This is a genomic window from Rheinheimera sp. UJ63 (genome assembly GCF_021568285.1).
In the GTDB taxonomy this organism is placed as follows: Bacteria; Pseudomonadota; Gammaproteobacteria; order Enterobacterales; family Alteromonadaceae; genus Alishewanella; species Alishewanella maricola.
In genome coordinates, this window is the sequence record NZ_JAKGTQ010000007.1 from 57,540 (window position 1) to 115,210 (window position 57,671).

Annotated in this window: 58 protein-coding genes (1 of these 58 only partly in view); 32 read left to right on the forward strand and 26 right to left on the reverse strand. The window is 46.8% G+C overall.

Going from position 1 to position 57,671, the window contains the following annotated elements:
* The 3 genes in view from L1N97_RS15195 to L1N97_RS15205 are tightly spaced (each overlapping or abutting the next) and all read right to left on the reverse strand, a layout consistent with a single transcriptional unit that may run on beyond the window.
* A protein-coding gene (locus L1N97_RS15195) for a COX15/CtaA family protein (RefSeq protein WP_236130382.1) crosses the window boundary here: on the reverse strand, positions 1-860 show its 5' portion. It extends 133 nt beyond the left edge of the window; 860 of the gene's 993 nt are visible here — the first part of the coding sequence; its start codon is at positions 858-860; the stop codon falls past the left edge of the window.
* The gene (locus L1N97_RS15200; RefSeq protein ID WP_229586034.1) at positions 857-1,369 is read right to left on the reverse strand and encodes a hypothetical protein; all 513 of its coding nucleotides are present in this window, start codon (positions 1,367-1,369) and stop codon (positions 857-859) included. Before L1N97_RS15200 ends, L1N97_RS15195 begins: the two co-directional genes overlap by 4 nt.
* Entirely contained in the window at positions 1,362-2,087 is a 726-nt protein-coding gene (locus L1N97_RS15205; protein WP_236130383.1) for an SURF1 family protein, read from the reverse strand. The genes L1N97_RS15200 and L1N97_RS15205 overlap by 8 nt, the downstream gene beginning before the upstream one ends.
* Positions 2,088-2,108: 21 nt before the next feature.
* Between L1N97_RS15205 and L1N97_RS15210 the strand changes: the two genes are divergently transcribed.
* Positions 2,109-2,318: a DUF2909 domain-containing protein gene (locus L1N97_RS15210; RefSeq protein WP_229586036.1), complete on the forward strand. Its 210-nt coding sequence runs from the start codon at positions 2,109-2,111 to the stop codon at positions 2,316-2,318.
* Between the two features lie 6 nt (positions 2,319-2,324).
* Here the strand turns inward: L1N97_RS15210 and L1N97_RS15215 are convergent, their stop codons facing one another.
* The 5 genes from L1N97_RS15215 to lexA all read right to left on the reverse strand — a co-directional run bounded on the left by L1N97_RS15215 (position 2,325) and on the right by lexA (position 7,435).
* Positions 2,325-3,203: a cytochrome c oxidase subunit 3 gene (locus L1N97_RS15215; protein ID WP_236130384.1), complete on the reverse strand. Its 879-nt coding sequence runs from the start codon at positions 3,201-3,203 to the stop codon at positions 2,325-2,327.
* A 2-nt stretch (positions 3,204-3,205) separates the two neighbouring features.
* Positions 3,206-3,760, reverse strand: coding sequence for a cytochrome c oxidase assembly protein (locus L1N97_RS15220; protein WP_229586038.1), 555 nt, complete (start codon positions 3,758-3,760; stop codon positions 3,206-3,208).
* Positions 3,761-3,770: 10 nt separating this feature from the next.
* The gene (ctaD, locus tag L1N97_RS15225; RefSeq protein WP_229586039.1) at positions 3,771-5,354 is read right to left on the reverse strand and encodes a cytochrome c oxidase subunit I; all 1,584 of its coding nucleotides are present in this window, start codon (positions 5,352-5,354) and stop codon (positions 3,771-3,773) included.
* A 3-nt stretch (positions 5,355-5,357) separates the two neighbouring features.
* Positions 5,358-6,503, reverse strand: coding sequence for a cytochrome c oxidase subunit II (coxB, locus tag L1N97_RS15230; protein ID WP_236130385.1), 1,146 nt, complete (start codon positions 6,501-6,503; stop codon positions 5,358-5,360).
* A gap of 311 nt (positions 6,504-6,814) precedes the next feature.
* Positions 6,815-7,435 carry a transcriptional repressor LexA gene (gene lexA, locus L1N97_RS15235; protein ID WP_226751343.1) on the reverse strand — a complete coding sequence of 207 codons (621 nt, stop codon included), beginning with the start codon at positions 7,433-7,435 and terminating at the stop codon, positions 6,815-6,817.
* 80 nt (positions 7,436-7,515) lie between these two features.
* On the opposite strand from lexA, the gene plsB reads away from it, so the two are divergent.
* Positions 7,516-10,017, forward strand: coding sequence for a glycerol-3-phosphate 1-O-acyltransferase PlsB (plsB, locus tag L1N97_RS15240; RefSeq protein WP_236130386.1), 2,502 nt, complete (start codon positions 7,516-7,518; stop codon positions 10,015-10,017).
* Here the strand turns inward: plsB and tesB are convergent.
* Positions 10,014-10,883 (reverse strand): acyl-CoA thioesterase II, encoded by an 870-nt coding sequence (tesB, locus tag L1N97_RS15245; protein ID WP_229586042.1) that lies wholly within the window; start codon positions 10,881-10,883, stop codon positions 10,014-10,016. The genes plsB and tesB overlap by 4 nt on opposite strands.
* 63 nt (positions 10,884-10,946) lie before the next feature.
* Here tesB and L1N97_RS15250 point away from each other — a divergent pair, with 63 nt between their 5' ends.
* Entirely contained in the window at positions 10,947-11,405 is a 459-nt protein-coding gene (locus L1N97_RS15250; protein ID WP_236130387.1) for an EVE domain-containing protein, read from the forward strand.
* A gap of 42 nt (positions 11,406-11,447) precedes the next feature.
* Positions 11,448-11,690: a hypothetical protein gene (locus L1N97_RS15255; RefSeq protein ID WP_236130388.1), complete on the forward strand. Its 243-nt coding sequence runs from the start codon at positions 11,448-11,450 to the stop codon at positions 11,688-11,690.
* Between the two features lie 94 nt (positions 11,691-11,784).
* Here the strand turns inward: L1N97_RS15255 and L1N97_RS15260 are convergent, their stop codons facing one another.
* Positions 11,785-13,524 (reverse strand): DUF885 domain-containing protein, encoded by a 1,740-nt coding sequence (locus L1N97_RS15260; RefSeq protein ID WP_236130389.1) that lies wholly within the window; start codon positions 13,522-13,524, stop codon positions 11,785-11,787.
* 258 nt (positions 13,525-13,782) lie between these two features.
* On the opposite strand from L1N97_RS15260, the gene L1N97_RS15265 reads away from it, so the two are divergent.
* The 10 genes from L1N97_RS15265 (at position 13,783) to hemB (ending at position 21,705) form a co-directional block, all read left to right on the forward strand.
* Positions 13,783-14,805 carry a GGDEF domain-containing protein gene (locus L1N97_RS15265; RefSeq protein ID WP_236130390.1) on the forward strand — a complete coding sequence of 341 codons (1,023 nt, stop codon included), beginning with the start codon at positions 13,783-13,785 and terminating at the stop codon, positions 14,803-14,805.
* Between the two features lie 123 nt (positions 14,806-14,928).
* On the forward strand, positions 14,929-15,684 hold the full coding sequence (ubiE, locus tag L1N97_RS15270) for a bifunctional demethylmenaquinone methyltransferase/2-methoxy-6-polyprenyl-1,4-benzoquinol methylase UbiE (protein ID WP_229586047.1): 756 nt from the start codon (positions 14,929-14,931) through the stop codon (positions 15,682-15,684).
* Positions 15,684-16,292 carry a ubiquinone biosynthesis accessory factor UbiJ gene (locus tag L1N97_RS15275; RefSeq protein WP_236130391.1) on the forward strand — a complete coding sequence of 203 codons (609 nt, stop codon included), beginning with the start codon at positions 15,684-15,686 and terminating at the stop codon, positions 16,290-16,292. The genes ubiE and L1N97_RS15275 overlap by 1 nt, the downstream gene beginning before the upstream one ends.
* Positions 16,293-17,921 (forward strand): ubiquinone biosynthesis regulatory protein kinase UbiB, encoded by a 1,629-nt coding sequence (gene ubiB, locus L1N97_RS15280; protein WP_329605565.1) that lies wholly within the window; start codon positions 16,293-16,295, stop codon positions 17,919-17,921.
* 51 nt (positions 17,922-17,972) lie between these two features.
* Positions 17,973-18,236, forward strand: coding sequence for a twin-arginine translocase TatA/TatE family subunit (tatA, locus tag L1N97_RS15285; protein WP_229586050.1), 264 nt, complete (start codon positions 17,973-17,975; stop codon positions 18,234-18,236).
* 2 nt (positions 18,237-18,238) lie between these two features.
* A complete protein-coding gene (tatB, locus tag L1N97_RS15290; RefSeq protein ID WP_229586051.1) occupies positions 18,239-18,619 on the forward strand; it encodes a Sec-independent protein translocase protein TatB in 381 nt (126 codons plus the stop codon).
* The gene (gene tatC, locus L1N97_RS15295) at positions 18,597-19,361 is read left to right on the forward strand and encodes a twin-arginine translocase subunit TatC (RefSeq protein WP_236130392.1); all 765 of its coding nucleotides are present in this window, start codon (positions 18,597-18,599) and stop codon (positions 19,359-19,361) included. Before tatB ends, tatC begins: the two co-directional genes overlap by 23 nt.
* Positions 19,358-19,906: a hypothetical protein gene (locus L1N97_RS15300; RefSeq protein WP_236130393.1), complete on the forward strand. Its 549-nt coding sequence runs from the start codon at positions 19,358-19,360 to the stop codon at positions 19,904-19,906. Before tatC ends, L1N97_RS15300 begins: the two co-directional genes overlap by 4 nt.
* Before the next feature lies 1 nt (position 19,907).
* Positions 19,908-20,708, forward strand: a complete 801-nt coding sequence (locus L1N97_RS15305; protein WP_236130394.1) for a TatD family hydrolase — start codon at positions 19,908-19,910, stop codon at positions 20,706-20,708.
* Positions 20,698-21,705 carry a porphobilinogen synthase gene (gene hemB / locus L1N97_RS15310; RefSeq protein ID WP_229586055.1) on the forward strand — a complete coding sequence of 336 codons (1,008 nt, stop codon included), beginning with the start codon at positions 20,698-20,700 and terminating at the stop codon, positions 21,703-21,705. Before L1N97_RS15305 ends, hemB begins: the two co-directional genes overlap by 11 nt.
* Before the next feature lie 51 nt (positions 21,706-21,756).
* On the opposite strand, the gene gppA is transcribed toward hemB, so the two are convergent.
* Positions 21,757-23,382: a guanosine-5'-triphosphate,3'-diphosphate diphosphatase gene (gppA, locus tag L1N97_RS15315; RefSeq protein ID WP_329605566.1), complete on the reverse strand. Its 1,626-nt coding sequence runs from the start codon at positions 23,380-23,382 to the stop codon at positions 21,757-21,759.
* Entirely contained in the window at positions 23,279-24,568 is a 1,290-nt protein-coding gene (rhlB, locus tag L1N97_RS15320; RefSeq protein ID WP_226751358.1) for an ATP-dependent RNA helicase RhlB, read from the reverse strand. Before rhlB ends, gppA begins: the two co-directional genes overlap by 104 nt.
* 102 nt (positions 24,569-24,670) lie before the next feature.
* On the opposite strand from rhlB, the gene trxA reads away from it, so the two are divergent.
* A complete protein-coding gene (trxA, locus tag L1N97_RS15325; RefSeq protein WP_226751359.1) occupies positions 24,671-24,997 on the forward strand; it encodes a thioredoxin TrxA in 327 nt (108 codons plus the stop codon).
* A gap of 194 nt (positions 24,998-25,191) precedes the next feature.
* Complete coding sequence (gene rho / locus L1N97_RS15330) at positions 25,192-26,457, forward strand: transcription termination factor Rho (RefSeq protein ID WP_226751360.1); 1,266 nt, start codon at positions 25,192-25,194, stop codon at positions 26,455-26,457.
* Between the two features lie 152 nt (positions 26,458-26,609).
* Here rho and deoA read toward each other — a convergent pair whose 3' ends face one another.
* The 5 genes from deoA to L1N97_RS15355 all read right to left on the reverse strand — a co-directional run bounded on the left by deoA (position 26,610) and on the right by L1N97_RS15355 (position 31,587).
* Complete coding sequence (gene deoA / locus L1N97_RS15335; RefSeq protein ID WP_236130395.1) at positions 26,610-27,920, reverse strand: thymidine phosphorylase; 1,311 nt, start codon at positions 27,918-27,920, stop codon at positions 26,610-26,612.
* 2 nt (positions 27,921-27,922) lie between these two features.
* Positions 27,923-28,351: a cytidine deaminase gene (locus L1N97_RS15340; RefSeq protein ID WP_306178596.1), complete on the reverse strand. Its 429-nt coding sequence runs from the start codon at positions 28,349-28,351 to the stop codon at positions 27,923-27,925.
* Positions 28,352-28,405: 54 nt separating this feature from the next.
* On the reverse strand, positions 28,406-29,581 hold the full coding sequence (locus tag L1N97_RS15345; protein ID WP_236130396.1) for an MFS transporter: 1,176 nt from the start codon (positions 29,579-29,581) through the stop codon (positions 28,406-28,408).
* Positions 29,582-29,668: 87 nt separating this feature from the next.
* Positions 29,669-30,451, reverse strand: coding sequence for an amidohydrolase (locus tag L1N97_RS15350; RefSeq protein ID WP_236130397.1), 783 nt, complete (start codon positions 30,449-30,451; stop codon positions 29,669-29,671).
* On the reverse strand, positions 30,439-31,587 hold the full coding sequence (locus L1N97_RS15355) for a methionine aminotransferase (RefSeq protein ID WP_236130398.1): 1,149 nt from the start codon (positions 31,585-31,587) through the stop codon (positions 30,439-30,441). Before L1N97_RS15355 ends, L1N97_RS15350 begins: the two co-directional genes overlap by 13 nt.
* Positions 31,588-31,730: 143 nt before the next feature.
* On the opposite strand from L1N97_RS15355, the gene L1N97_RS15360 reads away from it, so the two are divergent.
* From L1N97_RS15360 to L1N97_RS15385, 6 genes are all read left to right on the forward strand, one after another.
* On the forward strand, positions 31,731-32,372 hold the full coding sequence (locus L1N97_RS15360; RefSeq protein WP_229586060.1) for a methylthioribulose 1-phosphate dehydratase: 642 nt from the start codon (positions 31,731-31,733) through the stop codon (positions 32,370-32,372).
* Entirely contained in the window at positions 32,369-33,043 is a 675-nt protein-coding gene (gene mtnC / locus L1N97_RS15365; protein ID WP_236130399.1) for an acireductone synthase, read from the forward strand. The genes L1N97_RS15360 and mtnC overlap by 4 nt, the downstream gene beginning before the upstream one ends.
* 6 nt (positions 33,044-33,049) lie before the next feature.
* On the forward strand, positions 33,050-33,592 hold the full coding sequence (locus L1N97_RS15370) for a 1,2-dihydroxy-3-keto-5-methylthiopentene dioxygenase (protein ID WP_236130400.1): 543 nt from the start codon (positions 33,050-33,052) through the stop codon (positions 33,590-33,592).
* Positions 33,593-33,770: 178 nt separating this feature from the next.
* The gene (locus tag L1N97_RS15375) at positions 33,771-34,679 is read left to right on the forward strand and encodes a LysR substrate-binding domain-containing protein (protein WP_226751369.1); all 909 of its coding nucleotides are present in this window, start codon (positions 33,771-33,773) and stop codon (positions 34,677-34,679) included.
* Between the two features lie 671 nt (positions 34,680-35,350).
* Positions 35,351-36,163, forward strand: coding sequence for a hypothetical protein (locus tag L1N97_RS15380; RefSeq protein WP_236130401.1), 813 nt, complete (start codon positions 35,351-35,353; stop codon positions 36,161-36,163).
* 55 nt (positions 36,164-36,218) lie between these two features.
* The gene (locus L1N97_RS15385) at positions 36,219-37,130 is read left to right on the forward strand and encodes a surface lipoprotein assembly modifier (protein ID WP_236130402.1); all 912 of its coding nucleotides are present in this window, start codon (positions 36,219-36,221) and stop codon (positions 37,128-37,130) included.
* Here L1N97_RS15385 and L1N97_RS15390 read toward each other — a convergent pair.
* A complete protein-coding gene (locus L1N97_RS15390; protein ID WP_236130403.1) occupies positions 37,110-38,498 on the reverse strand; it encodes a S8 family serine peptidase in 1,389 nt (462 codons plus the stop codon). The genes L1N97_RS15385 and L1N97_RS15390 overlap by 21 nt on opposite strands.
* A gap of 126 nt (positions 38,499-38,624) precedes the next feature.
* Between L1N97_RS15390 and L1N97_RS15395 the strand changes: the two genes are divergently transcribed.
* From L1N97_RS15395 to L1N97_RS15405, 3 genes are read left to right on the forward strand one after another with little or no spacing between them, the layout of a single operon-like run.
* Positions 38,625-39,113: an RNA polymerase sigma factor gene (locus tag L1N97_RS15395; protein ID WP_229586065.1), complete on the forward strand. Its 489-nt coding sequence runs from the start codon at positions 38,625-38,627 to the stop codon at positions 39,111-39,113.
* Entirely contained in the window at positions 39,110-39,835 is a 726-nt protein-coding gene (locus tag L1N97_RS15400) for an anti-sigma factor family protein (protein WP_229586066.1), read from the forward strand. The genes L1N97_RS15395 and L1N97_RS15400 overlap by 4 nt, the downstream gene beginning before the upstream one ends.
* 21 nt (positions 39,836-39,856) lie before the next feature.
* Positions 39,857-40,348, forward strand: coding sequence for a CC0125/CC1285 family lipoprotein (locus L1N97_RS15405; RefSeq protein ID WP_236130404.1), 492 nt, complete (start codon positions 39,857-39,859; stop codon positions 40,346-40,348).
* Between the two features lie 105 nt (positions 40,349-40,453).
* On the opposite strand, the gene L1N97_RS15410 is transcribed toward L1N97_RS15405, so the two are convergent.
* A complete protein-coding gene (locus tag L1N97_RS15410) occupies positions 40,454-41,704 on the reverse strand; it encodes a serine hydrolase domain-containing protein (RefSeq protein WP_236130405.1) in 1,251 nt (416 codons plus the stop codon).
* Between the two features lie 47 nt (positions 41,705-41,751).
* Between L1N97_RS15410 and L1N97_RS15415 the strand changes: the two genes are divergently transcribed.
* Positions 41,752-43,845 (forward strand): choice-of-anchor I family protein, encoded by a 2,094-nt coding sequence (locus L1N97_RS15415; RefSeq protein WP_236130406.1) that lies wholly within the window; start codon positions 41,752-41,754, stop codon positions 43,843-43,845.
* Positions 43,846-44,007: 162 nt separating this feature from the next.
* Here the strand turns inward: L1N97_RS15415 and L1N97_RS15420 are convergent, their stop codons facing one another.
* On the reverse strand, positions 44,008-44,331 hold the full coding sequence (locus L1N97_RS15420) for a YajD family HNH nuclease (RefSeq protein WP_226751378.1): 324 nt from the start codon (positions 44,329-44,331) through the stop codon (positions 44,008-44,010).
* Positions 44,332-44,691: 360 nt separating this feature from the next.
* On the opposite strand from L1N97_RS15420, the gene L1N97_RS15425 reads away from it, so the two are divergent.
* Positions 44,692-45,156, forward strand: coding sequence for a hypothetical protein (locus L1N97_RS15425; RefSeq protein WP_236130407.1), 465 nt, complete (start codon positions 44,692-44,694; stop codon positions 45,154-45,156).
* A gap of 164 nt (positions 45,157-45,320) precedes the next feature.
* Here L1N97_RS15425 and L1N97_RS15430 read toward each other — a convergent pair whose 3' ends face one another.
* The gene (locus L1N97_RS15430; protein ID WP_236130408.1) at positions 45,321-47,861 is read right to left on the reverse strand and encodes a TonB-dependent receptor; all 2,541 of its coding nucleotides are present in this window, start codon (positions 47,859-47,861) and stop codon (positions 45,321-45,323) included.
* Between the two features lie 462 nt (positions 47,862-48,323).
* Between L1N97_RS15430 and acuR the strand changes: the two genes are divergently transcribed.
* Both acuR and acuI read left to right on the forward strand, forming a co-directional pair.
* Positions 48,324-48,950, forward strand: a complete 627-nt coding sequence (gene acuR, locus L1N97_RS15435; protein ID WP_236130409.1) for an acrylate utilization transcriptional regulator AcuR — start codon at positions 48,324-48,326, stop codon at positions 48,948-48,950.
* A 35-nt stretch (positions 48,951-48,985) separates the two neighbouring features.
* Entirely contained in the window at positions 48,986-49,969 is a 984-nt protein-coding gene (gene acuI / locus L1N97_RS15440) for an acrylyl-CoA reductase (NADPH) (protein ID WP_229586073.1), read from the forward strand.
* Positions 49,970-50,040: 71 nt separating this feature from the next.
* On the opposite strand, the gene L1N97_RS15445 is transcribed toward acuI, so the two are convergent.
* From L1N97_RS15445 to L1N97_RS15455, 3 genes are all read right to left on the reverse strand, one after another.
* Complete coding sequence (locus tag L1N97_RS15445; RefSeq protein ID WP_236130410.1) at positions 50,041-51,243, reverse strand: GGDEF domain-containing protein; 1,203 nt, start codon at positions 51,241-51,243, stop codon at positions 50,041-50,043.
* Between the two features lie 321 nt (positions 51,244-51,564).
* Entirely contained in the window at positions 51,565-52,620 is a 1,056-nt protein-coding gene (locus L1N97_RS15450; RefSeq protein WP_236130411.1) for an alkene reductase, read from the reverse strand.
* Between the two features lie 29 nt (positions 52,621-52,649).
* The gene (locus L1N97_RS15455; RefSeq protein ID WP_229586083.1) at positions 52,650-52,979 is read right to left on the reverse strand and encodes an ArsR/SmtB family transcription factor; all 330 of its coding nucleotides are present in this window, start codon (positions 52,977-52,979) and stop codon (positions 52,650-52,652) included.
* 292 nt (positions 52,980-53,271) lie between these two features.
* On the opposite strand from L1N97_RS15455, the gene L1N97_RS15460 reads away from it, so the two are divergent.
* Together L1N97_RS15460 and L1N97_RS15465 are read left to right on the forward strand one after the other, a co-directional pair.
* On the forward strand, positions 53,272-53,466 hold the full coding sequence (locus L1N97_RS15460; RefSeq protein ID WP_229586084.1) for a hypothetical protein: 195 nt from the start codon (positions 53,272-53,274) through the stop codon (positions 53,464-53,466).
* Positions 53,467-53,574: 108 nt separating this feature from the next.
* Positions 53,575-53,943: a PH domain-containing protein gene (locus L1N97_RS15465; protein ID WP_229586085.1), complete on the forward strand. Its 369-nt coding sequence runs from the start codon at positions 53,575-53,577 to the stop codon at positions 53,941-53,943.
* Positions 53,944-54,237: 294 nt separating this feature from the next.
* On the opposite strand, the gene L1N97_RS15470 is transcribed toward L1N97_RS15465, so the two are convergent.
* Both L1N97_RS15470 and mtnA read right to left on the reverse strand, forming a co-directional pair.
* Positions 54,238-54,975, reverse strand: a complete 738-nt coding sequence (locus tag L1N97_RS15470; protein ID WP_236130412.1) for a PEP-CTERM sorting domain-containing protein — start codon at positions 54,973-54,975, stop codon at positions 54,238-54,240.
* A 226-nt stretch (positions 54,976-55,201) separates the two neighbouring features.
* Positions 55,202-56,236, reverse strand: a complete 1,035-nt coding sequence (gene mtnA, locus L1N97_RS15475; RefSeq protein ID WP_236130413.1) for an S-methyl-5-thioribose-1-phosphate isomerase — start codon at positions 56,234-56,236, stop codon at positions 55,202-55,204.
* Between the two features lie 88 nt (positions 56,237-56,324).
* On the opposite strand from mtnA, the gene mtnK reads away from it, so the two are divergent.
* Complete coding sequence (gene mtnK / locus L1N97_RS15480) at positions 56,325-57,518, forward strand: S-methyl-5-thioribose kinase (RefSeq protein ID WP_236130414.1); 1,194 nt, start codon at positions 56,325-56,327, stop codon at positions 57,516-57,518.
* The last annotated feature ends 153 nt before the right edge of the window (positions 57,519-57,671 follow it).

Sequence of the window (57,671 nt, forward strand, 5' to 3'; positions counted from 1 at the left end):
AAGGTAAATTGCAGTAATAAGGTCGCGCCAATGGCCAGTGCTAAGCGCTGCATTAGCGAAGATTGGGCAATCTTGAATAAACGCCAAGCATAAAAGGCCACCACACTAAAGGTAATAAGCGCACCAATGCGGTGTAACACATGGATGGTGGCACGTGCATCTTGCGACATCACGCCATATTCGTAATCACCATGACCAAGATGTAAATCGAAGGCCTCAGCAAAGGCTAAACGATTTGACCATCCCGCTTCACACAGGGGTAAATCTAAACAGGCCAAAGCCGCATAATTTGCTGCGGTCCAGCCGCCTAGAGCAATTTGCATTAACACCACAATAGCCGCCAAGATGGCGAGAGGTTTTAGACGAAGCAATTGGGGCTCTCGACTAAGCCAGTGAGGATGCACCTTAAGCCAATATAAAGCCAATAAGCAAAAGATGCCAAAACCAAACAGTAAGTGTGCCATCACTACCAATGGAAATAGGCCCATCGTTACCGTTAGTGCACCGAGCAAGGCCTGAAAACACACTAAGATAATTAACGCCGTGGGAATAATAGTTAAGCGCCGATGTTGCCAAACACTACTGATAAAGAGTGCGGCAATCAGCAGACCTAAAGCACCGGCCAAATAGCGATGCACCATTTCATTCCACGCTTTATGCGTTTCTAAGGGGCGCTCGGGAAAACGCTCAGCGGCCATTAACACTTTTTCTGGATGGGCCGGTACTTTCAAAAAACCATAACAACCTGGCCAATCTGGACAGCCTAAACCGGCGTCCGTTAAACGGGTGTAAGCACCCAAAATGATCACGAGCATGGTCCAGCATAGGGTCAAAGTGACCAATTTTTTATGTAATGTCATACGCTGGTCCTGTCGTAATTCATCAACTTCATTAAATCGCTGCGGATCGATTTAGCCGTAACCGCCATTTGTTCCGCTTGCTCTGGCATCGGATAACGCAATAACACCAAGCCGCGTTGATCAACCAACACAATTTGGTTTTGTAATGCCGCCGTAGCCGCATTGGTTACATTCGACTGCGGAAAGTTGGCATAATCAGCCGGTAATTGCTGGCCAACATACACCGTTTGCACTTGGTTTTGCTTGCGACCTAATCCGGTATACAGTTGCTTTACGGTGTATAAAGCTTGCTGGCAGGACTTTTGATCACACGCCGCGGCAACCACCGCAATACGCCAATGATCTTGGCGAGCACTGGCATCATCGAGTAAATAGATCTCTTGTTCCAACCAAGCCCCCTGACTGCCCGAACCAGGTGAAAACCAACCGAGCTCTAACACCAGCTTAGCCAAGGCCAATGGCAGAGCACAGCAGAGGATAAACAACAGCAGAAATTTGTTTTTATTCATGTTTTTTCTCCAATTGCAAACTAGCTGCAAGCGCAACACCTAATACCGCGATGGCTAAACCCAACCACTGCACGGCATAACCGCGATGTTTTTCGGGCGGTAACACCACGGCTTTATAGTGCGGAATAAAACGAGAGGGCGCTTGCTGATAAATAACGGCCGCATATAACGGTACCGGCAGTTGTTGTTGTAAAGCAGTGATATCGACTTGTTGCATACGCATCGGGTAAGTATTGCCTTCAAGGTTTTGCCCCAGTAGCACGCCGCCTAATTTTGTTCTCACTAGACCCGATACACTGATTTCAGCAGGGATGGTTATTTCAGGTAAGCTTTGGCGACTGCTTGGCGCGGCAACCCAACCTAAATTAACGAGTAACGCGGGTGCCGTTGCTTGAAATTGCACCGGTATTAACACATCGTAACCGACGCGGCCTTCGACAATTTTATTATCTAATAACCACACGTAAGGGGCTAACCAACGGCCAGCATCTTCTACTAACACACCATCGGCCTCGGCACTGTCCAAGTTAAACAGTTGCGATGCAGAGATAGCACCTTGCTGCTGCAATACGGCCAACTGTTGTAATTGCTCGGTTTTTTCTGCGGCACGTTGCCATTGCCAATACGACAACTTGATTAATATTAAAAAAGCGGCCAGAGTAATAAAGCACCACAGCCGATTAACGTTAAATAAGTGACCGAACAACTTAAACTGCATCAGTCAAACTCCGGAGATGAAATGATAATAAAAATAGCCATCGTTCTATTGCTGATCTATATCGTGGTTAATCTGGTAAAAGCCGGTTTTAGCGTTATGCGCCAAACCGAATCCAGCCACAGCTTGTCTTACTATCTTGGTAAAAGGGTGTTGTTCTCAGCGATCGCCCTCGCCTTAATAATTCTCGCGATGGCGACCGGACTGATTGCACCTAATGCCCGCCCTTATTAAAGCCGGTTAAATGATGTAGACAAAGACAAATAAACATAACCAAACCACATCAACAAAATGCCAATACAGGGCACCGGCTTTAAAAGCGAAATGTTTTTCTGGCGTGAAGTGCCCTTTTAACACTCTAAAAAAGATAAAGAGTAGAATGATTGCACCCAGCGTGACATGTAAGCCGTGAAAACCGGTTAACAGAAAGAAAGTGTTACCGTAAAAACCAGAGTCTAAGCGTAAGCCAAGATCACGATAAGCATGAATATACTCATAGCCTTGTAAACACAAAAACACTGCGCCTAAGAGCAGCGTGAGCAACAAAAACAACTTTAATTGGCCACGCTTTTCTTTTTCTAACCCCACATGCGCAAAATGCAATGTGACAGACGAAATCACTAAAAGCACCGTATTAATGGTCGGTAAACCCCATGCTGGCATCGATTGTGTTTCAATACCACCGGGCGTTTTTAGTAATGGCCATGACGGCTGAAAATCGGGCCATAAAATAGCAAAAGTCATCGCATTGTTACTGGCACCACCGAGCCATTCCATCGCAATCACCCGGCCATAAAACAAGGCACCAAAAAAGGCCATAAAGAACATCACTTCAGACACAATGAACCAAATCATACCTTGTCGGAAAGACCGATCCATTTGCGCACTGTATAAACCGGCCATAGATTCATCGATGACATTTCTAAACCAACCTACCAACATAAAAATAAGGATGGCAAAACCGGCAAGCAATAACCAACCGCCAAAACCACTTTGTTGCTTACTGACATCAATCACGTAATGCCCAGCACCAAAGGCAATACAAAACATCGCTACCGCACCGACTATTGGCCAAGGGCTTTGTGCCGGCACATAATATTTTTCATAGGTCTTATTCATTATTATTCCCCACTTTTTGCTGTAGCAGTGTCCGGCTGCCAACTGGCAGTCACGTCATACAGGGTGTAGTTCAATGTAATCGTGCTGAACTGCGCCGGTAGCGCCGGATCGACATAAAACTGCACAGGCATCAGCATATTATTGCCGCCCGCCAGTTGCTGTTGGGTGAAACAAAAGCATTCAATTTTGTGTAAGTAGAGTGCAGCTTGGCCTGGCGAAACCGATGGCACCGCCTGGCCTACAATCATGCGGCTGGTGGGGTTTTCTGCGATATAGTTCATCACGTAAATTTCACCTGGATGCACCGTCAAACGGCGGATCTCGGGTTTAAAAATCCACGGCATGTCTTTGTTTGGTCGCGCCAAAAACTCAATGGTCACTTCGCGGCTAGTGTCGATATTATCCGCCAGCACAGTGGCTGGCGTTGCCGAGGGTTTGCCATTAATACCGGTAATATCACAAAACACGTCATATAAAGGTACTAAGGCAAAACCGAAGCCAAACATCAGTAACACAACCAGTAGTAATTTACTGACCAGCGTACGATGCAGCTGCATAAGCCCTCCGCTACTTAATTACGGGTGGTGTTTCAAAGGTGTGATAAGGCGCAGGTGACGGCACTTCCCACTCTAAACCTTCAGCACCTTCCCAAACCTGCGCAGTAGCGGGCACACCGCCGCGCGCGCATTTAACTAACACCCACACAAAGATCAGTTGCGACAGACCAAACAGGAAACCACCGATACTGATAAAAGCATTAAAGTCAGCAAATTGCAGGGCATAGTCGGGAATACGGCGTGGCATACCCGCTAAACCAACGAAGTGCATTGGGAAAAACAGCATGTTTACAGAAATCAAAGAACACCAAAAATGCAACTGGCCAAGACGCTCGTCATACATGTAGCCGGTCCATTTAGGTAACCAGTAATAAGCCGCCGCAATAATCGAAAACACTGCGCCTGTTACTAACACATAGTGAAAGTGTGCCACCACGAAATAGGTATCATGGTACTGGAAGTCAGCTGGCGTTATCGCCAACATCAAACCCGAGAAGCCACCGATGGTAAACAGCACAATAAAGGCCAAGGCAAACATCATCGGCACTTCAAACGTCATGGCTCCTCGCCACATTGTGGCCACCCAGTTAAACACTTTTACCCCGGTAGGTACGGCAATTAACATAGTGCAATACATAAAGAACAAGGTCGCAAACACCGGCATCCCCGTAGTAAACATATGGTGTGCCCAAACCAAGAACGACAAGATAGCGATACTGGCGGTGGCATACACCATAGAGGCATAACCAAACAACGGTTTACGGGCGAAGGTTGGAATAATGGCGGAGATAATGCCAAAGGCTGGCAAAATCATAATGTACACTTCGGGGTGACCAAAGAACCAGAAAATATGCTGAAACAGCACAGGATCACCGCCACCGGCAGCATCAAAGAAGCTGGTACCAAAATATTTATCCGTCAACACCATGGTCACGGCACCTGCTAACACAGGCATAACCATAATCAGTAAGAACGCTGTGATAAACCACGTCCAGACAAACAATGGCATTTTCATCCAAGTCATCCCAGGAGCACGTAAATTCCAAATCGTGACGATCACGTTAATTGCACCCATAATGGAAGAAATACCCATGATATGCACCGAAAACACAAACAGCGCCGTACTGTCACCGCTGTAGGTTGTCGATAACGGGGCATAGAACGTCCAGCCAAAACTGGGACCACCGCCTGGCATAAATAAACTAAGTAAAAGGATCAAGAACGCAAAAGGTAAGATCCAAAAACTCCAGTTATTCATCCGTGGTAACGCCATATCTGGCGCACCAATCATCATTGGGATCATCCAATTAGCTAAACCGGTAAAGGCCGGCATTACCGCGCCAAATACCATGATTAAGCCATGCACTGTGGTCATTTGGTTAAAGAAATGAGGTTCGACAAATTGCATACCCGGCTGGAATAACTCCAAACGAATAACCATTGCCATACTGCCGCCAAGGAAAAACATCACCAAAGCGAAAATAAGGTACATACTGCCGATATCTTTGTGGTTCGTGGTAAACAACCAGCGTTTTATGCCGCTAGGTTTGTGATCATGCGCATGATCATCATGTTCTGTAGTAATTGCTGACATCGGTTATTCTCCCTTGCCTTGCTGGACAGCGAACACATCGGCAGCCTGCACGGTATCACCGGTATTATTATCAAAAGCATTACGGGTATAGGTGATAACCGCTGCTAATTCTTTTAGGCTGAGTTGCTTACCAAACGCCTGCATCGCAGTACCTGGGCGACCATTAACCAACACATCAATATGGCCGTTGCGATCATTAAGGATTAACTCGCTGCCTTTTAACGCAGGGAAAATACCAGGTAACCCCATGCCAGTAGCCTGATGACAGGCAACACACCAGCCTTGATAGATTTTTTCACCGGTACTCATTAACTCTGCCATGCTCATATTCATGGCTAGCAATTCTTGTTCGGCGGCTTTTTCACTGGCGATCCGCGTTTCTTCTTGCTGGATCCACGCTAAATAATCTTCTTCGCTTTTCGCAATCACCACGATTGGCATAAAGCCGTGGTCTTTACCGCATAACTCAGTACATTGCCCACGATAAGTGCCAGGCTCGTCGACCCGAGTCCATGCTTCGTTAATAAAGCCAGGGTTCGCATCTTTTTTAATGGCAAAGGCAGGTACCCACCACGAGTGAATCACATCATCAGAGGTCATCAAGAAGCGAATTTTTTTCCCAACAGGAATCACTAAAGGCCGATCGACCTCTAATAGGTAGTTTTCACCCTTGGCCAGTTTATTGGCCACTTGCTCTCTGGGTGTCGCTAATAATGAAAAGTACTCAACATCGTGTTCAAGGTATTTATAATGCCATTTCCACTGCGAACCAGTGATTTGCACGGTAACATCGGCAGCGGAGGTGTCATCCATCGCCAATAGGGTGGTCGTGGCAGGAAATGCCATCACAACAAGAATCACGACCGGAATGGCCGTCCACAGAATTTCAACCTTGGTACTTTCATGAAATGAAGCCGGCTGCCCCCCTCTTGCCTTGCGGTGAAGGATCATGGATACAAACATAATCCCAAACACCACTGCACCGATAGCACAACAAATCCAGAAAATGGTCATATGCAGTTGATAAACCTGCTGACTGATCTCCGTAGCGCCTTTGGTCATATTCAAAGGCATAGATGTTGATGCGTTTGCCGATGCGGCAAAAAATAGGGTCGGCAGCGACCAAACCAGACAACGCGTGTTTGTCACTGTACTTCTCCTCTGTCATTTGCATTGCAAACTGCAGAAACCAAGAACACAGAACTACACGGCTTTATATCAACCTATCCTGACCGAATCTATGTGGTAAGTTTCGCAATTTCTTATTTTTATTATTTTTTTGTGATTTCGAAGCAAGCGCTGAAACCAGCCACTGTTAACATTAATTATTTTTTGAACAGTTGCCGCTTAAGAATTGTCCAGGATGAGCGTTATGTAAACCCCTAAAATGCAAAAGCACCGATAAAACCTAGAGGTCATACCAGTGCAATTGTAAATTAACTTGTTGAACAGCGACTATTTTATAGCCAACTTCCGTTACGGATCACGCCTACAGCAAGGCCTTCAACGGCAAATTGCTGTTCACGTAAATCGATTTTAATCACCTCAAAATCTGGATTCTCAGGAAGCAATAAAACTTCATGTCCTTGCCGCTGAAAACGCTTTACCGTTACTTCATCATCGACACGGGCGACAATCACTTGGCCATGTTCTGCTTGCGTGGTTTTATGCACGGCTAACAGATCGCCATCGAGGATGCCGATATCTTGCATACTCATGCCTTGTACCCGAAGTAAAAAGTCAGCATGGGGTTTAAATAAATGCGCATCAATTTGATAATGATTTTGTACATGCTCAGCGGCTAAGATAGGTTGGCCAGCGGCAACTTTACCCACCAAAGGCAAACCCAATTGCTCGGGAGCGGAATCGTCTTCCAATAAACGGATCCCTCGCGAGGTACCGGGCATCATTTCCAGTACCCCCTTTTTAGCTAAGGCTTTGAGATGTTCTTCCGCTGCATTGGCAGATTTAAAACCTAAACGCAGCGCAATCTCGGCGCGCGTGGGTGGCATTCCGGTTTCTTGTTGGTAATCTTTGATTAATTGCAGAATTTCGGCCTGACGAGGCGTTAATGGTCTCATAATGCTGGCTACCTATACAGTAAGTACTGTCAGTATATACAGCCTTTTTCGAAATGCCAAGCGTTGTTCTGCAGCTGAATTTGCCAGCTTACGCAGCTGTGGTATTCTTAGCACTGTTCAGTTTGCTCGGTATCATTATGTTCTCAAGCTTGTCGTTACTGACCTTATTATTAAAATGGCCTATTCGTCTACTCGTTAAATTCAAAATCGTTCCTGATAACCCCCTACAACAACTGGGAGTGAGTACAGAGCGGCCATTATTTTATGTTTGCCACACCGAATCAGCCAGTGATGTCGCCACGCTGCGTCGCGTTTGCCAGCAATTAGCCTTGCCCGATCCGCTTAGCCATGTCGAACTGCGGGGGCAGAAATTATCACGCATCTTATTTCTCGAAAAACCTCACCAAATCATTGGTGGCCGCAGCGAGACCCGTGCATTAAAGCAAGGACAAACATTACTCGCGGCTCATTTAGCCAATCCCAAATTACAGGCACAGCTGATGCCGATCTCGATCTTATGGGGCCGTGCACCAGGTAAGGAAGACAGTATTAAATGGTTACTAGGGGAAGCTCATTCACCTAACTGGTTAGCTAAGTTACTAATTGTGTTTATTTCAGGTCGACACACGCTGGTGCGCTTAAGTAAACCAGTAGATCTACAACAAATGGCTGGACAATTTGGCGCTGAAGCCAGCACTGCCAGAAAACTACTGCGCATGTCACGGATCCACTTTTATCGGCAGCGACTGGCAGCAACAGGGCCAAAACTGATGAACCGCAGTCAGTTATTTAATGCGCTATTAGCCACGCCTGCGGTTAAAAAAGCCATCTCCGATGAAGCGGCTAACCGCAATGGTGATTACGCCGCGGCGCGACAAGAAGCTCGCAAATTACTGCAAGAGATTGCAGCCGATTACCGCACGTCAACTTTACGTTTTGGTGATCGTATTCTGACATGGTTATGGCAAAAGCTTTATGCTGGCATTAAGGTCAATAATGTCGACACTTTGCGCGATCTGGCGCAAAAAGGACATGAAATTGTTTATGTACCTTGCCATCGAAGTCATATGGATTACTTGCTACTCAGTTATATTATTTATCATCAGGGGTTAGTGCCACCGCATATCGCCGCAGGCATTAACTTAAATTTCTGGCCTGCAGGCACGATTTTTCGTCGTGGCGGGGCATTTTTTATTCGACGCAGTTTTAGCGGCAATAAGTTGTATTCAACCGTTTTTCGCGAATATTTAAGCTTGCTGTTTATGAAAGGTTATGCGGTGAAGTACTACACCGAAGGCGGCCGGAGTCGCACGGGACGTTTATTAAATCCTAAAACCGGCATGCTGGCGATGACCGTACAATCCATGCTGCGTGGCATCGATCGCCCCGTTACTTTAGTGCCGGTTTATCTGGGTTATGAGCATGTCATGGAAGTAAACACTTACCTCAGTGAATTGCAGGGATCTGGCAAGAAAAAGGAATCGGTTGGTGGTGTACTCAAGGCGATCCGTAATTTACGCGATTATGGCTTTGGCTATGTTAATTTTGGCGAACCCATTTCACTCAATCACTATTTAACGCAGCAAATACCGGATTGGAAAAGCGAGATTAATCCTCTTGAAGCGCCTAAACCGCAGTGGCTGAACCCGCTGGTGGCTAAATTGTCTGAGCAAATTATGCGACATATCAATCAGGCCGCGGCACTGAATAGCATTAATTTGCTGTCACTGGCGCTATTAGCCAGCGATAAACAAGCCATTAGTCGGCAAGAGCTGATCCAGCAACTTGACTGCTACCTGCAACTCCAGCAAGGTGCGCCCTATCATAGCTTGGTGACACTGCCGCATTTGTCTGCCGCAGACATGATTGATCATGCCCTGCAGATGAAAAAAATCCAAGTTAGTCGGGATAGTTTCGGTGATGTCATCAGCTTAACGCCGGCTAATACCGTATTAATGAGCTATTATCGTAATAATATTCTGCATTTATTTATTATCCCAGCCATCTTAGCCTCAGCCGTTTTACATCAACAACAAACCAGCCAAAGCCAGCTAATTCGTATTGCCGAACAATTGTATAGTTTGCTACGCCAGGAATTATTTTTGTATGTGCCATCGGTAAGCAACTACGTAAAAACCATCTTGCAACAACTTACGCATCAGGGTTTAGTAAGGTTAGATGACGAGCAGTATCGTGCTCCCTCTCAACATAGTCGGGAATATGTGATGCTGGAGCTGCTCGCACATAATGCCGAGCATACTTTACAACGTTATGCCGTGGTCTTTAATTTATTGCGCGCGCATGGCCCATTAGATCGTGCAGATTTAGAGCAGCAAAGCCATCAGTTGGCGCAACGCTTATTAACACTGCACGGTATTAATGCACCCGAATACTACGATAAAAATTTATTCGCCACGTTAAGTCAGGCACTAAAACAGGCAGGCTATACTCGGTTGGATCAAGACAACCGAGTATGTGCCACGGCAGAGCTTAGCACCTTATCTCAAACCGTAAATGTGCTGCTACGCAGTGACGTACTGCAAAGTATTAATAGCATTATGCCTAAGGAAAGTCGGGCTTAATCGGCACTGGCATACTCGCGAATTACGCCCTGTTGAATGGTGGTTGCTACAAGGCGACCCTCGCGGGTAAAGAAATGGCCGTGCACCAAACCACGGCCGCCTGATGCCGCAGGGCTATCTACCGCATATAGCAACCAGTCATCAAAGCGGAAATCATGGTGAAACCACATGGCATGATCAATGGTAGCCACTTGCATATTCGGCGCTAAGAATGAGCGACCATGCGGTTGCAGTGCCGTGGGTAAAAAATTAAAGTCAGAGGCATAGGCCAAGAGGTATTTATGCACGCGTAAATCATCCGGCATATTGCCATTAGCTTTAAACCAAACAAAACGCTTAGCGGCACTCACCTGTGGCGAAAAAGGGTTTTGAAAATCGACAGGCCGCATTTCAATCGGTTTTTCGCAGATAAATTTACTGCGTAACTTCTCTGGAATTTGTGCCGCATGCTGCTGATAAAAGTCTAAATCAGATACTAACTCTTCAGGTGCCGGGACTTCGGGCATGGCAATTTGATGCTCAAAACCCACTTCACCGGTTTGAAACGACGCGGTCATATAAAAAATGGGTTTGCCAAATTGAATAGCGCTGATCCGTCTGGTGCTAAAACTCTTACCATCGCGGATGTTTTCTACTTCATAAACAATCGGCTTGCTGGCATCACCGGGTCTTAAAAAATAAGAGTGAAACGAATGAATTTTGCGCTCTTCGGGTAGGGTTTCTTTCGCCGCAGATAACGCCTGCCCCATCACTTGCCCGCCGAACACCGCTTTGAAGCCTAAATCTTGACTTTGGCCACGATACAACCCTAACTCAATGCTTTCTAGCTTCAGTAAAGACAATAAATTTGCTAATACCTGACTCATATTCTGGCCTGTTCCGTGATAAAAAGTCCTGTTATTCTGCCGTAATTCATGGAGACTGGCAAAATGAACTATTGGATATTTAAAACAGAACCGGCCGAATGTAGCATTGACGACTTTGCGAATGCGCCAGAACAAGCTATTGTTTGGGAGGGTGTGCGCAATTATCAGGCACGTAATTTTTTACGAGATACCGTAAAAGTGGGCGACCAAGTGTTGATCTATCATTCCAGTTGTCGCGTTATAGGATTAGCAGGAATAGTAGAAGTGGTCCGGGCGGCTTACGCTGATCCTAGTCAGTTTCAAACAGACAGCCCCTACTATGATAAAACAGCAACAGCTGAGCAACCGCGATGGATCGCCGTGGATTTGCGATATTTGACACGTTTCTCGCAAGTGGTCAGGTTGGACAAAATCAAAAGCTCAGTTATGATGCAGAATCACTCGTTAACCCAACGAGGAAATCGTTTATCTGTCATGCCGTTAACTAAAGAACAGTGGCATGAATTACTTGATTTACAGTAATGTATGGCAGACTAATCGATCTTAACCATCTTGGAGCCCAGCATGTTTGCAACTCAGTCACAAGAAAGGCGCCGGATTAATAGGGACATTGATTATTTTTGGCAACAACTTAGCCTAGCTCAGAAATTTGCTGTTTCTGAACTGCAACGCTATGGTTACCAATTACAGTTTGTTAGGAATATGGCATTTGGAAAAATAGCGGTGCTAGATTTCGAAGGCAAGTTGGCCGCCATTGATCATGAAGGTGAAATAGATACCACCCCCAACATTGTCTTACGTCATTAGACTTGTTTATTTGCTAGCTGCTTATCAGAGCTTCGCTTCAGGTTTAACATAAGAATGCCGGCAATTGCCGGCATTCTTATTTAGATTGATTTATCTACTCTGTAGCCAGCTGTTGGGCAATATACCGCTGAACTTGTTGCTCTAACACCGCTAATGGCACACTGCCATTACCTAATACCACCTGATGAAACTCACGAATATCAAAACGCTCAGCCAGTTTCTGCTCGGCCTCTTGGCGTAAACGTTTAATGGTTAGCTCACCTAATTTATAGGACAGTGCTTGTGCTGGCCAACTGATGTAACGGTCAATCTCGGTTTGCACATTATGTAACGACAGTGCGGTATTTTGCGCTAAGAAATCGATAGCCTGTTGCCGACTCCACCCTAAACTGTGCATACCGGTGTCCACAACTAATCTGGCGGCGCGCCACATTTCATAGGTTAAGCGGCCAAAGTTACTGTAGGGATCCTGATAAAAACCCATTTCAATACCTAAGTACTCCGCATATAAACCCCAGCCTTCACCAAAAGCAGAGGTGTAAAATGAACGACGATAATCAGCCAGTGTTGCTTGCTCTCTGGCCAAGGAAATTTGTAAATGATGGCCCGGCACTGCTTCGTGCAGCGTTAACGCTTCCATTTCATATAATGGCCGCCGGTTTAATGCATAGGTATTAACCCAGTAAAAACCCGCTTGATCATCACGCGTTGCTCCCGAATAACGACCGGTTGTGTATTTAGGCGCAATTTCAGCAGGTACTTCTACCACACCATAAGGTGTCCGTGGCAATAGCTTAAAAAAACGCGGTAATTGCGCATCGGCGCGTTTCGATAAGTACGCGGCGTAACGCAGCAGTTCGTCTGCTGATTGCGGATAAAATTGTGGATCGGTACGTAAAAACTGAACAAAGTCAGCAAAACTACCGTCAAATCCCAAACTATTAATCACTTGCTGCATTTCAGCTCGAATACGTTTAACTTCGGCCACACCGGTAGCATGCACCTGTTCAGGTGTTAATTTTAACGTTGTGTAATGCTCTAAACGATTTTGATAAAACGCCTTACCATCGGGCAAGCTGCTGGCGGCAATATCATCCCGCGCCCCCGGCAGATACTCTTCAACCATAAACTGATAAAACGCTTGATAAGCCGTGTTCACTTCTGATCTGATCACATTTTTGGCTTGTTGTTGATACTGCTGCCATTGCATATCGCTTACAGCCGCCGGCTTTTGCAATAAAGGCTGAAAAAATACGCTTTGTTCTATATTTGTCACAATATAAGAGCTAATACTTTGCTCGTATCCCGCCAACACGGCCTTAGGTTGAGTAATACCCTGGCTTAAACCTTGACGCATCCAACTCATTTGCTGCGACATATACTGGGGTACCGCTGCCAGCTTTTGTAAATACTGCTCGATATCGTTACTGTCTTTAATGGCGGTACGCTGTAAGCTAAACGCTAAAGCTGTATGAAAACCAGATTCAGATGTCAGCGGCATCAGATGCGCATTAAAACGATACTGATCTATTTCGTCAGCTAAACGGTAGGCCAAAATAGCATGATCAATTTGCTCTTGTTCAGTCAACTGCGAGCTGTCAATGGCCAATAAACGCTGCTGTAAAGCTAAACGTTGATTTTGCCGCAAGCTCATGGCCTCAGCAGACATATCCATTAACTGCCCTGGTGCTGCAGTTTGTAGGGCTCTTTCCGCCAACCAAATGGTATTTGCCACCTCTTTGAAGCTTAATTCTGCTGGTGCGGGCACTTTAGAAGCGCAACCACTCAGCAAGGCTAATGCGGTTAATACGCCTGCCACTCTTTTTATTGTCATTAGCATAAACACACCCTGTTTTAATCGCTCATTTTTGATTGTAGCGGCTTTATTCCCAGATAACAGCCCAACGAAACGCAGCATTACCGCTGTTTATCGTGAGAATTAAGTAATTAAATTTTAAATTCCGTAACAACTTTGGGATTAATTCACTGAATATAACAAATTATCCGTAAAACCTGTTGCCACTGACGTTATATCACGTACTATGGTTTTGTTAATTAACAGCTTACCGTTAACGGAGCTCTAAGTCGTGCTATGAAGTATAAAGATACGATGCAGCAAGCCACAGATAAAGCCGCTCAAGTTGCTGCTTTTCTGAAGCATAACCAGCTGGCGGCTCATCCGACAAACTATACGGTTGGGTATGAGTATATCAGTGGTAACAACAACGCGTTGTGCCAAGCAATTGAAGAAAAATTGGCTGCTAAAGCCCGCTTCGATGATTTTATTATGGCGGAGTTATACAACCGTCATTTGCTACCCGAACAACAACAACAAGAGCAGTTACTGCAAGATGTTTCTGGTATGGTCACGCGCCTGTCTGGTTATACCGACTTAGCCGCCGAAGCCACGGAAGACTTTATTGATCAGCTTGATCATACCGTGTTTAAACTTGAACAAGATGCCATGCCAATGCCCCCGGCATTAGCAGAGTTAAAACAAGTTACCCTGACTTACCGCAAACAACAGCAACAGCTAAATCAACAGCTGGTGAGTGCCAATCAACAAAGCCACCAACTGCGCAATGAACTTGAGCAAATCAAGCAACAGCGTTTACAAGACCCGCTAACCGGCTTGTATAACCGCGTAGCCATGCAAAGCCAAGTTGATTTATGGCTGAGTGAGCAACCCGATCGACAAATTGCCGCCATAGCGGTCGATTTAGACCATTTCAGCCGCTTTAATCAGGATTATGGCCATCTTATTGGCGACATAATCTTGTCAAAAGTGGCAACTAAAGTGCGCAGTTATGTGCAAGAAAGCGGCCTACCCGTTCGGGCTGGGGGCGAACAGTTCTTATTATTACTACCCGATGTTGATTTACGCACTGCCAATGAAATTGCCGAACAAGTGCGTAAAGGCGTAGAAAAACTTCGTTTTATTTCTGCAAAAGACAAGAAAAGTTTGCCTAAAATCACCATTTCTCTAGGTGTCGCCCTGTATCAATCATCAGAAAACTGGTATCAGTTCTTAGCACGTACTGACAGCATCATGCTGCTCGCTAAACAGCGTGGGCGTAATCAAGTTGCCAGTGAAAGCATGCTAGCATTTGCCTAAGTTGCCGTTTACGGCAGCCGTTGGCTTGACTACCGAATTTTCCCCTGTTCTGCAGTTACGCCTGTTGGCTCAGCTGCAGTAATCTTTTACACTAACAGTCTAGTATTTAAATCAGGCACTGTTATGAGCGATTCCAACAACAACACGACACATTTTGGCTTTAAATCGGTACCGGCAGAACAAAAGGTTGCCATGGTTGCGGATGTGTTTCATTCGGTAGCTGCCAAATACGATATTATGAATGATGTCATGTCACTAGGCATTCATCGGTTGTGGAAACGCTTTACCATTGATTGTAGTGGTGTCCGCCCTGGCCAGCAGGTGCTTGATTTAGCCGGAGGAACAGGTGACATCACCGCACTATTCTCAAAACGCGTCGGTGCCACTGGCAAGGTAGTGTTAGCCGATATCAATGAATCGATGCTCAATGTCGGCCGTGATAAGTTACGTGATTTAGGCTTGGTCAATAATATTGAATATGTGCAAGCGAATGCAGAAGCCCTGCCCTTTGCCGATAATAGCTTTGATATCGTTTCTATCGGCTTCGGTTTACGCAATGTCACCGACAAAGACGCCGCCTTAGGTTCCATCTTTCGCGTATTAAAGCCGGGTGGTCGCCTATTGGTACTTGAGTTCTCTAAGCCTAGCCATGAATGGTTAAGCAAGGCCTACGACTTATATTCGTTCCGCCTATTGCCCTTTATGGGGCAATTAATTGCGAATGATAAAGAAAGCTATCAGTATCTGGCAGAATCTATCCGTATGCACCCTGACCAAGAAACCTTAAAAGCCATGATGAGCGCTGCGGGCTTTGCCGAAGTCACCTACGAAAATTTAACCGGCGGTATTGTGGCGTTGCACCGCGGATATAAATTCTAATGTTACCCTTACTACCGCAATTACTTTGTGCCATTGCTGAAAAACTCAGCCGCAAGTTAATTGCGATGGATCCTGCCTGTCAGCCTGCTTTGCAGCGGCTGCAAGGCAAGCAGTTGTCTTTTTGTTTGCGCGATTTAAACTTAACCTTAGTGGTCAGCGCCAGTAATGACTCGTTACTGATTAATATGCATAACGAAGCCACTGATTGTAAAATCTCTACAGATTTAGCGACCTTACGCCAGCTGCGTGATCCCAGCCAGCTCACTAAATTGATTAAAAGTGATGCACTCGACATTGATGGTGATTTACAAGTTGCCCAGCAATTTTCTTATTTTTTACAGCAATTAAATCCCGATTGGCAACACGCTTTATCGGGCTATATCGGTGATGCCGCAGCACATAAAATCAGTCGTACCCTGAGTCAGTTACAAGCCTATTTGCAAGAAAAAGCAAAATTACTCAGCCAATTGCAACTGGAGTTGGTTCAAGATGAATTGCGGCTCAGTCCAACCCGTTTAGAAGCGGATCAATTTACCCAAGATCTTAGCGAGCTACAGGCACGATTAGAAATGTTACGTCGCCAGTTAAAACAATACCAGGAGCTTTAGGTGCGGATAAGTCGTTTTTACCAGATCCAAAAAACCATGCTGCAATACGGTCTGGACGAACTACTGCCAAAACACTGGCAACCTTGGTACGCGCGTTTATTCCGTCGTTGTGCCTTTTGGTTACGTAATCGTTATCCAGAACACGCCGTGGGCGCCAGATTACGTTTAGCCTTGCAAAGTTTAGGGCCGGTGTGGATTAAATTTGGCCAAATGCTCTCAACTCGCCGTGACCTGCTTCCCGCCGCCTTGGTGGATGAATTAAGTATTTTGCAGGATAAAGTGGCGCCCTTTCCTGGAGAGGAAGCACAACGACTGATCGAGCAAGCACTGGGGTTAAAGCACATCAGTGATTTATTTGCCGATTTTGACGTGACACCTTTAGCCTCAGCCTCGATTGCCCAAGTGCATACCGCGCAATTGCGCCAAGACGATGGCCGTGTCGCAGACGTCGTAATCAAAGTGATCCGCCCCGGTATTCGTAAACAAATTTTGGCTGATTTAGCGCTAATGGATAGCTTGGCGCAAATTGCAGCACGGTTTTTACCTGACGGCAAACGTCTGCGACCACGCGAAGTTGTTGCGGAATACCGCAAAACCATTTTAGATGAATTAGATTTACAACGTGAAGCCGCCAACGCCATTCAATTAAAACGTAATTTCGAAGGCTCAGATTCGCTGTATATTCCTTTGGTTTACGCTGATCACTGTCGCAACAATGTCATGGTGATGGAACGTATTTACGGTATTCCAGTATCGGATATTCCGGCGCTGCAAGCACAAGGCACCGACATGGAGTTGCTGGCCAAACGCGGTGTAGAAGTGTTTTTTACGCAGGTGTTTCGCGACAGTTTTTTTCACGCCGATATGCATCCGGGTAATATCTTTGTCTCGCGTGAACATCCCGAGAATCCACTATACATCGGCATCGACTGTGGCATCGTTGGCACTTTAAATGCTGAAGATAAACGCTATTTAGCTGAAAACTTTGTTGCCTTTTTTAACCGTGATTATCGCAAAGTGGCACAGCTACATCTGGATTCGGGCTGGGTACCGGCTCATACCAAAGTAGAAGAGTTTGAAAGCGCGATCCGTACCGTGTGTGAACCGATCTTTCAAAAACCTTTGGCCGAAATTTCCTTTGGCCAAGTCCTGCTCAATTTATTTAATACCGCGCGACGCTTTGAAATGCAGGTGCAGCCGCAACTGGTACTTTTACAAAAAACCTTGCTTTATATCGAAGGGCTAGGTCGCCAGCTATATCCGCAACTGGATCTGTGGAAAACAGCGAAACCCTTTTTAGAAAATTGGGTAAAACAACAAGTCGGTTTACCGGCTATTTGGCGCCAAGTAAAAGAGAACCTGCCGTTTTGGGCTGAAAAGATGCCGCAAATGCCGGAATTATTTCATCGCTATTTGCAGCAAGGCCCACAACAGCAGCAAGCTTTGTTATTGCAACTACAACAACTGCAACTGCAGCAACAACAAAGCAAACGGCAAATAATTAACGCTATTCTTGCTGCAGCCAGCGTGATTAGTGCTAGTATAACGTTCAATCAAGGCTCGCCATGGCTTACCGCCTTACTGGGTGTTATTGCCGCATTTTTTACGATTAAAACACTACTGGCCTAATAGGCAGTGTAGTCCAGCGCAACATGTTCGTAGTATCGATGAGGAGTTAAAATGGGTATTGGTGGTGTTAGCATTTGGCAATTATTAATTATTTTAGCCATCGTTGTGTTGATTTTCGGCACTAAACGTTTACGTGGCATCGGCACCGATTTGGGCTCTGCGATTAAAGGTTTTCGTAGCTCCGTCAAAGATGAAAAAGCGGATGAAGAACACGAAGACACTCCGCACAAGCCAGAACAATTAACTGGCAAAGCGGATCAAGCCACAGATACCACTCACACTCACTCAGCCAACGCTGAGAAAGATAAGCGCTAAGTATGGGCTTCTGGGAAATTTTAGTGATCGCGGTAGTAGCACTGCTGGTGCTCGGACCGGAACGCTTACCTGGCGCTATTCGCAGTACCATGAAAACGGTGCGTAGCGTGAAACAATTTGGTCAGCAAATGCAAGCCGAGCTCAGTGATAATCTACGGATACATGAGTTACATCAAAAGCTTAAAGATGCTGAAGCCAAAGACATGCTGAATCTGACCGCTGATGAACAAGCGGCGATTAAAGAATTAACTGAAGCCGCAAACTCGGTGCGCCCTGCTAATGGTCAGGTAAACCTTGACCCGCTGCAACAGAAGCTCAGTAAAGACCTCACCCCCACCGTTAGTGAGACTGCCGTAAAAGATGAAAACAAAACCGGATCCTAATAGCCTGCTAGGACATTTACTCGAATTACGAAACAGACTACTGCGTTCAGTCATTGTGGTGCTGGTGGTGTTTGCTTGTCTCGCCTATTTTGCACGCGATATCTATGCTTTGCTAGCCGAGCCCTTATTGGCAGTGCTACCAGAAGGCACCAGTATGATTGCCACCGACGTGGCCGCACCGTTTTTTGCGCCGTTTAAGCTCACCTTTATTGTCTCTATTTGTCTAGCCATCCCCTATATTTTATTGCAAGTTTGGCAATTTATTGCCCCTGCACTGTACAGTCGGGAAAAACGTTTAATGGCGCCGTTAGTGGCCAGCAGCACCCTGTTATTTTACGGTGGCATCGCCTTCGCTTATTTTATTGTTTTCCCCTTGGTTTTTGCCTTTTTCACTAGCGTCGCGCCAGAAGGTGTAACCATTGCCACTGACATTACCAGTTACCTAGACTTTGTACTGAAGCTGTTTTTTGCTTTTGGTTTGTCCTTTGAAATTCCTATCGCCATTCTATTACTGGTATGGAGTGGTAGCGTTAGCCGTGCCACCTTGGCAGAAAAACGGCCTTATATTATTGTCGGAGCCTTTATTCTCGGCATGCTATTAACCCCACCAGATGTGTTATCACAAACGTTATTGGCTATTCCAATGTGGATGCTATTTGAAGTGGGCCTGTGGCTAAGCCGCTTTTATCAACCGCAAAGCACTGACGACACGCCAGAAAATAAAGAGGAACAACAATCATGATAAAGCCATTCCTGTGCAGTGCCAGCGCGTTATTGCTGGTAGTTTGCCCCCCCCTTTTCGCAGACAATCGTTTAGAAACGGCTATTGAGCAGTGCCGGGCGCAAAGCCAAGCACAGCAACGTTTAGCTTGTTATGACGCAATCAAGGCAACACCTACAACAAACAGCACGCCAGCACCGAAGGCCGCTGCAGTAGTTGTCGCGCCGACAACGGTTACCCCACCGCCAGCAAAAGCAGCGGCACCTGCTGCAGCTGTTGCCGCTGTAAGCCGTCCCGCTGTTATGGAAAAGCAGTTTGGTAATGAAAATAAGCAAGTTAAAGATGAGCTAGAGCAAATCAGCGTTACCGTAAAAAAAATTAGCTACACTAACCGCAAGTTGTTAATTATCGAATTCGATAATCAACAGATTTGGCAGCAAACCAACAGCTCGTTTTACCCTATCCAAGAGGGCGAACGTCACTACATCAAACGCGGTATTTTTGGCTCATTTACCTTAGCGAACGACAATAATAACCGCACGTTAAAAGTTAAACGCGTTAAATAGTATGCGCTGGTTTGACTGTGGGCTAAATCTTTTTAGTGCCCAATTCGCGGCCCAAGAAAGCGCCATTATCGCTGCAGCAAATGCCGCGGGTGTCACTGATTGTTTATTAATCAGTAGCGACTTAGCCGAAAGCCAGAAAAATCTCAGTTTTTGCCAGCAACATACCGGTTGTTACAGTACTGCTGGCGTGCACCCGCATCAAGCGGCAAACGTCGGGGCAGACTGGCTGCAACAACTTGCCCTACAGCTGCAAGCAAGCCATGTATTGGCGATAGGCGAATGTGGCTTAGACTTTAATCGCGATTTTTCACCACGCGACCAACAAAAAAAAGTCTTTGCCGAACAGCTCGCGCTGGCTAAGCAGTATCAATTACCCGTGTATCTGCACGAACGCGATGCCTTTGCTACGCAAATAGCCATGCTAAAAGAACAACCCCCGCTTCGCGGTGGCATTGCCCATTGTTTTACGGGCGATACTAACCAACTGAAAGCCTACCTTGAGCTTGGGCTTTATATTGGTATTACCGGTTGGTTATGTGACGAGCGCCGAGGCCAAGCCTTACAGCAAGCTATTCAATATTTACCAGCCGATCGTTTAATCTTAGAAACCGACGCACCCTATTTAACCCCCCGAACGATCAGACCGCGCCCTCGGCATAATACACCCGCTTTATTGCCCGCTATTGGTTCCGAAGTTGCGCGTTTAACGGGGCAAAGCTTAGCGCAAGTGGCCGAGCAGAGTTACCAAAATAGCTGTCGTTTATTGCAATTACCCGTTGAGGATCTTATTGATGCACACTAACCGTTTTTTTCCTGCTAGCCGTTTACGCCGCATGCGTGAGCATGATTTTAGCCGACGTTTAATGGCAGAAAATCAACTAACAGTGAACGACCTGATTTATCCGATGTTCATTATTGACGGTGTTAATAAACGCGAAGCCATTGCCTCAATGCCTGGTATAGAGCGGCTAACACTGGATTTGCTACTCGAAGAAGCCAAAGCATTAGTTGCACTGGGGATCCCTGCTATCGCGTTGTTTCCAGTCACCCCAGCCGCCAATAAATCATTAACCGCTGAAGAGGCGTGGAACCCCGATGGTTTAGCGCAGCGCGCAGTTCAGTTATTAAAAGAACATACACCCGAATTGGGCATCATTACCGATGTGGCATTAGATCCTTTTACCACGCATGGCCAAGACGGCATTATTGATGAAAAGGGTTATGTGCAAAACGACATTACCACCGCAGCATTGGTAAAACAGGCATTGTCGCATGCCGCAGCCGGTGCCGATGTGGTGGCGCCCTCTGATATGATGGATGGTCGAATTGGGGCGATCCGCGAAGCATTAGAAGAAGCCGGGTATGTGAATACCCGTATCATGGCTTACTCTGCTAAATATGCCTCCAGCTATTATGGCCCGTTCCGCGATGCGGTTGGCTCAGCTGGCAACCTAAAAGGTGGTAATAAAAAGAATTACCAGATGGATCCGGCAAACAGCAATGAAGCCCTGCACGAAGTGGCCATGGATCTAGAAGAAGGCGCGGATATGGTCATGGTAAAGCCAGGTATGCCGTATCTGGATATTGTCCGTCGCGTGAAAGACGAGTTTGGCGTGCCGACTTTTGCCTACCAGGTTAGTGGTGAATACGCCATGCACATGGCCGCTATTCAAAATGGCTGGCTTGCAGAGCAACCGGTGGTTATGGAGTCGTTATTAGCCTTTAAACGGGCAGGCGCAGATGGCATTTTGACGTATTTTGCGAAGAAGGTCGCGATCTGGTTAAAACAAAACGGTTAAGCGACAAGAGGTTGCTTGCTGCCCTGCTTTTAGCAATGGCGGCAAGCAGACTTAATTGATAATTAATTCCCAACCCGCTTGTTGCTGATATTGCACTTCTTGTTCTAACTCGGCACGCATTAACGGATGCTGCTCTAGCCAACCCGCTGGCATCGTTAAGGTCAGGGTTTCTGCCTTAGCGCTAATCGTTACCTGCGGTAAAGCCTCCAGCCGACGCCGCATCGACATAATCACCGCTAAACGTAAGATCCGCGTTAAACGCACGGTTAATAACACCGAGGTCATGGTTTGTCTGGCGATCACTTCCCGTGCGATATCAGCACGATGGTTATACACCAAAGCCATCACTAACTGCTGTTGCGCACGGGTAAACCCGGGCAAGTCAGAATGATTGATAATATAAGCACCATGATGATGATGATTTTTATATTCAATCAGTAAGCCCAGTTCATGCAATAAGGCACCAGAACGAAGCATGCTGTGCCCTTCAAACTTTTGCAGATCCCAACGGCTTTGTAATTGCCCAGCCAACTCCGTCGCCATCTCGGCAACCCGCTCGGCATGTTGCTGGTCAATAAAGTAACGCACCATCAAGCTGTTTACCGTACGATTACGCACATTACTGTCTTGCAGGCCCGGCAACATGCTATACAGCACGCCTTCGCGTAAAGCGCCACCGGATAAGGTCATGCCACTGATTTGTAGCTGCCGAAACAGCGCAATCAAAATCGCTAAACCAGAGGCAAACACTTGTTTACGTTCTTGCGCTAAACCTAAGATACTTAATTGCTCAACCGGACCACACGCCATGGCTTGCTGCATAATGTCTTCTAAACGGCGCAGTGTAATCACTTCATCTTTGCCCTGCGCCACCAAGATTTCTTGCATGGCTTGCACGGTGCCTGACGCCCCCACCGCAATCTGCCAACCTTCATGAATAAACGAATCACGGATCTTAACGATTTCCGTTTCAGCCGCTTGAATCGCCGCTGAGAAATTATCTTCGCTTAATTGTTGGTCTGTAAAATAACGCTCAAGGTAGGTTACGCAGCCCATATTCAGGCTAGATAATAAGGTCGGTGTAAAACCCTGGCCAATGACGACCTCGGTACTGGCACCGCCAATATCGATCACCAAACGGTTGCTGTCGCTATTGGAGGTATGTGCAACACCTAAGTAAATAATGCGCGCTTCGTCTTCACCGCTAATCACTTGCACCTGTTGGCCAAGGATCGCTTCTGCTTCTTGCAAAAACACTTTGACGTTTTGGGCTAAGCGTAAGGTGGCAGTGCCGACAATGCGAATATTTTCAGCAGGAATATCTTGCAAGCGCTCGGCAAATAACGCCAAACACTCCCAACCACGTTTCATGGCTTTGTGGCTGAGGACTAAGTTGTCATTTAAACCCGCAGCCAAACGTACTTTGCGTTTAACCCGGCCAATAACTTGCACTGAACCGCCAACCACCTTGACCATCAACATATGAAAGCTGTTGGAGCCGAGATCAATCACCGCATAAATATCACTATGCGGTGAGCGTATCGAGGCAGCGTGATCGCTGTCGAGGGAGTGATTATCTAGGGCGGCTGCGAGGAGATCTTGTGCCATTACTCGGGCGTCCACTATTACCGCGGTTACCTGCACCACTTCGTGCTTGTGCTGGACGGCGTCTAACACGTGGCTTCGGTGGTGTAACATCAGTTAACAAGGCGTCAGCATCATACTGGGTAACAGGTACCGGATGCCGAATATACTCTTCGATCGCGGTTAAATTCAAGGCATAACGCTCACAAGCAAAACTGATCGCTTTACCACTTTCACCCGCACGGCCAGTACGACCAATACGATGCACATAATCTTCGCAATCATCGGGTAAGTCATAGTTAAATACATGACTAACCATCGGAATATGCAAACCACGCGCAGCCACATCGGTGGCAACTAAAATATCTAACTTACCGGTAGTAAAATCGTCGAGAATTTTTAAACGTTTCTTCTGAATAACATCGCCAGTCAGTAAACCGACGCGGTGACCATCAGCATCTAACCAATGATACACGTCTTCACAGGCGTGCTTAGTATTCGCAAAAACAATGGCTTTATCTGGCCATTCTTCTTCTAATAACGTCAGCAACAAGGCCATTTTGTGTTCATGTGCTGGATAAAACAGCTCTTCACTGATCCGGCTGCCGGTCATTTCTTCAGGTGCGATATGGATATGCACTGGCTGATTCATTTTTTCAAAGGCCAGTTCTTGTACCTTGTAAGACAAAGTAGCAGAAAAAAGTAAACTTAACCGCTCAGTGACTGGCGGCATACGATTAAACATAAAGCGGATGTCTTTGATAAAGCCCAAATCGAACATGCGATCGGCTTCATCTAACACCACCACTTGAATTTGTGACAGCTCAAATAAGCCTTGTTTTAAATAATCAATTAAGCGACCGGTAGTGCCGATCAAAATATCTACGCCTTGTTCCAGCAGTTGCCGTTGAGAATCGTAACCCTCGCCCCCATAAATCAAGCCAAGCCGCAGATTCGATTTTTGCGCTAGCATAACGGCATCATTATGGATCTGAACCGCCAACTCTCGCGTAGGAGCCATTATGATGGCGCGAGGTTGACCTGAACCCTTGGGTTCATGCGTAAGCAGATGATGGAAGGTAGCAGTAAGGAAAGCGAGTGTTTTACCCGTTCCCGTCTGTGCTTGACCTGCAATGTCTTTCCCAGCAAGCGCTAGGGGTAAACATTGTGCCTGAATTGGCGTACAATAGTCATAACCTTGCGCTGCAAGAGCGTCAAGAACCTGTGGTGCCAATCCGAAATCGGCGAATTTATGCGATGTTAAGTGTGTTTTATTCATATCTACCTAGCATAACTGTTACGCTTGCAATAAGAAACAGCCGCGATTAAATTGATAATATATTTTTTGCAGTGTAACTGCACAGCATGAACGGAGAAATAGATGAGCGAACATATTTTACAGGTTTCTGACGACAGCTTTGAAGCTGATGTATTAAAAGCAGAAACGCCAGTACTGGTTGATTTCTGGGCGGAATGGTGTGGCCCATGTAAAATGATCGCGCCGATCCTGGATGATGTCGCATCTGAATATGCGGGTAAAGTTGCAGTGGCCAAGGTCAACATTGACCAAAACCCGAACACACCACCAAAATTTGGTATTCGTGGCATTCCAACCTTGCTGTTATTCAAGAATGGTCAAGTTGCCGCCACTAAAGTAGGTGCTCTGTCAAAAACGCAATTAAAGCAGTTTTTAGACAGCAACATCTAACGATGTGCTAAAAAGGCGTATTTTTTGTACGCCTTTTTTCTATTGTCCGCTGGACGGACGTTATCGCAGCTGCTATTGTGTGCAGTAGCAAATACCCTGAACCACGCTTGTCTGTCGAATAAACCAACTTCTATCCCATATTTATCGAATTGATAAGCATTTAATCTGTTTCCACCAACAAGAACCCATCAAATATGCATTTAACAGAACTGAAACTGAAGCCAATTAGCGAGCTGGTTGAGTTAGCTGAGTCTATGGGCCAAGAAAACATGGCTCGTCTGCGCAAACAAGATATCATCTTCGCCATCCTTAAATCCCATGCCAAAAACGGTGAAGAAATTTACGGTGATGGTTGCTTAGAAATCTTACAGGATGGCTTTGGTTTCCTTCGTTCCTCTGACAGCTCGTACCTAGCTGGCCCAGACGATATCTATGTCTCGCCTAGCCAGATCCGCCGCTTTAACTTGCGTACAGGTGACAGCATTTCCGGTTTAATTCGGCCACCTAAAGAAGGTGAGCGTTACTTCGCCCTGCTAAAAGTCAGCGAAGTTAACTTCGGCAAACCTGAGCATGCGCGTAACAAAATCTTATTCGAAAACTTAACGCCGCTGCATGCGAACTCACGTTTACGCATGGAACGGGGTAACGGTAGCCGCGAAGATATCACGGCACGTGTGCTAGACTTAGCCTCACCTATCGGTAAAGGCCAGCGCGGGTTGATTGTCGCGCCACCTAAAGCCGGTAAAACCATTCTGTTGCAAAACATCGCCCAATCTATCGCCGCCAATCATCCTGATTGTGTGCTGATGGTGTTGTTAATCGACGAACGCCCAGAAGAAGTCACCGAGATGCAGCGTTTAGTGAAAGGGGAAGTGATTGCATCTACCTTTGATGAACCGGCTAGCCGTCACGTACAAGTTGCTGAAATGGTTATCGAAAAAGCCAAGCGCTTGGTTGAACACAAGAAAGACGTGATCATCCTGCTTGACTCGATTACGCGTTTAGCTCGCGCTTACAACACCGTGATCCCTAGCTCAGGCAAGGTATTAACCGGTGGTGTGGATGCTAACGCCTTGCACAAACCAAAGCGTTTCTTTGGTGCGGCACGTAACGTTGAGGAAGGTGGCAGTTTAACCATTATCGCCACAGCCTTAGTAGATACCGGTTCTAAAATGGACGAGGTTATCTACGAAGAATTTAAAGGTACCGGTAACATGGAACTGCACTTATCGCGGAAAATCGCTGAGCGCCGTGTGTTCCCTGCTATCGACTTTAACCGTTCAGGTACGCGCCGTGAAGAATTACTGGCGTCACCAGAAGAACTGCAAAAAATGTGGATCCTGCGCAAAATCTTACATCCGATGGATGAAACCGATTGTATGGAATTCCTTATCGATAAATTGTTAATGACGAAAACGAACGACGAATTCTTTGATGCGATGAAGCGTCAGAAGTCTTAAGTTGAGTTGTTAATAAAAAAACCGGCGCAAGCCGGTTTTTTTATGACTGTACGCCACATTTAACAAAACGAACCGGGTAGCGCGTAGTGCACTACTCGTTTCGCGCGTAAAAACACCGCTTAAAAAATCTTAACAGCAAACCGCAACTCGCGTTAACCAATCACTTGATGTACTAACGGTGCTACCGCGGTACGGTCAAAACGACACGCGGCTAAAAACTCCGCTTTTGCCATCTCGGCTGCAGCCGTGGTTGCCGCATGCACGGTGGCTAAAGGTTGCCCTATACTGACTTGATTTCCCGCACTGACAATTTGACTAAAGCCAACTGCAGGGTCAATTTTCTGTGCCGGATGCGAACGCCCCCCACCCAATCTTACAACGGCCATGCCTAAACCAACGGTGTTGGCATAGTGCAGTTCTCCTGCTTGAGGTGACTCGATCACTAAACTCGCTGGTGCTGCCGCTAAATATTGCGCAGGCTTTTCAAACAAGTCTGCGGGGCCACCCATGGCACTGACCATCTTCGCAAAAATCTCTGCCGCTTTACCCGAACTCAAACTGTGCTCTAACGCAGCTACCGCAGCGGCTTTATCGGCATACACCTTACCTAGAACCAGCATATTCGCACCGAGTTCTAAGGTTAATTGATGTAATCTGGGCTCACGGTATTTACCGGTTAAATAATCCAGCGTTTCCATCACTTCTAACGCATTACCCGCAGTAGCCCCTAAGATTTGATTCATGTCAGTAATTAACGCGCGCGTAGCGACACCTGCACCGGTTGCAGTGTTAACAATACTGTTCGCCAGCGCAGCAGCATCATCCGCCGTTGCCATAATGGCCCCATTGCCCACTTTAACGTCCATCACCAGCACATCTAAGCCTTCAGACAATTTTTTCGACAAAATAGACGCAGTAATCAGTGGTATAGATTCTACCGTGGCCGTCACATCACGAATGCCATACAAACGACGATCTGCAGGGGCGAGCTCACTACTTTGACCAACAATAACGCAACCTAACTCAGGTAACAGTTGGCGAATACGGTTCAGTGATTGCGTACAGCTATAGCCTGGGATCGCTTCCAGTTTGTCTACTGTGCCCCCCGTATGGCCCAACCCACGGCCGGCAATACTTGGCATATAGGCACCACAGGCTGCGACCATCGGAGCTAACATGAGCGTGACTTTATCACCCACACCGCCCGTGCTGTGTTTATCAACTACTGGGCCATTTAACTGACCATGCCAATTCAATACCGTGCCTGAATCGCGCATCGCTAACGTTAAGGATACGGTCTCGGCTACCGTCATACCGTTTAAATAAATGGCCATGGCCAGCGCAGCCGCTTGGCTATCGCTAAAGCTGTCGTCTGTTAAACCTTGTACGAACTGTTTAATCTCGGCCTCAGTTAACACTTGGCCATTCCGTTTTGTTTTAATAATTTCCTGTGGGATCGCCATGCTTAATCCTTTGATATCTTGTTACTAGCAGCTAAATAGTTAGGGGTAAAGGCATCGGGTAATAAGTATTGCAGTTCCCAATGTTGCTGTTGACCTAAATGGTTACAACTGGCGATAGGGCTGTCTGGTTGGAAAAATTCTGCAATTACCTGACGACACATACCGCAAGGCGGTGTCAGCTTTTCTTGAGGGGTATAGACCATCACGGCCAATAATTTACGATGCCCCGCCAACACGGCAGCGGCGATGGCATTGCGCTCTGCGCATACGGTTGCACCATAAGAAGCATTTTCAACATTACAACCAGCAAAGATGTGGCCATTCTCGGCCAGCACAGCTACGCCTACAGGGAATTGACTATAAGGGGCGTATGCCTGCGCAGCGGCGTCTTTTGCGGCCGCTTCTAACGCGGCCCAATTAATTGTCTTCACAGCTAAAACTCAGTGACTAATGGGCATATAGTTTTGCTGGGTTTTTCGCTGCGGTCAAGCGCTTGCGGTTAATGGCGTTAAACGACGGCAGAACAACAGAATCATCAGCAACAACCAAGCACAGGCTAAAGGGACTAACCAGTAAGCTTGTAAAATACCCGCTTGCTGCGCCCACACCCCAGTGGCTAAACCCGCAAATTGAAAGCCCACAGAAGTGCCAATGCTGGCAATACCCGATAACACAGGGCCATTCTCACTATCTATATCCATCGCGGTTGCCAACATCAGTGGAAATAAGCCGCCGATGCCTAAGCCCAGTAATACATTACCTGCGGTAAGTTGTGGCAAACCAACACTGAGTTTTAATAACAAAGCACCGCTCAGTGCGAGCGAGGCTAGCAGCAACATTAATTGCGCTGGGCTGCACCAACGGAGTAATAAAGCAAAGCCCAAGCGGCTAAGCACCATACCACCGGTAAACCAAGCAAGTAATAATCGCGCTTGCTCGGTTTCTATACCGATACCGTCTGCTGCGTAACTGACAAACCAATTACCTTGGCCCCACTCAGCTGCGCCGTAGCCAATCATCACTAAAAACATTAAGAAAAATAGCGGCTGGCGCAGCACTTTGGCATAAGACAAACTACTGCCTTTGTGCTCCGCCTTACTGGCCATGTGTGGCTGCGCCTTGGCGACATATAAGCTGTAGAACCCTAATAGCAGTAAACCCAACGCAATAAAGCGCAGCGGCCAGCGCCAATCGTCTAGCACCCAAAATAACACCACGACCCATAAGGGCGCGGCCAAGGTCCCTAAACTAAACATAAAATCCATCAGCCCCATCATCGCGGCGCGTTTATTCGCAAACAATCTCGCGATCAAGGTGTGGCCCACAGTAAACATCACCGCGTAAGTCATGCCCACTAACACGATGAGCGGTAGTAATAACTGCCAGCGAGTAATAAATGAGAACAATAACAGTAACAAGGTTTCAACCAACGCCAAGCTGGCAAACAACCTTAAAAAGTGAAAACGCTGCGCATATTTGCCGCCCATCACCGCCCCAAGAATGGCGCCCATCGACAACAAACTAAAAAATAGACCACTGATACTGGTCGACATTTGTAGGTCTTTGGCCATATCAGGCAATAAAATGCCCCATAAAATGATCAAATTACCTAACAGAAAAAAACCACTAAAAATCACTGCGGTTGGCGCTGCACGCGACATAACCTACTCCAAAATGCTGACCGAATGGGCTTCGGTATCAGCGAAAAAGTTGCTTCATCCCTGCTAGGCAGTAAGGCGGATCACGTTTTAACGCTCAACCAAGTTAAAGTGGTCGGCATCTAAAGCGGCTGGAAATTTTTCACGAAAGGCATGTAATGCCTTAAGATCGGCTGTGGCATAGAGTACTCCGGCTTCGTCTGCGGCAAGCTCTGCTATTGGCTTTCCCAGATAGTCCACAATTAAACTGTCACCCGCATACTGCATACCATTACCATCTTGACCCACCCGATTACAGCCAAACACATAAGCTTGATTTTCAATCGCCCGCGCTTGCAATAACACCCACCAAGCACGACTGCGCGGTGCTGGCCAGTTAGCCACGTAGATCATCGCATCATAGTCATTTTTATTACGGCTAAATACGGGAAAACGCAGGTCATAACAGACTTGGAGCAAGATGCGCCAGCCACGATAATTAACAATAACGCGCTGCTGCCCAGCCTGATAAGCATGATGCTCTCCTGCCATACGGAACAAATGCCGCTTATCATAAAATTGCACTGCGCCATCCGGCGTCACAAAATATAATCGATTTACCCGATGATTTTCTGCCGTGCGCACAGCGACTGAGCCAGTGATGGCCGCCTGATACAACGCAGCTTGCTGTTTTAACCACAACAAGGCCTCACCCGGTTCTGGCTCTGCCACTTGCGAGCTATCCATACTAAAGCCAGTACTAAACATTTCGGGTAGCACAATTAAGTCTACCTGCTCTACATCAGCTAATTGCGTCGTCAACTGAGCCAGGTTTGCTTGGCAATCTTGCCACACTAACGTGGTTTGCAGCACCGCGACCTTTAAAGTTGACATAAGATCTCCGCAGCCTGCGCCAAAGTATGTTGCTCTTTAGCAAAACATAAACGAATAATCCGATCTGCTGAACCTTGCTGATAAAACACAGAAAGCGGAATGGCTGCCACTTTATGCTCAGTGGTGAGCCACTGACAAAACTGCACATCGGTCATTTCGGCAGCAATTGCACGGTAATCTAACAACTGAAAGTAAGTACCGGCACAGGGAAGCAAGGTAAATCGGCTAGTCGCTAGCGCCGCAGCAAAAAAATCGCGTTTTTGCTGATAAAATTGCCCCAGCTCGGCAACCTGTTCGGGCTGCTGTTGCAACATATCCGCAATGGCATATTGGGCCGGCGTAAAACTGGCAAAGGTGACATATTGATGAATCTTTCTAAACTCAGCGGTGAGCGAAGGCGGGGCTATGGCATAGCCTAATTTCCAACCAGTAACATGAAAGGTTTTACCAAAAGAGGATACCACCACGGTACGCGCCGCTAATGCCGCGAAGCAATGCGCGCTCAGTTGTGCAGCCTGGTCAAACACCATGTGCTCATACACTTCATCACTGATGCAATACAGCTGATGTGTCAGCACCAACTGTTGTAAAGCCAGCCAGTCTGATTCGTTAAACACCATACCGGTGGGGTTATGCGGGCTATTGACGATAATTAAACGGGTCCGAGGCGTCATCACCGCGGATACTTGTGACCAGTCAACCTGATAATCAGGTGCTTGCAGCCTAACATGCACGGGCGTACCACCGGCTAACTGGATTGCCGGAGCATAACTGTCGTAGGCGGGATCAAACAGCAGCACCTCATCACCAGGCTGCACGAGCATTTGGATTGCCACAAATAAGGCTTCCGTTGCACCTGACGTTACCGTGATCTCACTATCGGCACAGACCTGTCGCTGATAACAACGCGCGGTTAACGCCGCAACTTGTGATCGTAACATCGGCACACCAGGCATCGGCGCATATTGATTTAAACCCTCCGCACTGTGCTTAACTAAGCGCTGTAACAAGAACGGATTAGCTGCAAAATCCGGAAAACCTTGCGACAGGTTAATGGCATGATGCTCTGCCGCTAATTGCGACATCTGACTAAAGATGGTGGTACCTACCGCAGGTAACTTGGAAACTATCGACATAAGTGCAGAAAAAGTTGCGAAAACTACCTTCAATGCTATCATTTGGCTTATTTCATGTATAGACATCTATACGCTTAAACACTTAAACGTATGGCTTTATTATTTCCCGCGATGAGGCAAACCGTTATGAAGGTAAGGTTCTGATGAATAATACCGCACAGGTGCAACAACTTAATCCAAACGCTATTGCGCTATGCACTTTAGGCCGTTGGATCGCCAGCCGCCACTGGGTACCCGCCACCGGCGGCAATTTCTCGATCCGTCAAACTGACAATATGGCGTTGGTTACCGCATCAGGTAAAGACAAAGGTGAACTTAGCCCACAAGATTTATTACCGGTGAGCTGGCAAGCCGATCAACTGCATTGCCAATACGGTACTCCCTCGGCAGAAACCGCACTGCATGCTCAGCTTTATCAACTAGATCCTCAGATCAAAGCCGTTTTGCATACCCATTCCGTGCATGCTACCGTTTTTTCTCGCTTGATCGGTGCCGATAACTACCCATTTCGGGGTTATGAAATGCAAAAAGCCATCAGCGGCATTCAGAGCCATGAGCAAACGCTTACTTTAGCGATTTTTGACAACACTCAAGATATTCCGGCTTTAGCTCGACAGGTACAGCAACGCTGGAAAAGCAAAGCCTTGCCATTTGCGCTGTTAGTGAGAGGCCATGGCCTTTATGTGTGGGGATACAGTTTAGCTGAAGCAAAAAGGCATTTAGAAGGCTGGGAATTTCTCATAAACTGCGAGCTTGAACGTCTAAAAATAACAGGAAAACCGTGACTTATTCAGCCATTATTACCGACATCGAAGGCACCACAACACGCATTAGCTTTGTCACTGAGGTGCTGTTTCCTTATGCTCGCTTACATTTAGCGGCTTTTGTTCGTCAGCATCAACAGCAACCGGCGGTCTTGGCGGAACTAACCGCCGTGCGCGAACAGTTACAGCAACCAGAAGCAGATGTTGAACAATGCATTAGTGCTTTGTTGTCTTGGTTAGATGCCGATCAAAAAATGACGCCGTTAAAAAGCCTTCAAGGCATGATTTGGCAAGAGGGTTATCAGCAAGGTCATTTTACGGGCCATCTGTATCCCGATGCCGTAGCGCAATTGCAGGCGTGGCAACAGCGCGGTATTCCATTGTACATTTACAGCTCAGGCTCTGTTACTGCCCAACAACTCTTGTTTAAATACTCTGACGCGGGTGATCTTACGCCCTTACTCAGTGGCTATTTTGATACGCGCATTGGTGCGAAACGCGACTTAGCCAGTTATCAAGCTATTTTAAAACAACTGCAATTGCCGCCAGCACAGGTGTTATTTTTATCAGATGTCGTCGCAGAATTAGATGCCGCACGGCAAGCAGGCATGGCTACGGTGCAGTTAATCCGTGAACAACAAGCTGCTAGCAATCACCCCGTTGCCGAAAACTTTTATCAAATAGAGGTATAAATAAGCATGAGTGTTTTGCGTATTTTCGCCATTAATCAACCGGAACAAGCTCGCTTTTCTTCTAGCAACGCCCATGAGATCAGTGCACAGTTACAACAACAAGGCGTGCAATTTATGCAGTGGCAAGCCAATGCGCCTATTGATGAAAACAGCAGCGCTGAACAAGTGATGTTGGCTTATGCCTCAGATATTGCCAAACTACAACAACAGCAAGGTTACAGCACTGTCGATGTCATTTCTTTGCATCCAAGCCATCCTGACAAGGCGGTATTGCGACAAAAGTTTTTGGATGAGCACATCCACACGGAAGATGAAGTACGATTTTTTGTGCGAGGCCAAGGCTTATTTTGCTTACATTTAGGCGATGAAATCTATCAAGTGTTATGTCAGCAAAATGATTTGATTAGCGTACCCGCCAACACTCCGCATTGGTTTGATATGGGTAGTGCCCCAGATTTTACCGCTATCCGTTTTTTTAATAATACCGAAGGCTGGGTTGCTCATTTTACCGGCAGTGCAGTGTCTCGTCAGTTTCCGCTGTTAGACTAAATTAAGCACAAAATGCACCAACTTCGTGCATTTTGTGCTTAAAGTCAGCTTATTGTTGCCAATAAACCACTGAATGCGAAGATATTGCATTTAGTGGTTCAGCTCTTGCATTAACTTTGTCATACTTAACACCTACACTAACCAATTTATCCCATGCTTTACTGCAGGTAAGTCTTTTATGTCTTTGCAAACACCGCTTCGCGGTCTACGTTGTTTTTGTGTTGCAGCTGAATGTTTAAGCTTCAAAGATACGGCTAAACAGCTGTACTTAACGCCTTCTGCTGTCAGCCATCAGATCAAACAACTTGAAGACAATTTAAATTTAAGCTTATTTGAACGGAAAACGCGGGCCATAGAATTAACCGAAACGGGCAAGCAATTTTATCTTGAAATAAAACCGTTACTGGAACAGTTAAGCCAAACCATTACCCAATTTAGCCAAGTTGAACGCGTGCGTGAAGTGAGCATCTCCATGCCTGAATTCTTTGCCAGTGAACTGTTTGTGCCACGTTTGCGGGGATGGTCAGAGCAATTCCCCAATATCAACTTAAAGTTAGAAACCGTTAAATCACGACGCGAAAACACTAAGTATACCGATGTCTCTGTGGTGCTATCCGGTAAAAAACCTGAAGACGCTTCCGTTTACGATTTATTCCCGATCAGTTACTTACCCGCTTGTAACCCAGCACTGTTTCAAAAATTGCATAACAAAGGTTATCGGGTATTAGAAAAAACACCGCTTATTTTGCATCAAGCACGGCCAACCGCTTGGCATCAATGGGCCGAACGTGTCGGTTATCATCAATTTCAGCCAAAACAAATTATCCAACTCGATAGTATGTTTAGTGTGGCACGTGCTGCGCAGCAGGGTTTGGGCGTTGCGTTAATTCCAATGCCCATCAGCCACGCATGGTTTACTGGCGGCTCTTTAGTTAAATTATTTGAACAAGAGTTAGTCAGTCGCGATCGCTATTACCTCGTGCAACATAATGATGATACCGACCGGCCGGAAATTAAACTGCTGATTGATTGGATCTTAAAAAGCTTTCATACCGCCGACTTCTCTTTACCCGCCATGACTAAGTGATGATTTCTCTGCCGTTTGCGCCAAGGCCGTAACAGCCAATCGCCTTCTTCCTTGCTCCTGCTAGTTTATTAATGAGTGCCAAGAAGCGTTAATGGCTATTTTTTCTTTATTTCGCACCCGATAATTTTCCAGCCTAATCGACTACTCTTTGCGCAAACACCCCGTATTTACTGCATTTTGGGCTATTATTGCCGCTTTATTAACCTTAAAAAGTTCCAATGATACAGTTGAATAAATTTAATCTATCAGGTTTTTTTTTATCGTTTGTACCGATCGCTACAAAATTCTATAGTTAACCCGTGTTCGAGATTCGAATGCAGCGGTTAAAGTTGTTGAAGGGTTTAACCTACCCTTACCTGTCTACCTTGTCTTAGCCCGGTTTTTATAAACCGGGCATTTTTTTGCCCAAAATTTCTTAGGCTACCTAGCCAAAAGCAACAGTCACTAATGCTTGGTGCAAATTTTTTATTTATTTTTGTATGGACTCAAAAATAAATTACCTAGCAATAAGCCCTTCATATTAAACAGTAAAAAATAGAATTCACCTGCAAAAACTTGACTAATGCGCCAGCATGCGCGCTTTTTTTTAATTTTTTTTACTGGTCGTTGGAATAAAGCGAACAGCTGAGTCGTTATCGCAGTGTCACTGATGACATTACGAGGAAAACATCATGAAAACATTATTCAAGCCAACATTAATCGCCTTAGCCTGTTTCACTGTATTCTCAACTGCAGCGCAAGTTGCCGTAACTGCTGAAACCAATACCTCTAGCCAATTACAACTGCAACAACAGTTCTCTGCAGCCGGTAACAACAGTGCCAGCTCAGCCAATGCCAATCAACAAACTAACGCAAATGTAGCTGCCAACTCTACCGCAACGCCAGAAACTGAGACATCCGCTGAGATGAACAGCGAAACCAATGCCAACGCTGATATGCAAGTGACGACTGAACAACCACAAAGTGATGAAGCAGCTGGCGAACCTGAAGAAGCAACTGAAACAGCGCCAGCTGAAGAGCTAAGTGTCGATGAAGAAGCCCAAGCAACCACCTCGGCAGTCACTGAACTGGCAACACCATTGGCAGCAAATGCCGAAACCTTAGTGAGTTTAGGCGAGACCGCGCTGTTAGATACTGGCAGCAATGTTGCTACTTTAGCCGCATCAACCAGTAGCGCCGTTATGACCAGCGTTACTGCCAGTGCGACTTCTGCAAGTGACTTAACTAGCGCCGCTGCACAAACATTACAATCGGCAGTCAATACTGATCTGCTCAGCAGTGTCAGTGCATCAGCAACCGAACAAGTGACAGCAGCAATTACTAGCAATGCGGCTGGCGCCGTTCAACAACAAGTGATCAGCAATACCAACCAATTGGTGCAGCAAAATGCCAATGCCGAAGTGATGAACAGTGTAAGCCAAGCCGTCAGCGCTGAAGTATCTAACACCGTGCGCAACACGCTGAAGTTATCTACCGGTTTATAAGCCCCCTGATGCGCCGACCACACCGTCGGCGCCTTTTTCTTGTAGGAGAATTACCATGTTATTCGTCACTCGTCTGGCTGTAACAACAGCTGCTGTAAGTTTGTTTTCGAGCGCACCCAGTTTTAGTGCCGACAACTGGGATATCTCAGGCAAGGCAAGCGCAGGGTTAGAGCAACAATCTAACGTTAATATTAGCCAACTGGAGCAAGCCTCTGGCCGTTCTGATGTGGCCACTTTACTTGCGGCAGATCTGAACGCGACTTGGCAAGTTAATCCAAAGTGGACACTGAGTAGTGGCTATTCTGTGCAAGATAAAAACTACCGCGAAGCGGACGATTTCAATACTAGGCTGCATTTAGCCAATATTGATGCCGGTTATCAACATGGCAACACCACCTACGGTACCAATTACTACTACGCCATGGCAGAGTTAGCTGGCGAACGTTTTTTAACGTTAAATCAAGGTAGTGTGTATGCCATGCATAGCGCATCTGACAGCTGGTTTGTGCGCCCTGCTATTACTGCGACCGAAAAAACCTTTGCTAACATTGGCGCCCGAGATGCCAACAACCTTAGTATCAGTACCGATAGCTTCTGGTTTTTTGCCGAAGGGCAACACTTTGTCAGTTTAGGCTTGGTGTATGAAGATGAAGACACCCAAGATAACAGCTTTAGTTACCGTGCACCTGGGCTGCGCCTTAAAGTGTCCGGTCGTTTTGATTTTTGGCATCTGAAGCAACAACTGCAACTCGGTATGAAAATCTCCAAGCGTGATTACCAAAAGCTCGACACTGATACCGCGCCACGCCAAGATACGCACAGCCAACTAGAAGCCAAGTGGCAGCTGAATGTCACGCCAGTGTTTAGTGTGGTCACCGCTGTAGAGCACGGTGATTTTAGCTCAACGCTTGAAAGCGCAGATTATCGTGAAACCCGCAGCTCAGTGTCATTGCAAGTCAGCTTTTAATGGCGCGCTAATCACACCATAACCAAATTGCTTATCCTGTCCAGGCTCGCCTAAATCGCGGGCCTGTAGTCGTAAATGCTGCCGAATTTGTGTAGCAGACCAATGCGGATATTGCGCCCGCAAACAACCAACCGCCGCGCTGACCACCGGCGTTGCCATAGACGTGCCACTTTGCGGCGACACTTCGCCGCTAACCGCTAAGGTATTAACCTTCACGCCGTGCGCGGCAAATTCCACATAATCGCCTTGATTAGCCCAGCGATACAGCTGTAACTGCGCATCCACTGCGGTGACAGCTAACACCTCTTCATAAGCTGCAGGATACAAAGGCGCGGCAGCAGGCCCGCCATTGCCTGCTGCCGCAACTAAAATAATATCTCGCTTGGCTAATTGCCGAATTGTCGCTGCTAACACCGGGTTGGCCGGACCGGTTAGACTCATATTAACCACAGTCACATTTTGACTGACGAGCCAATTTAACGCACTTAAAATATGCGCTAAGGTAGCCGATTGTTGAAATTCATTGCTCGGATAAAAAGCACTGGCGCTATATAAATGTAAGTTGGCTAACAAAGGGGTGATTTGTGGATGTTTTGCCGCTAACACTCCCGCTACTGCAGTGCCGTGACCATAACTACGTGAAATGTCTTCCGGTAAAAAATGTTGCTGGCTAATTTGCAAACGCTCGGTTTCGGGAGTCAGCGCCGGAAGCGCCTCGGCAATGGCGGTGTCGATCATGCCAAGTGTGACCGGTAACTGGCACATATGAGTTTGCAGCGACGTAACAGCGGCGGTGGTGGTGGTGGTGCTCGCTTGTTGCGGCTGATATAAATGGTTACGACCGGCCAGCTTAGTTAAGGTTTGCTGAAACTCACGGTCTAAAGCCGCAGCCGAATCCAGCTCCTCTGGCACTTTTAAGGTAATCATTAATAGCCCAATGGCGGCTAAGTCTTGTTGTTGCTGTGTGTACTCGCGCAGCCTTGGCCAACGTTGCTGTAACTGTTGCCACTCAGTGTCCGATACTAATAACAACCATTCCCGCTCTACAGCCCGAAAGCCTTGTTCAACCCTAACCTCTGTCCAGCGCACTTGGCCCTGTACATTAACGATTGGCAATACCTCGGGCAACGCCGTTAACGGATCGGCTAAGTTAGCTTTTAATGCCAACGCCTCCGCTAACCGCTGTTGCTCAAGCAACTGCTGTTGCTGCAATAACTTTTGCTGCGCCAGACTTTGCGTGGTGCGTTCCAGCCGCTCGGTCACTTGCGGTAGTAATAACCCCGTCCCTGGCTGCTCTGGTAGTAACTGACTGTGTGCGGCGCTGCTTAAACACAGCAACACACTGCTATACAATATGGCTAATCGCATCTTTACCCCGATCATTAATACGTTTATTTACTTATAAAACGTCTGGTAGCAAAAAATATTCCCCGTATGCTGGAATAAAACGCTAGGCCCAACCGTTATCAAGGTAAATAGGAGATAAACCTTACCATGAAAGCCGAATTAACCTTACTTTTGCCGGCATTACGCCGCTTTGCCTACTCGCTAACCGGTAGTATGGCAGACGCCGATGACTTGGTACAAAACACCGTATTACGCTTGTTAAACGCGCCAGCACCAGAGGGTGTCGTCTTAGCACAATGGGCATTTAAAATTTGTCGCAATGTTTGGATAGACGAATATCGCGCGCAAAAAGTTCGGCAAAATGCCGTACATAATCCCGACTTGCAAGCTGAAAACAGCAGTGATGGCGAACAGGACCTGATCAATGACTTGCACTTAAAGGAAGTTGACCGCGCAATGAATACATTACCCGATGACCAACGCGAAGTGTTGTCATTAGTTGCCGTACAAGGCATGAGTTATGCCGAAGCCGCCGAAGTATTAGCGGTGCCCACCGGCACCATTATGAGCCGTTTGGCACGCGCACGCAGCGCCATGGTCGCCGCCTTTAAACCGCTAACTGGGAGCCCCGCATGAAGATTACTGATGAACAATTATCCGCATTTTTAGATGCGGCGCTGCCCGAGGCCGAGATGCAACAGGTGCGCGAACAATTAGCACTGAACGATGACCTGGTCGCCCGCTTGGCCGATCTGGCGATGGTTGACCCTATATTACAACAGCACTACAGCGAAATTGAACAGCGCCCTGTGCCAGCGGCCTTATTAGCGCTGTTAGCCGAAAACGACGCGCCAACCGCAGCCAATGATAGCAAGCCTAATAATGTTGTTAGCATGTCACGTTGGCGGCGAGTGGAACAGCACTGGCAACGTTATGCTGCTGCCGTTGCCTGTGTTGCTTTATTTGGTGGTTATGGCTTGTCGCAACTCAATCATCCAACCAGCAGCACTATGCTCGCAATCCAGCCAGCGGTGCAGCAACATTTAAGCCAATCACCCAGCGGGCAACGCTATCAAATTGCCAACGAACAGTTGACGCCACAACTAAGCTTTGTCAATAAAAATGGTGATTTTTGTCGGCAGTACAGCGTGGAGAGTGCCACCGCCCGCACCGAAAATATTGCCTGTCAGCAACAAGGAGAGTGGCAATTAAAAGCCAGCCTCGCATTTAGCCAAGTGAGCAACAATAACGGCTATCAAACGGCCAGTGGCCCCAGTGCTTTAGACAGCGTGTTAGATGAATTAATGGCAGGCCCTGCCCTTACTTTAGCAGAAGAACAGCTGCGGCTGCAGCACTAATTAACATCAAGGAGTACCACCATGAACAAGACTATTAGCATAATCTTATTAGCCTTAACGTTAACCGCCTGTAGCAGTGCGCCAGCTTATCGGGCTGCCTCAGGCAGTGGCTACGGCTATGCCGAACAACAAATCAGTGATAACTACTACCGCGTGACCTTCAAAGCGCGCGGCGATGATAAAGAGGCCGCCAAAGCCTACGCTTTGCGCCGAGCGGCCGAATTAACGGCACAACAAGGCTATGACTGGTTTGTGTTAGTCGACAAAGAAACGTTGAAAGAACGTGAAACTGCAGCGAACAACCAACTTGGCGTAACCTACCAGCGCGATATCGAACAAAAGTGTACGTTATTCGGTTGCCGTACCCGCACGGTTAATCGACCCAGTTATGAAGCCGGTGTTGGCGTTGGCGTGAGCAGCAGCCGCGAGCATGTTGAAGTGGCTTTAGAAGTGCGCATGGGTAAAGGTGTTTCACCAGAAAACCAGCAAGTTTACCCCGCGAAAACGCTTTAACTACCAGGCTTAATCGCAAGCGGCTTAAACAATACAGCGCGACAAGCAAGCCGCAATTACTGCCCACGTAAGGTTAGCGCAACGTGGGCAGTTAAATAGGCGGTTTTATTTTTTTGGTAACGCCGCCAACACTTTAGCAATCAACTGGTTCAACTCATCGCCATTACCAATCCAGCGTGCAACCAGCAGTACATCATGCTCTTGATCGAGGTAAATCACGTTACGTCCAGCGCCCTGAAAGGTTACTGCACTTTCTGGTGCAGCCGGTAACGCTTGCCGGCCGGGGTTGAGAAACCAATTAGCATAACCATAATCGGCTTTGGCACTGCCGCCCGTTCTGGCAGCACGAATGAAGTCTTGGCTAATTAATTGCTGGCCTTGCCAATTGCCGTCACGTAAAAATAAATAACCAAAACGCGCTAAATCCCAAGCATTGATAAACATACCGCCGCCCCAGTGCCCCCCACCAGAAACACTTTGGATTTTCTGGCCATCCAGTTCAATCCAGCTGTTGTCGTAACCGTGCCAACGCCATGTGCTGCTGGCACCAATTGGCTGCATAATCCGTTCGTTTAACACCACCGGCAGCGGTTTACGCCAAACATAGGTGGTGGCCAGCGCCAGCACATTAATGCGCACATCATTGTATTTGTAACGGCTACCCGGCGTATAAAGTGGCCGATTAGGCCAGTCTTTTGCTTCGCCTTCCGGGCGATCGGCCCAATCCGGTTTACCCCATAAGGTTCCCTGCCAATCACTGGTTTGCCGCAGCAAATGATCCCAGCGAATTTGCTGATTGTGCTCACTGGCAAAGAGCTCACTCGCTGAAGGTAAATAAGGGCCAACTAAATCCTGCATATTGTGGATCAAGCCCTGCTGCAACGCCAAACCGGTTACCGTGGTTAAAAAGGTTTTACTGATACTGTGTGTCATATCGACACTTTGCGTATCGCCCCAAGTCGCAATCACTTTACCTTGATAAATCACCATGCCATTGGCCGCGGCTCTTACCGACATTGGGCCAATAATCTGATCATAGGGTTCGCGTGCGCCAAAGGTGGTTGCTTGCACTAGGGCTTGATCTTTGGCGGCGGGATTTTCGCTGGCAATCGCATAATCAACCGCTTGTTGCAGTTTACTGGCGTTAACGCCCAAGCTTTGTGGGCTAACCTGCTGCCAAGTACCGGCAGGGGGATAGTAAGTTTCAGCGCTAATCGCAACGCTGCTAAATAACATTAAGGCACTGATCAACGTTAACTTCATAGCGGGCTCATCTAAAATCGGTTTTAAAGCCCATGCTAACAGTAATGGCGCCACTGTCACAACTTGGTCATGTAAACAACACCCCGCTGTCATCTTTACTGCTTAAAGTGCTTTCATTTGCACATACTCTGGAGATGATAATGCGCTTTAACAAAACTCGACTGGCTCGGTTAATCTGTTTTTCTAGCATGGCGCTAATAATGGCCGGCTGTTCTGGTGACGATGGTGAAAATGGCAGCGATGGCGCTACCGGTTTAGCCGGTTCGGATGGCGCCGCTGGCTTCAACACCTTGATCCGCACAACTCACATTGGCTTAGATCGTGAATGTGATGTCGGAGGGGTAAAACTGGAAACAGGCTTAGACAGCAATCGTAATGAACAGCTCGACGATAGCGAAGTCTCGCAAACATCTTTACTCTGTAATGCCGCGGCAGCAGAAAGCACGCCTAACCGCATAAAGCTGGCATTTGCTGGTCGTTATGAAAGCAATGCATTTGGGCAGAGCGCGGCTGAAATAGTCACATTTGATCCTGCAACACAACGCAGCTTTGTCGTTAACGCTCAACTAGGTGAGCTGGATGTGTTAGCCATGGACAATCCAATCGCCCCAATTAAAATAGGGACCATTTCTGTGGCAGATATCGCTGCGGATGCACAAGTTAACAGCGTAGCAATATACAAAGGACTTATTGCAGTAGCCATTGCAGCTGCAAATAAAACAGATAACGGCTTTGTCGCCTTTTATCGCGCTGAAGATCTGAGCAAACTGGCGCAGGTACAAGTAGGTGCGCTACCTGATATGCTCACCTTTACCCCAAATGGCCAGTTTTTATTAGTCGCTAATGAAGGTGAGCCCAGTGACGATTATCAAGTTGATCCTGAAGGATCAATCAGCATAATTAGTGTCAGTGATCTGAATAATATCACTCAAACACAAGTGCGCACGGCCGGGTTTAACGCCTTCAACACAGCAAAAGCCGAACTCTTAACCGCCGGTGTTCGGGTGTATGGCCCCAATGCTAGCGTGGCTCAAGATCTGGAACCTGAATATCTTGCCGTTGCACCAGACAGTAAAACCGCATGGGCGGTCTTACAAGAAAATAATGCCGTCGCGGTGATAGATATTGAGAGCGCCAGTATCAGCGCTATTTTGCCTTTAGGCTTTAAAGATCATGGTGCCAGTGGTCAAGGCCTTGACCTCAGTGATACCGAAGACAGTATTAATATTGCGCAATGGCCCGGTATCACCGGTATGTACCAACCTGATGCGATGGCCGCTTATCAAGTGGGCAATACCACTTATCTCATCACGGCCAACGAGGGGGATGCCCGAGCTTGGGGCGAAAACAACGCCGCTTATTTTGGTACCGCCGGCAACACCCCTTGTAATGGCGATACCAACAAGGGGTTTATCGAAGAGTTCCGCGTTAAACATTTAGTGCATCGTAATGGTTTTGATCGCCGCTGTGGCGATGACTTACCCGCCCATTTACGTGAGTTAGCAGCCGGCGCCTTACTTAACCCCAGCGTTTTCGCTTACTGTGGCGCAGCGCTGGGCGAACCCGGCAACTGTCGCGAAGATGATCTGTTAGGCCGCGTAAACGTGAGTTGGACCATGGGTTACCAAACTCATGCTGATGGCTCACCATTGCTTTACAAAGCCGATGGCACTTTACCTGCGTTGGGTGAAACAGGCGACAGATTGATGTATGACAAACTCTATACCTACGGGGCGCGCTCCTTTGCCATCTGGGATACCACAGATATGTCATTAAAATATGATTCTGGCGACTTTTTAGAACAACTGCTAGCCAGTGACGATTGTAGGCTGGGTAGTAACCGCGACATACCTTGCAAAGACTGGTTTAACAGCAACCATGAAGAAGGTGATGCCTTTGACAATCGCAGCGATAATAAAGGACCCGAGCCAGAAGGCTTAGCTGTCGGCAAGATTGGTAATAAGCATTATGCTTTTATAGGCTTAGAGCGGATGGGCGGTATAGTGGTATTTGATATCAGTAATCCTGCTGAGCCGATTTTTCAAGATTACTTCAATAGCCGTGATTTTTGGGATGAAGCTGATCCGTCACTCAATTTAAGCAACAGCGGCGACTTGGGCCCTGAAGGTTTATTTTTTGTACCCGCAAAACATTCACCTAGCGGCCAACCCATGCTGCTTGTTGGCAATGAAGTCAGTGGCACCACTAGCGTATATCATATCCAGTTACAGTAAACATTACGCTTGACGTTATCGCCTAACACCTGCTGCGAAACCACGCAGGTGTTAGGCCTTAGCACAGCGCCTAAACTACCATTTGCCAATAACGTAACTGAGCAGTAACAGGTTTGCCGCTACGGCCAGCCAAAACCAGGCCAGAAAACAGGGTAACCGTCCTTATTTAGGTTTATTCAGCAGGGCTTTTAAGTCAGCAAAGGGATTATGCGTTGCCGCTGCGACCTTTTGCTCGGTGGTGCCGCCATACAACACATATTCGTGGAATTTATTATGTTCATTGTCGTGGCAATAAATACACAACAGCTCCCAATTGCTGCCATCTGCAGGGTTATTGCTGTGATTATGATCAATATGATGCACCGTTAATTCTCGCAGGTTTGAGTGCACAAATTCACGGGCACAACGGCCACAAACCCAGGGATACATTTTTAACGCTTTATCGCGATAACCTTGCTCTTGTTGCTGATAGGCACTTTTGCTCATGACTGTCCTAGTATTTTTGGGGTGGCATGGCAGATAACCGCCACTGCGAAGCAAACCATTTCGATGAAGGGTTATCTTACCAGCCTGCTTGATTGATGCAATTCATCAGCGCAGCGTCACCGTAAAAAATGCAGCTCATTGCAACGGCTTGCTCTTTTGCGCAACAGCATAGAGTGTTTTTAGCAAACCGGTGTACACCCTTCCCTTAAATAAATTCAGTCAAAAGCCAAAACAATCAGGGCACATGTCGTTTTTCTTGCACATTGTTTGCAAGTTTCGTTGTTAGCCTAAGTTTGTGCTCACTCGGTTAGCACGTCCAAATTTTAGATGAACCCGCTTTTCTAACACAGGAGCAAGGCAATGATTGGATCGATTAACTCTAGTGCTGGTATGCCACCACCGCCAAGAAATGATAAGCCGCTTACCGCAGAGCAAAGTACACTGATTACCGATACCCTAGCAGAATATGATCTCGATAACTTGTCAGATGAAGATGCTTCGGCGATTGTCAGTATCTTTAACGAAGCGGGCATTCAACCGGGTAAAGCGCTACAAGCGGCGTTAGCTGCCGAGGGCATTGATGCTAAAGCCTTAGGCGATCAAGTTAAAAAAACCAAAGATGCTGCGGCGAATTCAGCTCAGTTAACACAAGATACGCAGCAACTGAGTGAAATAACCGCCTACCTCACCGAGTTGTTAGAATCAAAATATGCTGAGAAAGGCGCTGAAAATCTGACAGATGATGATAAAACCTCGATTTACGCGCAGGTATTAGAAAAATTTGGCTTAACCCAGCGCGAAAGCATTATTAAAACGACTGCTTAAAGCCGTTTTAAACCTAGGAAAGTTGTCGTCAACTGTTGGCTAATCAGCATGCGATACCAATAAGTCACTGTCGTTAGCTTATGCAGTGAAAGTTTAAACATATCAGCTGATAAAAAAGCCGCTTAAATTAAGATTTAAGCGGCTTTTTAGTAGAGTGTTAATCTTTAAAATCGATATTTCACCGAGCCATACACATATTGCCCTCTTAAGCCGTGTGTTTCAGCCACATAGCCGTAACCTCGCGCAGTAAATGGCGGATCGGTATCGAACAGATTGTTCACACCAACCGTAAAGACGGTTTTGTCGTTGAAATTATAACGACCTTGCAAATCAAGCAATGTTTGCGAGTCAACCATAGTCGCTTCAACGCTTTCCATCACAGACAAAGCTTGGAAGCTTTCAAACTCACCGATATATTGCACCGTCGCTGTAAGACCAAAATCACCGAAAGTCCAATCGGCTGTTGCACGGCCACGATGTTGTGGATAGTTTAACTCTCCCGCATATTGCAAGTTATCTTTCTTGAACGAGTCTATGTAAGACCAATCTAAACCCAGTTTAACTAACCCCATGTCTTCTAAGTTAATTTTGTAACCAGCGGTTAAGTCGATACCGCTTGCTTCTTGCGAGCTCAAATTGACATAGATGTTGTAGATTTTATCTAACTGGCCAAGCGTTTCCCCTGGTAACGGGTCAAAGCGCTGGCAAATAACACTGGCCTGGTTATTACATTCCAGTGCATAAATGTTCTCAACTGGGTTTTGATCAATTTTGTTGTCTTGTTTAATACTCCAAACATCTGCGGTAACATCAAAAGCATCATTGATTTGCCATACCACACCGACGTTCCACGTGGTCGATTCTTCTGGCTGAAGTACACCATCAGAAGTGTAAATAACAGAACGCTCACGCTCACCTTCACAGACATTATCTGAAGTACAACGATAATAATCGTCAACTAACGGTGAATCTTGTGAAGGGCCTAAACCAATTTGTGCTAGAGATGGCGCACGGAAACCTTTACCCCAAGAACCTCTTACCGAGAAATTATCCAGTGGCCGCCACGATACCGAGATCTGTGGATTAGTGGTTGAACCAAAATCACTATAATCATCTGCACGACCGGCTAAGGTCACGTCAAAGGTGTCTGTTAACGGTATCAAAAACTCGATGTAAGCGGCAGTAATATCACGGGCGGCTTGTGCGGAGATCGCTTCAGTACCAAAAATTAAACCACGCTCAAACTGCTCATCCGGCTTATCAGAAACATCTTCTTCTCGATATTCGGCACCTGCGGCCATTTGTACTGTAATATCACCAATTGTAAAGGCTTCACCAGCGATATTGGCACTAAATGAGGTCATATGTGACTCACCTTGGCGTACCAAGCTAGTAGAAATTGCCGCCACGACATCGGGATCATTAATGGTGCCACCAAAGGGGTTATAACGGCCCGCATTAATTTCATTTTGCAAGTAATCTACGCGGATCCAGCCATCACCAATACCGCCGCTTTGCAGCGATTTACTGCGACCTTTTTGCGCGGAAATATCATAATCCCAATCACTTATCGTGCCTCTCACGCCAGAAACTAAACGTAAAGTATCCGATTCGATATTCCATACTCGTGAACCGGCATCGACGGTGCGGAAGTTGTTAATAATGATGTCTGAACCATAAGGATTATTCGGGTGATCAGCACCGACTGTTAAGCCCGCTGTGCGGCCTAATGGCGTAGCTGCACCAAATGCCATTGAAGTATTGTGTTGCGCTGATAATTCAATGTAGCCTTCAGCATAATCGCTAAACTTTTGGCTGCCTTGAAACATAAAACCAATACGTTCTGCCGTTGGTAACACGGCTCCGCTTGGACCAAAATCATAACGACAGACATTATTCACAATACTTGACGCTGGGCAGGCAGTATCAGGAGTTAAAACACCATTAACAATAAAGGTGCCAGGAAAACCCGAAGATGAACGACCATCAATACCATTTTCAGGTTGATAGACTGTGCCATAAATACCCACCTCGTTGCGCATTAAGCCCGTGTTCTTGAAATAATCTAAGATCACCGTTGCGTTACTGTCGTCATCACCGGTGCCCCACAGCAAGCTAAAATTGGTTTCTTCATAGCTAGGGCCGGTAGTACCACCATGACCGATAGTCACTTCAGTGCCTTCAAAGTTTTTCCGCAGAATGACGTTAACGACACCAGCCACTGCATCAGAACCATATACCGCAGAAGCACCATCTTTCAGAATTTCAATGCGCTCGATAGCGGCAACTGGGATGTTATTGATATCCACAAAAGAATTCACAATACCTTCAGCAAAAGCACTGCTGGCAACACGACGACCATTAATCAACACAAGCGTTGCATCAGGACCAAAACCTCGCAAACTGATGGCAGCGCCACCGTTAGCAGTAGAATCTTGGTTATTTCCGCGGGTAGAAAAGGTGCCATTACCAGCAGCAGGTAGCGTTTCAAGCAACTGTTGTAAGTTGGCAAATCCTGAACGGTCGATATCTTCTCGGCCAATCACTTGCACCGGTGCAGCGCCTTCTAAGTCATTGCGCTTAATATTCGAACCCGTAACTTGGATCCGTTCAACCGTGCTTTCTTGTTCTTGCGCAACGGCAGCAGCATGGCCTAAAACCATACTCACGGCAACGGCAGTTAAAGAGTACTTTCTGATGTTCATGCTTTCCCCTAGAAAGGTTGATTAGTTATCATTTTTTTAGTCAGCTACTTAGGTTCACATGCACTGAATCACTTATCCAAAATCGCAGCCAAAGACAGCAACCGTTAACAAACTAACGTGGGCTTGCTGCACTGCTTTAGGGCGAAAATGCCTACTTTTGGTGATTCGCACGCCAATAACGCTCTAATTGCTTCACCTAAGCAGACAATAGTATGCATGGCAATATCTGTGCCGAATCAATCACTAAGGCAACACCTTTACATTGGGTAGGAATTTTACGACATACGCTGCATCTTGCTTACATTAAGCAATGCGCTTGTATTCTCTTTCGGGCCTTTGCATTGTTATCTTTTGCTTTGGGGTAAACCGCAACGCTTTTAAAAGCGCAATAATGAACAGGCTTGCCAAAATCATTATTCAGATCTATATTAGACCAAGCAGTCTAATTAATTAAAGTGAGCTATGGATAACCAAAAGCGCCAACGCGGCCGACCGAAGAAAAACCAAGATGCCGATCCGAATACCAAGGCCGTGCTGCTGCGCGCAGGCTTAGTATGGTTGACCTCGTCAGGATTTAACCAAAGCAGTTTGGATACTATATTAAGCTCGGTGCAGGTCCCCAAAGGTTCGTTTTATCATTACTTTGAAAACAAAGAAGCTTATGGGTTAGAAGTATTAGCTCACTATCGCCAGTACTTTGAAGCGAAATTAAGCAAACATCTTAACGACACCCGTTATCCTCCTCTGCAACGGCTTAGCCATTTTATGAGCGATGCCAGTAACGGTATGGCCAAGTATCAATTTAGTCGAGGCTGCCTGATCGGTAATTTAGAACTGGAATTACCGCAATTACCCGACACCTTTCGCCACGCCATTGTGGCGACCTATAGCAGCTGGCAAGCATTGGTCGCGAATTGCTTAAAACAAGCACAAGCCCAAGCTGAGATCACGGCAGATAAAGACCCAGCAGCTTTAGCAGAAGTATTTTGGATCGGTTGGGAAGGTGCGGTCGCGCGAGCGCGCTTGCTCCAATCCGCACAACCGCTACAACAATTTGGTCAGTTCTTTTTGAAACAACTTTCCCATTAATTTTAATTACACCCCACTGTAAAACGGAGAATCGTATGTTTAAGGCAATTTTAATTAATAAAGATGACCAAGGTTATCGCGCCGAGTTAACGACCGTAGACGAGCAACAACTGCCTGCCGGTGATGTCACCGTAAAAGTGTTAACCAGTACCCTCAATTATAAAGACGGCTTGGCCATTACCGGCAAAGCGCCTGTTGTGCGCGCATTCCCCATGGTGCCAGGCATCGATTTGGTTGGCGAAGTCTTGCAATCTGATTCTAGCCGTTTTCAAGTCGGTGATAAGGTGCTGCTCAACGGCTTTGGGGTGGGCGAAGGTCATTGGGGTGGCTTAGCTGAAAAAGCCCGTTTAAAAAGTGACTGGCTGATCCCGCTTCCTAAAGGCATCAGCCCAGCGCAAGCGATGGGTGTAGGTACGGCAGGCTATACCGCGATGCTTTGTGTGCTCGCGCTGCAAAAACATGGTGTTACCCCTGAGCAAGGTGAAATTTTAGTGACGGGTGCCAATGGCGGTGTCGGTAGTTATGCCGTGCGCTTACTCAGCAAGCTGGGTTTTAACGTGGTAGCGGCCACCGGTCGGCCTGAAGAAAGTGACTATCTGAAAAAACTCGGTGCAACCGACATTTTACCCCGTGAACAATTAAGTGCGCCGGGCAAACCGCTGCAAAAAGAACGTTGGGCGGGTGTTGTCGATTGCGTCGGTAGCCATACCCTCGCCAACGCCTGTGCTAGCACCCGTTATGGCGGTGCCGTTGCCGCTTGCGGCTTGGCACAAGGCATGGATTTCCCCTCTTCCGTGGCGCCCTTTATCCTGCGCGGTGTCGTGTTATACGGCATTGATAGCGTAATGCGCCCATTAGCAGATCGCATTGAAGCCTGGCAACGGTTAAGTGAATTGTTAACCGCTGAAGATTTTGACACGATAAGTCATGTCATTTCGCTAGAGCAAGTGGTCAGCACCGCTAACGACTTGCTACAAGGTAAGGTACGCGGCCGAGTTATTGTGAAAGTCGCTGAGTAATGCTTTGAGTTAGGTCGATAAACTGCCCGCTTTTACGGGCAGTTTTATTACGTCGTATTAAGACAGGGGGCTTAATTTGCAAACGCCACTTTATTACGCCCGGCTTTTTTCGCTTTATAAAGCGCTTCATCGGCGCGTTTTAGTAATTGCTCGGTACTTTCACCGCTATTGCGCAAGGCGCAACCTAAACTGATGGTGACATGCACGGTTTTGTTTGCTGCGGCACTGCCGCGTTGTTGCTTGCCATCTTTACTGTCTGTTGGCCGCTGTTGCTGACGGATCACCAATGGATACTCTGCCACGGCTTCACGCACTTGCTCTAGCTTTTCAGCCAGCTTTTGTTGATTGTTATGATGAAACACCAAGGTAAATTCTTCGCCGCCATAACGATAAGCCGTTAAACCCGACTGATTAGCCAAAATCGAGCCAAGCAACTTAAGCACCTGATCGCCAACATCATGGCCATACGTATCATTAAACTTTTTAAAGTGATCAACGTCTAGCATGGTCACCGCGCTGCGTTTACCCAAGCGACTTAAGTGGTTCAGCAGCGCTCGCCGCTGGGGTAATTGGGTCAGCTCATCAATATAAGCTAAGTGCAGCATCTGACTAGTTAAGCTTAGCAGCAAACTTAAACCTGCCGCCAGAGTGACCCAACCGGCGGCTTGCTCAAACAAGATAAAGGGATAACACAGCATCACCGCTAACCACGCAGCAAACTGCCCCCAACGCTGGCCATTAGCACTATGATAACTGAGCATACTTAACCAACCAGTCGCCACTAAGGCCATCCACCAAAGGGTGCCCCAATTAATAGCAACGCTGTCAGAAACCGGCTTTAAAAACGTTTCCGGCAGGGATAACTGCGTCACAATGTCAGCAAGCGGTAATACCAACATGGCGGGCGGTGCAAACAGTATGACGAGCAGCAGGAACACGCCTGATAAAGTGCTAGGTTGTGGTTTAGGTTTTAATTGCAGTAACAGAAATAACAGGGTGATCAGCAATGGCAGTAGCATCGCTATTGCTGCAAGTTGCTCACTGGCCAGCGCCATTTCAACCACATAATAATGACTAGCTAACAACACGGCACTGTACAACCAATGCCATTGCCGCATTAGCACCGCCAGCCCAGCGGTTAACAGCAACATCGCATACACCAACACAGGAAATAGCTGGCTGATCGCGGCAGCCTGTGGCGCAAACTGCCAGTGCACCAGTAACAGCGTAAAAAGGGGTGATAACAAAAATAACGGCATCAACAGTAAACCCATAACAGGGTGCGAAGCGCACAGCAAAAACTCTTCGGTGCCTTAAATAAGGCCATTGGTTGGGTGAGCCATATACACCCGCTACCCTGCCTGATTTATACAGATTGTCATAAAAAGCCGCAAGCTTTCCGAAGCATGCTGGCAGCATTTTGGCTTTCAATAAGATTTAGCAAGGTTTAAAGCCGTTATTTGCACTCATTGAGTAACACATGCGCTTAACACGCTCGCTGCAATAGCGATAACCCCAGCGTAGCTGAAAACAATAAAAAAGAGCAGTGCCCTTGCGGCAACTGCTCTTAACTTACACCATAACGTGAGGGCTAATTACTGAGGTAGAATCGGATAATCGGTGTAACCCTCAACACCACCGCCATAAAACAAATCAGGCTTGGCCTCATTCAGAGGTGCATCTTGCTGCATCCGCGCCACCAGATCCGGGTTGGCAATATAAGGCACACCAAAGGCCACCGCATCGGCAATACCCTCAGCCAATGCTTTATTTGCAGCCGCCTTATCAAACTTCTCATTGCTAATATAGACACCGCCAAAGAGCTGTTTCAGCTTGGGTCCTAAGCTATCCGCAGCTTGCGCTTCGCGACTACAGATAAAGGCAATACCACGCTTACTTAATTCGCTGGCAACATAACCAAAGGTATCCGCTCGCTGCGAATCGCCCATGTCATGCGCATCTGCGCGCGGTGCTAAATGCATACCCACACGCCCTGCGCCCCACACTTCAATCACGGCATCGGTCACTTCTAACATCAATCGGGCACGGTTCTCTATGCTGCCACCGTAATTGTCGGTACGCTTGTTAGTGCTGTCTTGTAAAAACTGATCCAATAAGTAACCGTTAGCGCCATGGATCTCCACACCGTCAAAGCCTGCTAATTTCGCGTTTTCAGCACCTTGCCGGTAAGCTGCTACAATGTCAGCCAATTCTGCGGTTTCTAGCGCGCGCGGCGTAACATAGTCTTTTTTCGGGCGCATTAAGCTAACATGCCCTTTGGCAGGAATAGCGCTTGGCGCTACCGGCAGTTCGCCATCTAGGTAATGCGGATCGGAAATACGGCCCACATGCCATAATTGCAGCATAATTTTGCCACCAGCCTGGTGTACCGCCGCAGTGATTTTGCGCCAACCGGCCACTTGCTCTGCTGACCAAATACCAGGCGTATCAGGGTAGCCCACGCCCATTGGCATCACCGACGTGGCCTCGGTTAAAATTAAACCCGCGCTGGCGCGCTGTGTGTAATATTCCACCATTAAATCATTGGGTACTCGCCCGGCACTGGCACGACAGCGGGTTAACGGTGCCATAATAATGCGGTTTTTTAGCTGTAAATCGCCCACTTGAATAGGATCAAATAAGGTTGGCATAGTGTTGTCCTGTGCGTTGAAAAGAGAAATTAAAGCTCGGCGCTAAGTTGCAACATAAATTGCTGCATCAGCGCCTCGTTACGTTTGAAAAAATGCCATTGCCCAACTTTCTGGCTGGAGATAATCCCGGCACGCTGCAGCGTGGCCAGATGCGCCGATACCGTACTTTGCGACAAGCCAGTTTGTCGCTCAATTTTGCCAGCACACACCCCTAAACTCAGTGGATGTTCTTGATCAGCAAAATACTGCTCTGGGGTCTTTAACCATATCACCATATCGCGGCGTACCGGATGTGCCAGCGCTTTGATAATGTCGTCCAATTGCTTGGCCGTTAGCGGTGTTGTTGAGGTTGTCGTCATCAGGCATAGGTTTATTTATATATCGCGATAAGCCGATATATGTAGATGGCAGCAAGCGATTTCAAGGGGGCAAACACAAAATGATGCCAAGGTGGCAGCACGAACCGGCTTAACGCTTTTTCAATAGCCACCAGCACGATTTAAAGCAAATAAATAAAACCGCACTGAACATATGATGATGCTAAACCCTGTCATCCGTTTTCAGCGGTCGCATTTTACTCTATGCTGCATTTATACCGACAAATTAGCTTACTGATTAAAATGGGAGTAGCGTCATAGTATGGAAGTAAAAGTGTTCACTAAAATCTTAAAACCCAAACCCGGGTTTTGGCCTGGCTCGGCAACACCGGTTATTTCTGGATTAGAAGCAGAAATTAACCTGTGGCTGGCCACACATCCGGATATTGAGATTACCCATATCACGCAATCGCAAAGTGGTGGCTCCTGGATGCCCGCGACGGTTGTCGTGAGCATTTGGTATAAATAGTGTTTAACCAGGCGGTGAAATAAACAAAGCCACATTAGCGTTATTACATTGTTTATTTTAGGCTGCCATTTTTGCTTGTTGACCAAACATCGCTAACAAGGATATTTCATGATCGATTTTAATAATAAAAGCGTCTTTAAACTGAAACAAAACAACGACTTTGCTGAAAAAGTCACGGCACTGTTATTAGACGATGAAACCGTGATCGATTCGTATAAATCGATGCGTGACGGCGTGGTATTCACCAATAAAAGAATCATTGCAGTAAACGTGCAAGGTATTACCGGCAGCAAAAAAGATTTTACCTCGCTACCCTACAAAAACATTGTGGCTTACTCAGTAGAAACGTCGGGCACTTTCGATCTCGATTCTGAGCTAGAAATTTATTTATCTTCAGTCGGTAAGGTAAGATTTGAGTTTACTGGTAGTACTGCCATTGTTGACATTTCAAAGCATATTTCGCTGAGCATTCTGTAAAAAAATACCGGTGTTGCCACTCTTAACTTTGGGCGGCTAACCGGCATTTTGGCGAGTTATCGTTATACGGGGTGGTAAATACTTGGCCGCTAACAGCATTAGCCAATGCAATCAACCCGTCCGCGCGCCATTAACATCGCAACCATATGTCGCAAAGTAGCTGATACGGAATGCCCAGTTGCTGACATTCCCAAGCCGTTAAACGACCGCATTGAAACAATTGCCGCGTTTCATCCAGCAACAGCGGAATGTTTTTATCTTAGTGCCCAGATACTTCTCTGGCACAAAAAAACATCATTGACGTGCTTTGGCTTTACGTACCAAACCTAAACCAAACAACCCCAATAACATCATGGCGTAGGTAGCCGGAGCCGGGACCGAAGCTGGGGGTTGATTGGCTGCAGTAACGTTAATAGACAAATCAGATGTCTGATTGAAAACCTGAACAAAATTCATTTGTGTATTTCCAGCTGAAGTGTAAGCACGGATAAATCCATTTTGAGGATTCGCACCTGCCGAAGTTAGAGAGTTGTATGAAAGTAAAAATCCACCATTAGAGCTTGTTAAAGAAGTATTTATAACTCCGCTAGTATTCTTTATACGAGTGCTTACATAATCGAACGCTGAACCGGCAGCTGTAACTCCAACTGGTAGGTTAAAAAGCAAACCTAAATTCAACCCATTGGTATTAGTAACATCACTTGCCTCTGCAACATTGGGCTGATAAGTAAAGGAAGATACTGTTGAAGGATTTGAACAATTAACTGTGCCAGTGTAATTGTTTGCACAAATTCTAGGCTGCGCTGCACCCAAAAAAGGACGAGGTAATGAAGCATAAGCAAGAGTAGTATCAGAAGTATCGTAGTAAAAAATAGTAAGATCAAAAATTTGACCTATGGATATTGCTGAATAGCCCAGAGAGTCTGATGTTGTAATTTTTAATTGATAGGTCTCAGAAATGATTCCAGCCTTAGCTGAAAAAACGCTAGCCGATAATAGCAATCCCGCTGCGGCCAAAAGGTATTTATTCATTTTTATTTTCCTGTGTCATTATTTTAATTGAGGTTTACTCTTTCTAATTTCATTTATACAAAAAACATGCCAATAAAATAAACCGTAAAAAATTAATGACTTGCATGAGCTCCACTCAAGGCGTGTAAAAAAACCTGACATCGCTAACAAAGAAATTACAACTCATCAAGATATTGCTGTTATCTCTAGCAGCCTTTGTATAGCCTTTCAGACAATCTGTTTTAGCTTAGGCTTTTTTAAACAGTGCAGTTAATACCCCCGCGGCAATATCTTGTTGGCTGTAAACCCCGGTATCTAACACCCAACCGGTCACTAAATTGGCAGGCGTGACATCAAAAGCGGGGTTAAACACCGGTGCTTCCTCGGGTGCCCACAACGTTTGACCAAAAGCGCCACTGACCCCGCGTACCTCATCGGCATTTCGTTGCTCAATAGGGATGACACTGCCATCGGCACAGGCTAAATCGACGGTGGTATGCGGTGCCACTACATAGAAGGGGACCTGATGATAGTGCGCTAATACCGACAAGCTGTAAGTACCCACTTTATTGGCAAAGTCACCATTGGCCGCGATACGATCTGACCCCACAAAAATGCGATCGACCTGCCCGCGCGCCATTAACATCGCGGCCATATTGTCGCAAATTAGCTGATACGGAATACCCAATTGCTGGCACTCCCACGCGGTTAAACGACCGCCTTGTAACAGTGGCCGCGTTTCATCTACCCACAGCCGAATATTTTTGCCTTGTTGATGCGCTAAATTAATCACACCTAGCGCCGTACCGACGCCTGCGGTAGCTAAACCACCGGTATTACAGTGGGTTAATAACTGTTCATTCGGTTGCACTAAGGCCGCACCGTGCTCTGCCATCAGTTGACACAGCGCCACATCTTCGGCAAATAATGCTTCGGCGCACGCGACCGTGGCACTGACAAAATCCGTCTGCTGAATAGCCTCAAGCATGCTATCTAAGTTATTCATTAAATTAACCGCCGTTGGCCGTGCGGCCCGTAATATTTCGGCGTCTTTTTGCAGTTGCGCTTGGCTATCGCCCTGAGTAGCACGATAGGCTAATAATAAACTGGCACCAATGCCGATAGCCGGTGCGCCGCGTAATTGTAAACGCTGGATCAACGTCACCATCTGCGTTACCGTTGTGCAATGCAGCCATTGCTGTTGATGGGGTAATAAGGTTTGATCTAAAACGTATAGCTCTCCCTGATGCGTTTTCAGACTAAGTGCAGACAAGTTTTTCATAGCTTATTCCTATTTGGCGTTGCAGACGTCTATAAGGTTTGCGATTATGCTGCCACGCGTTTTTCTTCTCAAGTAAATAGGTAACCCGATGACTGATTACCGCATTTTCAATAACGACGACGCCATGCGTTTTGCCGACAAGCACAGTGAACTCTTTGGCGATCACAGTAAGCTGTCTGCCGAAGAGTTTGGTGACGGCAATCTCAATTTAGTGTTTCGTGTGTCGAATGATAAAGGGACTTCGCTGATTGTAAAGCAAGCCCTGCCCTATGCTCGCTGTGTGGGCGAAAGTTGGCCTTTAAGCACCGACCGCGCCCGCATTGAAGCGGAAGTATTGCGCGTACATGCGCGTTTTTGCCCTGAGCATACCGTTGAAATCCGCCATTTTGATGCTGAGCTGTCGGCCATTCTGATGGAAGATTTAAAGCAATATACCATCTTGCGCACGGCACTGATTAAAGGCAAACAGTATGAGCATGTGGCAACGCAAATTGGCCATTACTTAGCGCACACCTTATTTTATACCAGTGATTTTGTGCTGACGGGGCCTGCAAAAAAAGCTGCCGTGGCGCAGTTTATTAACCCCGATCTTTGCCAAATTACCGAAGATTTATTTTTTACCGATCCCTACTGCAATCACGAGCGCAATAACATCCATGATTTGATTATCAGCACCGCACGCGAACTATGGCAAGACGAAGCGCTACAAGCGGAAGTCGCCGCACTAAAAGCCGACTTTTTATCTAAGCCACAAGCCTTGTTACACGGCGATTTGCACAGCGGCAGTATTTTTGTCAATGCTGAAAACTGCAAGGTGATCGACGCCGAATTTGGCTTTTATGGCCCTATCGGCTTTGATGTTGGCTCGTTACTGGCTAACTTTTGTTTGAACTATCTTGGTTGCGCTGGGTTACTGGCAGATACCGAGGCGGTCACTGAACACCAAACCTATGTGCGCCAACAATGCCTAACACTGTGGCAAGTATTCGCTGAACAATTTAGCCAGTTAATGAGCCAAGACAGCCAAGATCCGATGCTGCGTAACAGCTTGTATCAAAAACAATTTTTGCAGCAGGTTTTTGCTGATGCCATTGGCTATGCTGGCTGTGAGCTGATCCGGCGTACCGTAGGGTTAGCGCATGTGGCCGACTTAGATAAAGTCAGCAGTGAGCAACAACGCGCCAACATCGAAAAACAGGCTATCGAGCTTGGCCGCCGTTTTATTACTCAGCGCCGAAGCCTGAACAGTATTGAGCAAGTTTTAGACTTGTTACCTGTATAAGCCTAGGGCTTGTTGACGTTTGCTGTTTAGATTTTGTTCGTTTGGCGATGTTTTGCTCGCGAAACGAGGAGTGCAGTTTAGTTATTCTAAATAAACGACGAGTGACAAAGAGCAAAGCATCGCCAGACGAACCCTTCGGGCAGCGTGTGGCTG

Bases quoted from the DNA above. Each gene is read 5' to 3' on its own strand.
- L1N97_RS15400 (WP_229586066.1), top strand. From the start codon at position 39,110: ATGAAGATTACTGATGAACAATTATCCGCATTTTTAGATGCGGCGCTG.
- L1N97_RS15415 (WP_236130406.1), top strand. From the start codon at position 41,752: ATGCGCTTTAACAAAACTCGACTGGCTCGGTTAATCTGTTTTTCTAGC.
- ctaD (WP_229586039.1), bottom strand. From the start codon at position 5,354: ATGTCAGCAATTACTACAGAACATGATGATCATGCGCATGATCACAAA.
- L1N97_RS15465 (WP_229586085.1), top strand. From the start codon at position 53,575: ATGATCGATTTTAATAATAAAAGCGTCTTTAAACTGAAACAAAACAAC.
- L1N97_RS15265 (WP_236130390.1), top strand. From the start codon at position 13,783: ATGAAGTATAAAGATACGATGCAGCAAGCCACAGATAAAGCCGCTCAA.
- trxA (WP_226751359.1), top strand. From the start codon at position 24,671: ATGAGCGAACATATTTTACAGGTTTCTGACGACAGCTTTGAAGCTGAT.
- L1N97_RS15210 (WP_229586036.1), top strand. From the start codon at position 2,109: ATGATAATAAAAATAGCCATCGTTCTATTGCTGATCTATATCGTGGTT.
- L1N97_RS15355 (WP_236130398.1), bottom strand. From the start codon at position 31,587: ATGTCGATAGTTTCCAAGTTACCTGCGGTAGGTACCACCATCTTTAGT.
- L1N97_RS15260 (WP_236130389.1), bottom strand. From the start codon at position 13,524: ATGACAATAAAAAGAGTGGCAGGCGTATTAACCGCATTAGCCTTGCTG.
- L1N97_RS15350 (WP_236130397.1), bottom strand. From the start codon at position 30,451: ATGTCAACTTTAAAGGTCGCGGTGCTGCAAACCACGTTAGTGTGGCAA.
- L1N97_RS15200 (WP_229586034.1), bottom strand. From the start codon at position 1,369: ATGAATAAAAACAAATTTCTGCTGTTGTTTATCCTCTGCTGTGCTCTG.
- L1N97_RS15395 (WP_229586065.1), top strand. From the start codon at position 38,625: ATGAAAGCCGAATTAACCTTACTTTTGCCGGCATTACGCCGCTTTGCC.
- ubiE (WP_229586047.1), top strand. From the start codon at position 14,929: ATGAGCGATTCCAACAACAACACGACACATTTTGGCTTTAAATCGGTA.
- L1N97_RS15450 (WP_236130411.1), bottom strand. From the start codon at position 52,620: ATGCCAACCTTATTTGATCCTATTCAAGTGGGCGATTTACAGCTAAAA.
- L1N97_RS15370 (WP_236130400.1), top strand. From the start codon at position 33,050: ATGAGTGTTTTGCGTATTTTCGCCATTAATCAACCGGAACAAGCTCGC.
- L1N97_RS15410 (WP_236130405.1), bottom strand. From the start codon at position 41,704: ATGACAGCGGGGTGTTGTTTACATGACCAAGTTGTGACAGTGGCGCCA.
- L1N97_RS15430 (WP_236130408.1), bottom strand. From the start codon at position 47,861: ATGAACATCAGAAAGTACTCTTTAACTGCCGTTGCCGTGAGTATGGTT.
- L1N97_RS15445 (WP_236130410.1), bottom strand. From the start codon at position 51,243: ATGGGTTTACTGTTGATGCCGTTATTTTTGTTATCACCCCTTTTTACG.
- L1N97_RS15305 (WP_236130394.1), top strand. From the start codon at position 19,908: ATGCGCTGGTTTGACTGTGGGCTAAATCTTTTTAGTGCCCAATTCGCG.
- L1N97_RS15220 (WP_229586038.1), bottom strand. From the start codon at position 3,760: ATGCAGCTGCATCGTACGCTGGTCAGTAAATTACTACTGGTTGTGTTA.
- L1N97_RS15455 (WP_229586083.1), bottom strand. From the start codon at position 52,979: ATGACGACAACCTCAACAACACCGCTAACGGCCAAGCAATTGGACGAC.
- L1N97_RS15405 (WP_236130404.1), top strand. From the start codon at position 39,857: ATGAACAAGACTATTAGCATAATCTTATTAGCCTTAACGTTAACCGCC.
- tatC (WP_236130392.1), top strand. From the start codon at position 18,597: ATGAAAACAAAACCGGATCCTAATAGCCTGCTAGGACATTTACTCGAA.
- L1N97_RS15345 (WP_236130396.1), bottom strand. From the start codon at position 29,581: ATGTCGCGTGCAGCGCCAACCGCAGTGATTTTTAGTGGTTTTTTTCTG.
- acuR (WP_236130409.1), top strand. From the start codon at position 48,324: ATGGATAACCAAAAGCGCCAACGCGGCCGACCGAAGAAAAACCAAGAT.
- L1N97_RS15215 (WP_236130384.1), bottom strand. From the start codon at position 3,203: ATGAATAAGACCTATGAAAAATATTATGTGCCGGCACAAAGCCCTTGG.
- rho (WP_226751360.1), top strand. From the start codon at position 25,192: ATGCATTTAACAGAACTGAAACTGAAGCCAATTAGCGAGCTGGTTGAG.
- L1N97_RS15360 (WP_229586060.1), top strand. From the start codon at position 31,731: ATGAATAATACCGCACAGGTGCAACAACTTAATCCAAACGCTATTGCG.
- deoA (WP_236130395.1), bottom strand. From the start codon at position 27,920: ATGGCGATCCCACAGGAAATTATTAAAACAAAACGGAATGGCCAAGTG.
- L1N97_RS15380 (WP_236130401.1), top strand. From the start codon at position 35,351: ATGAAAACATTATTCAAGCCAACATTAATCGCCTTAGCCTGTTTCACT.
- L1N97_RS15255 (WP_236130388.1), top strand. From the start codon at position 11,448: ATGTTTGCAACTCAGTCACAAGAAAGGCGCCGGATTAATAGGGACATT.
- L1N97_RS15420 (WP_226751378.1), bottom strand. From the start codon at position 44,331: ATGAGCAAAAGTGCCTATCAGCAACAAGAGCAAGGTTATCGCGATAAA.
- acuI (WP_229586073.1), top strand. From the start codon at position 48,986: ATGTTTAAGGCAATTTTAATTAATAAAGATGACCAAGGTTATCGCGCC.
- mtnA (WP_236130413.1), bottom strand. From the start codon at position 56,236: ATGAAAAACTTGTCTGCACTTAGTCTGAAAACGCATCAGGGAGAGCTA.
- tatA (WP_229586050.1), top strand. From the start codon at position 17,973: ATGGGTATTGGTGGTGTTAGCATTTGGCAATTATTAATTATTTTAGCC.
- L1N97_RS15375 (WP_226751369.1), top strand. From the start codon at position 33,771: ATGTCTTTGCAAACACCGCTTCGCGGTCTACGTTGTTTTTGTGTTGCA.
- L1N97_RS15250 (WP_236130387.1), top strand. From the start codon at position 10,947: ATGAACTATTGGATATTTAAAACAGAACCGGCCGAATGTAGCATTGAC.
- tatB (WP_229586051.1), top strand. From the start codon at position 18,239: ATGGGCTTCTGGGAAATTTTAGTGATCGCGGTAGTAGCACTGCTGGTG.
- L1N97_RS15205 (WP_236130383.1), bottom strand. From the start codon at position 2,087: ATGCAGTTTAAGTTGTTCGGTCACTTATTTAACGTTAATCGGCTGTGG.
- hemB (WP_229586055.1), top strand. From the start codon at position 20,698: ATGCACACTAACCGTTTTTTTCCTGCTAGCCGTTTACGCCGCATGCGT.
- lexA (WP_226751343.1), bottom strand. From the start codon at position 7,435: ATGAGACCATTAACGCCTCGTCAGGCCGAAATTCTGCAATTAATCAAA.
- mtnK (WP_236130414.1), top strand. From the start codon at position 56,325: ATGACTGATTACCGCATTTTCAATAACGACGACGCCATGCGTTTTGCC.
- L1N97_RS15275 (WP_236130391.1), top strand. From the start codon at position 15,684: ATGTTACCCTTACTACCGCAATTACTTTGTGCCATTGCTGAAAAACTC.
- rhlB (WP_226751358.1), bottom strand. From the start codon at position 24,568: ATGAATAAAACACACTTAACATCGCATAAATTCGCCGATTTCGGATTG.
- L1N97_RS15300 (WP_236130393.1), top strand. From the start codon at position 19,358: ATGATAAAGCCATTCCTGTGCAGTGCCAGCGCGTTATTGCTGGTAGTT.
- L1N97_RS15425 (WP_236130407.1), top strand. From the start codon at position 44,692: ATGATTGGATCGATTAACTCTAGTGCTGGTATGCCACCACCGCCAAGA.
- tesB (WP_229586042.1), bottom strand. From the start codon at position 10,883: ATGAGTCAGGTATTAGCAAATTTATTGTCTTTACTGAAGCTAGAAAGC.
- L1N97_RS15390 (WP_236130403.1), bottom strand. From the start codon at position 38,498: ATGCGATTAGCCATATTGTATAGCAGTGTGTTGCTGTGTTTAAGCAGC.
- L1N97_RS15385 (WP_236130402.1), top strand. From the start codon at position 36,219: ATGTTATTCGTCACTCGTCTGGCTGTAACAACAGCTGCTGTAAGTTTG.
- L1N97_RS15470 (WP_236130412.1), bottom strand. From the start codon at position 54,975: ATGAATAAATACCTTTTGGCCGCAGCGGGATTGCTATTATCGGCTAGC.